Source organism: Niallia sp. Sow4_A1, from assembly GCF_052116745.1.
GTDB lineage: Bacteria > Bacillota > Bacilli > Bacillales > Cytobacillaceae > Niallia > Niallia hominis.
The window spans coordinates 1-57,671 of the sequence record NZ_JBQKKM010000025.1; the positions used below are offsets into that span (position 1 = coordinate 1).

General features: G+C 35.1%; 51 protein-coding genes, 1 pseudogene and 1 riboswitch (1 of these 53 running past the window's edge). Of the genes and pseudogenes, 41 read left to right on the plus strand and 11 right to left on the minus strand.

What is annotated here, in order from left to right; translation table 11 throughout:
* Positions 1-388: pseudogene (locus ACTQ5K_RS14535) on the minus strand (IS4 family transposase); the annotation flags it as partial.
* Positions 389-564: 176 nt separating this feature from the next.
* On the opposite strand from ACTQ5K_RS14535, the gene ACTQ5K_RS14540 reads away from it, so the two are divergent.
* From ACTQ5K_RS14540 to ACTQ5K_RS14555, 4 genes are all read left to right on the plus strand, one after another.
* Entirely contained in the window at positions 565-2,172 is a 1,608-nt protein-coding gene (locus ACTQ5K_RS14540; protein WP_031536370.1) for a Na/Pi cotransporter family protein, read from the plus strand.
* Positions 2,173-2,463: 291 nt separating this feature from the next.
* On the plus strand, positions 2,464-7,713 hold the full coding sequence (locus ACTQ5K_RS14545) for a 5'-nucleotidase C-terminal domain-containing protein (protein WP_051640928.1): 5,250 nt from the start codon (positions 2,464-2,466) through the stop codon (positions 7,711-7,713).
* A gap of 6 nt (positions 7,714-7,719) precedes the next feature.
* Positions 7,720-8,298 (plus strand): class D sortase, encoded by a 579-nt coding sequence (locus tag ACTQ5K_RS14550; RefSeq protein WP_031536368.1) that lies wholly within the window; start codon positions 7,720-7,722, stop codon positions 8,296-8,298.
* Positions 8,299-8,527: 229 nt separating this feature from the next.
* On the plus strand, positions 8,528-9,442 hold the full coding sequence (locus ACTQ5K_RS14555) for a hypothetical protein (RefSeq protein ID WP_031536367.1): 915 nt from the start codon (positions 8,528-8,530) through the stop codon (positions 9,440-9,442).
* A 72-nt stretch (positions 9,443-9,514) separates the two neighbouring features.
* Here the strand turns inward: ACTQ5K_RS14555 and hxlB are convergent, their stop codons facing one another.
* Positions 9,515-10,072: a 6-phospho-3-hexuloisomerase gene (gene hxlB / locus ACTQ5K_RS14560; protein ID WP_031536366.1), complete on the minus strand. Its 558-nt coding sequence runs from the start codon at positions 10,070-10,072 to the stop codon at positions 9,515-9,517.
* Positions 10,073-10,075: 3 nt separating this feature from the next.
* On the minus strand, positions 10,076-10,708 hold the full coding sequence (gene hxlA / locus ACTQ5K_RS14565; protein WP_031536365.1) for a 3-hexulose-6-phosphate synthase: 633 nt from the start codon (positions 10,706-10,708) through the stop codon (positions 10,076-10,078).
* Between the two features lie 170 nt (positions 10,709-10,878).
* Here hxlA and ACTQ5K_RS14570 point away from each other — a divergent pair, with 170 nt between their 5' ends.
* The 3 genes from ACTQ5K_RS14570 to ACTQ5K_RS14580 all read left to right on the plus strand — a co-directional run bounded on the left by ACTQ5K_RS14570 (position 10,879) and on the right by ACTQ5K_RS14580 (position 14,334).
* Positions 10,879-11,253, plus strand: coding sequence for a winged helix-turn-helix transcriptional regulator (locus tag ACTQ5K_RS14570; protein ID WP_031536364.1), 375 nt, complete (start codon positions 10,879-10,881; stop codon positions 11,251-11,253).
* A gap of 333 nt (positions 11,254-11,586) precedes the next feature.
* On the plus strand, positions 11,587-12,612 hold the full coding sequence (locus ACTQ5K_RS14575) for a LacI family DNA-binding transcriptional regulator (RefSeq protein ID WP_031536363.1): 1,026 nt from the start codon (positions 11,587-11,589) through the stop codon (positions 12,610-12,612).
* Between the two features lie 57 nt (positions 12,613-12,669).
* Positions 12,670-14,334 carry a glycoside hydrolase family 13 protein gene (locus tag ACTQ5K_RS14580; RefSeq protein WP_031536362.1) on the plus strand — a complete coding sequence of 555 codons (1,665 nt, stop codon included), beginning with the start codon at positions 12,670-12,672 and terminating at the stop codon, positions 14,332-14,334.
* 204 nt (positions 14,335-14,538) lie between these two features.
* On the opposite strand, the gene ACTQ5K_RS14585 is transcribed toward ACTQ5K_RS14580, so the two are convergent.
* Positions 14,539-14,937, minus strand: a complete 399-nt coding sequence (locus tag ACTQ5K_RS14585; protein ID WP_031536360.1) for a hotdog fold thioesterase — start codon at positions 14,935-14,937, stop codon at positions 14,539-14,541.
* 276 nt (positions 14,938-15,213) lie between these two features.
* On the opposite strand from ACTQ5K_RS14585, the gene ACTQ5K_RS14590 reads away from it, so the two are divergent.
* Both ACTQ5K_RS14590 and ACTQ5K_RS14595 read left to right on the plus strand, forming a co-directional pair.
* The gene (locus tag ACTQ5K_RS14590) at positions 15,214-15,669 is read left to right on the plus strand and encodes a MarR family winged helix-turn-helix transcriptional regulator (protein WP_081836571.1); all 456 of its coding nucleotides are present in this window, start codon (positions 15,214-15,216) and stop codon (positions 15,667-15,669) included.
* 17 nt (positions 15,670-15,686) lie between these two features.
* Positions 15,687-18,812: an MMPL family transporter gene (locus ACTQ5K_RS14595; protein WP_031536358.1), complete on the plus strand. Its 3,126-nt coding sequence runs from the start codon at positions 15,687-15,689 to the stop codon at positions 18,810-18,812.
* A gap of 56 nt (positions 18,813-18,868) precedes the next feature.
* Here ACTQ5K_RS14595 and ACTQ5K_RS14600 read toward each other — a convergent pair whose 3' ends face one another.
* Positions 18,869-20,257, minus strand: coding sequence for an amino acid permease (locus ACTQ5K_RS14600; protein WP_031536357.1), 1,389 nt, complete (start codon positions 20,255-20,257; stop codon positions 18,869-18,871).
* Between the two features lie 319 nt (positions 20,258-20,576).
* Here ACTQ5K_RS14600 and ACTQ5K_RS14605 point away from each other — a divergent pair, with 319 nt between their 5' ends.
* The gene (locus ACTQ5K_RS14605) at positions 20,577-21,623 is read left to right on the plus strand and encodes an AI-2E family transporter (protein WP_251628086.1); all 1,047 of its coding nucleotides are present in this window, start codon (positions 20,577-20,579) and stop codon (positions 21,621-21,623) included.
* 38 nt (positions 21,624-21,661) lie between these two features.
* On the opposite strand, the gene ACTQ5K_RS14610 is transcribed toward ACTQ5K_RS14605, so the two are convergent.
* Entirely contained in the window at positions 21,662-22,498 is an 837-nt protein-coding gene (locus tag ACTQ5K_RS14610; protein WP_251628085.1) for an undecaprenyl-diphosphate phosphatase, read from the minus strand.
* Between the two features lie 258 nt (positions 22,499-22,756).
* On the opposite strand from ACTQ5K_RS14610, the gene ACTQ5K_RS14615 reads away from it, so the two are divergent.
* The 5 genes from ACTQ5K_RS14615 (at position 22,757) to ACTQ5K_RS14635 (ending at position 27,245) form a co-directional block, all read left to right on the plus strand.
* A complete protein-coding gene (locus tag ACTQ5K_RS14615) occupies positions 22,757-23,689 on the plus strand; it encodes a carbohydrate kinase family protein (protein WP_251628083.1) in 933 nt (310 codons plus the stop codon).
* 439 nt (positions 23,690-24,128) lie between these two features.
* Complete coding sequence (locus tag ACTQ5K_RS14620) at positions 24,129-24,674, plus strand: hypothetical protein (protein ID WP_251628081.1); 546 nt, start codon at positions 24,129-24,131, stop codon at positions 24,672-24,674.
* 278 nt (positions 24,675-24,952) lie between these two features.
* Positions 24,953-25,771, plus strand: coding sequence for an amino acid ABC transporter substrate-binding protein (locus tag ACTQ5K_RS14625; RefSeq protein WP_251628080.1), 819 nt, complete (start codon positions 24,953-24,955; stop codon positions 25,769-25,771).
* Complete coding sequence (locus ACTQ5K_RS14630; RefSeq protein WP_031536351.1) at positions 25,758-26,459, plus strand: amino acid ABC transporter permease; 702 nt, start codon at positions 25,758-25,760, stop codon at positions 26,457-26,459. The genes ACTQ5K_RS14625 and ACTQ5K_RS14630 overlap by 14 nt, the downstream gene beginning before the upstream one ends.
* 51 nt (positions 26,460-26,510) lie before the next feature.
* Positions 26,511-27,245, plus strand: a complete 735-nt coding sequence (locus tag ACTQ5K_RS14635) for an amino acid ABC transporter ATP-binding protein (protein WP_031536350.1) — start codon at positions 26,511-26,513, stop codon at positions 27,243-27,245.
* A 160-nt stretch (positions 27,246-27,405) separates the two neighbouring features.
* On the opposite strand, the gene ACTQ5K_RS14640 is transcribed toward ACTQ5K_RS14635, so the two are convergent.
* The gene (locus ACTQ5K_RS14640; RefSeq protein WP_152910785.1) at positions 27,406-27,597 is read right to left on the minus strand and encodes a hypothetical protein; all 192 of its coding nucleotides are present in this window, start codon (positions 27,595-27,597) and stop codon (positions 27,406-27,408) included.
* Between the two features lie 578 nt (positions 27,598-28,175).
* Here ACTQ5K_RS14640 and ACTQ5K_RS14645 point away from each other — a divergent pair.
* From ACTQ5K_RS14645 to ACTQ5K_RS14655, 3 genes are all read left to right on the plus strand, one after another.
* Positions 28,176-29,459 carry a methyl-accepting chemotaxis protein gene (locus ACTQ5K_RS14645; RefSeq protein ID WP_251628078.1) on the plus strand — a complete coding sequence of 428 codons (1,284 nt, stop codon included), beginning with the start codon at positions 28,176-28,178 and terminating at the stop codon, positions 29,457-29,459.
* 370 nt (positions 29,460-29,829) lie between these two features.
* The gene (gene rodA / locus ACTQ5K_RS14650) at positions 29,830-30,975 is read left to right on the plus strand and encodes a rod shape-determining protein RodA (protein ID WP_031536348.1); all 1,146 of its coding nucleotides are present in this window, start codon (positions 29,830-29,832) and stop codon (positions 30,973-30,975) included.
* Positions 30,976-31,188: 213 nt separating this feature from the next.
* Entirely contained in the window at positions 31,189-31,437 is a 249-nt protein-coding gene (locus tag ACTQ5K_RS14655; protein ID WP_031536347.1) for a DUF2573 family protein, read from the plus strand.
* Between the two features lie 77 nt (positions 31,438-31,514).
* Here ACTQ5K_RS14655 and ACTQ5K_RS14660 read toward each other — a convergent pair whose 3' ends face one another.
* From ACTQ5K_RS14660 to ACTQ5K_RS14670, 3 genes are all read right to left on the minus strand, one after another.
* On the minus strand, positions 31,515-31,853 hold the full coding sequence (locus ACTQ5K_RS14660) for a spore coat protein (protein WP_031536346.1): 339 nt from the start codon (positions 31,851-31,853) through the stop codon (positions 31,515-31,517).
* A 172-nt stretch (positions 31,854-32,025) separates the two neighbouring features.
* Positions 32,026-32,301 carry a hypothetical protein gene (locus tag ACTQ5K_RS14665; protein ID WP_031536345.1) on the minus strand — a complete coding sequence of 92 codons (276 nt, stop codon included), beginning with the start codon at positions 32,299-32,301 and terminating at the stop codon, positions 32,026-32,028.
* Between the two features lie 21 nt (positions 32,302-32,322).
* Complete coding sequence (locus ACTQ5K_RS14670; protein ID WP_081836570.1) at positions 32,323-32,457, minus strand: YuzL family protein; 135 nt, start codon at positions 32,455-32,457, stop codon at positions 32,323-32,325.
* A gap of 700 nt (positions 32,458-33,157) precedes the next feature.
* Between ACTQ5K_RS14670 and ACTQ5K_RS14675 the strand changes: the two genes are divergently transcribed.
* The 22 genes from ACTQ5K_RS14675 (at position 33,158) to ACTQ5K_RS14780 (ending at position 55,914) form a co-directional block, all read left to right on the plus strand.
* Positions 33,158-35,521, plus strand: a complete 2,364-nt coding sequence (locus ACTQ5K_RS14675; protein WP_031536344.1) for a 3-hydroxyacyl-CoA dehydrogenase/enoyl-CoA hydratase family protein — start codon at positions 33,158-33,160, stop codon at positions 35,519-35,521.
* A gap of 2 nt (positions 35,522-35,523) precedes the next feature.
* On the plus strand, positions 35,524-37,311 hold the full coding sequence (locus tag ACTQ5K_RS14680) for an acyl-CoA dehydrogenase family protein (RefSeq protein ID WP_396953875.1): 1,788 nt from the start codon (positions 35,524-35,526) through the stop codon (positions 37,309-37,311).
* A 267-nt stretch (positions 37,312-37,578) separates the two neighbouring features.
* The gene (locus ACTQ5K_RS14685) at positions 37,579-37,935 is read left to right on the plus strand and encodes an arsenate reductase family protein (protein WP_031536341.1); all 357 of its coding nucleotides are present in this window, start codon (positions 37,579-37,581) and stop codon (positions 37,933-37,935) included.
* A 69-nt stretch (positions 37,936-38,004) separates the two neighbouring features.
* Positions 38,005-38,388, plus strand: a complete 384-nt coding sequence (gene gcvH, locus ACTQ5K_RS14690; protein ID WP_031536340.1) for a glycine cleavage system protein GcvH — start codon at positions 38,005-38,007, stop codon at positions 38,386-38,388.
* A gap of 160 nt (positions 38,389-38,548) precedes the next feature.
* Positions 38,549-38,902 (plus strand): toprim domain-containing protein, encoded by a 354-nt coding sequence (locus ACTQ5K_RS14695; RefSeq protein WP_031536339.1) that lies wholly within the window; start codon positions 38,549-38,551, stop codon positions 38,900-38,902.
* A complete protein-coding gene (locus tag ACTQ5K_RS14700) occupies positions 38,899-39,210 on the plus strand; it encodes a thioredoxin family protein (RefSeq protein ID WP_031536338.1) in 312 nt (103 codons plus the stop codon). The genes ACTQ5K_RS14695 and ACTQ5K_RS14700 overlap by 4 nt, the downstream gene beginning before the upstream one ends.
* A 266-nt stretch (positions 39,211-39,476) precedes the next feature.
* A complete protein-coding gene (locus ACTQ5K_RS14705) occupies positions 39,477-39,824 on the plus strand; it encodes an SCP2 sterol-binding domain-containing protein (protein WP_441994024.1) in 348 nt (115 codons plus the stop codon).
* A 282-nt stretch (positions 39,825-40,106) separates the two neighbouring features.
* A riboswitch (SAM riboswitch) is annotated at positions 40,107-40,212 on the plus strand.
* A 148-nt stretch (positions 40,213-40,360) separates the two neighbouring features.
* Positions 40,361-41,383, plus strand: a complete 1,023-nt coding sequence (locus tag ACTQ5K_RS14710; protein ID WP_031536336.1) for a methionine ABC transporter ATP-binding protein — start codon at positions 40,361-40,363, stop codon at positions 41,381-41,383.
* Positions 41,380-42,048 (plus strand): methionine ABC transporter permease, encoded by a 669-nt coding sequence (locus ACTQ5K_RS14715; protein WP_031536335.1) that lies wholly within the window; start codon positions 41,380-41,382, stop codon positions 42,046-42,048. Before ACTQ5K_RS14710 ends, ACTQ5K_RS14715 begins: the two co-directional genes overlap by 4 nt.
* Positions 42,049-42,059: 11 nt before the next feature.
* Positions 42,060-42,905 (plus strand): MetQ/NlpA family ABC transporter substrate-binding protein, encoded by an 846-nt coding sequence (locus ACTQ5K_RS14720; protein WP_251628076.1) that lies wholly within the window; start codon positions 42,060-42,062, stop codon positions 42,903-42,905.
* Between the two features lie 542 nt (positions 42,906-43,447).
* A complete protein-coding gene (sufC, locus tag ACTQ5K_RS14725) occupies positions 43,448-44,242 on the plus strand; it encodes a Fe-S cluster assembly ATPase SufC (RefSeq protein WP_251628075.1) in 795 nt (264 codons plus the stop codon).
* A 19-nt stretch (positions 44,243-44,261) separates the two neighbouring features.
* Positions 44,262-45,569: a Fe-S cluster assembly protein SufD gene (gene sufD, locus ACTQ5K_RS14730; RefSeq protein ID WP_251628074.1), complete on the plus strand. Its 1,308-nt coding sequence runs from the start codon at positions 44,262-44,264 to the stop codon at positions 45,567-45,569.
* On the plus strand, positions 45,569-46,798 hold the full coding sequence (locus ACTQ5K_RS14735) for a cysteine desulfurase (protein WP_031536330.1): 1,230 nt from the start codon (positions 45,569-45,571) through the stop codon (positions 46,796-46,798). The genes sufD and ACTQ5K_RS14735 overlap by 1 nt, the downstream gene beginning before the upstream one ends.
* Positions 46,788-47,216 carry a Fe-S cluster assembly sulfur transfer protein SufU gene (sufU, locus tag ACTQ5K_RS14740; protein ID WP_235248142.1) on the plus strand — a complete coding sequence of 143 codons (429 nt, stop codon included), beginning with the start codon at positions 46,788-46,790 and terminating at the stop codon, positions 47,214-47,216. The genes ACTQ5K_RS14735 and sufU overlap by 11 nt, the downstream gene beginning before the upstream one ends.
* A gap of 48 nt (positions 47,217-47,264) precedes the next feature.
* The gene (gene sufB / locus ACTQ5K_RS14745; RefSeq protein ID WP_031536328.1) at positions 47,265-48,662 is read left to right on the plus strand and encodes a Fe-S cluster assembly protein SufB; all 1,398 of its coding nucleotides are present in this window, start codon (positions 47,265-47,267) and stop codon (positions 48,660-48,662) included.
* A 154-nt stretch (positions 48,663-48,816) separates the two neighbouring features.
* A complete protein-coding gene (locus ACTQ5K_RS14750; protein ID WP_251628073.1) occupies positions 48,817-49,575 on the plus strand; it encodes an IclR family transcriptional regulator in 759 nt (252 codons plus the stop codon).
* Between the two features lie 123 nt (positions 49,576-49,698).
* A complete protein-coding gene (locus ACTQ5K_RS14755; protein ID WP_251628072.1) occupies positions 49,699-50,346 on the plus strand; it encodes a bifunctional 4-hydroxy-2-oxoglutarate aldolase/2-dehydro-3-deoxy-phosphogluconate aldolase in 648 nt (215 codons plus the stop codon).
* A 2-nt stretch (positions 50,347-50,348) separates the two neighbouring features.
* Positions 50,349-51,353 (plus strand): sugar kinase, encoded by a 1,005-nt coding sequence (locus ACTQ5K_RS14760; protein ID WP_251628069.1) that lies wholly within the window; start codon positions 50,349-50,351, stop codon positions 51,351-51,353.
* A gap of 588 nt (positions 51,354-51,941) precedes the next feature.
* Positions 51,942-52,787 (plus strand): DUF72 domain-containing protein, encoded by an 846-nt coding sequence (locus tag ACTQ5K_RS14765; RefSeq protein WP_251628067.1) that lies wholly within the window; start codon positions 51,942-51,944, stop codon positions 52,785-52,787.
* 96 nt (positions 52,788-52,883) lie between these two features.
* A complete protein-coding gene (locus ACTQ5K_RS14770; RefSeq protein WP_441994025.1) occupies positions 52,884-54,242 on the plus strand; it encodes a bifunctional metallophosphatase/5'-nucleotidase in 1,359 nt (452 codons plus the stop codon).
* Positions 54,243-54,353: 111 nt separating this feature from the next.
* Entirely contained in the window at positions 54,354-54,656 is a 303-nt protein-coding gene (locus ACTQ5K_RS14775; RefSeq protein WP_251628063.1) for a YunC family protein, read from the plus strand.
* Between the two features lie 163 nt (positions 54,657-54,819).
* On the plus strand, positions 54,820-55,914 hold the full coding sequence (locus ACTQ5K_RS14780; RefSeq protein ID WP_251628061.1) for an HD-GYP domain-containing protein: 1,095 nt from the start codon (positions 54,820-54,822) through the stop codon (positions 55,912-55,914).
* Between the two features lie 73 nt (positions 55,915-55,987).
* Here the strand turns inward: ACTQ5K_RS14780 and ACTQ5K_RS14785 are convergent, their stop codons facing one another.
* Positions 55,988-56,947, minus strand: coding sequence for a M23 family metallopeptidase (locus ACTQ5K_RS14785; protein WP_284561431.1), 960 nt, complete (start codon positions 56,945-56,947; stop codon positions 55,988-55,990).
* Between the two features lie 277 nt (positions 56,948-57,224).
* Between ACTQ5K_RS14785 and lipA the strand changes: the two genes are divergently transcribed.
* A protein-coding gene (gene lipA / locus ACTQ5K_RS14790) for a lipoyl synthase (RefSeq protein WP_441994026.1) crosses the window boundary here: on the plus strand, positions 57,225-57,671 show its start. The gene runs 471 nt beyond the window's last position; 447 of the gene's 918 nt are visible here — the first part of the coding sequence; its start codon is at positions 57,225-57,227; its stop codon lies off the right edge, out of view.

Here is a 57,671-nt window from a genome sequence, read left to right on the forward strand (position 1 = left end):
CTACCTTTTTACTACGATTTCGGTCATACGCAGAATCATCGATAATCAGTACTTTTGGACGCTCTTTATTCGTAAGGCGAGTCACCTTTTGAATAGTAAAAATGCTCAACAATAGTAAGAAACGGCGCCAATTAAAAGTTGATTGGTTTAAAAAGCGATAGACGGCATCTTTGGCTGGAAACTGATCGGCTTTCTTTGAATCAAGAAGTGAAAACCAATTTTTGTGCTGGAAAATCAAACAGAAAACAAGCTGAAATAAGTAGGAACAGCTGAAACCGAAGGATTTTTTAATTCCTGCTTGGCGCAGGTGTTTATTCATTTCAAGCTCAGAAAAAACCGAATTAAGTTCTTTTGGTAGTTGATTGTTTTGGCTATTTTGGTCTATCATATAGGGAGCACCTCTTCTGTATGGTAGTGTTTTCTCGACAATTACACTATACCAAAGAATGAGGTGTTATTTCATTTTATTAAACACTGTCAAGCAACATATTTAATAGACCATAGACGCAATACAACTAACGATTTGCACTTATTTTTTTGGTGCGAAAGTTGAGTTATCAAGAAATGATCTTCCAGTTTCTTGGAGGATTAGGGGTATTTCTTTTTGGTATTAAATATATGGGAGATGGTTTGCAGAATGCTGCAGGAGACCGTCTTCAGGAAATCTTGGATCGGTTTACGACAAATCCATTTATGGGCGTATTAGCCGGAATTTTTGTAACAGTGTTAATCCAATCCAGTTCAGGAACTACTGCCATAACAGTAGGGTTAGTAAGTGCTGGATTTATGACCTTGCGCCAAGCGATTGGCGTTATTATGGGGGCAAATATAGGAACAACGGTTACTGCCTTTATCATTGGGATTGATATAGGAGCATATGCTTTACCGATTATTGCAGCTGGTGCTGTCCTATTATTCTTCTTTAAAAATCCAAAAATCACTTCATTCGGTCAAGTTGTATTTGGATTTGGAGCATTGTTTTATGGACTAGAACTAATGAGTTCTGGTATGAAGCCGCTACGTTCATTAGAAGCTTTTCATGAGTTAACTGTTAATATGAGTAATAATCCGATTCTTGGAGTTGTAGTCGGAACAGTCTTGACATTAATCGTTCAAAGTTCAAGTGCTACAATTGGAATTTTACAAGAGTTATTTGCTACAGATGCTATTTCTTTGAAGGCTTCTTTGCCAGTTTTATTTGGTGACAATATAGGAACAACGATTACTGCGATTCTAGCTTCCATTGGTGCGTCGATAGCTGCAAGAAGAGCGGCAATGGTTCACGTACTCTTTAACATTATTGGAACAGTGATTTTTGTAATTATTTTAGCGCCATTTACTCATTTTATTACGTATTTGCAAGGAGTTTTAGGTTTAAATGAACCGATGACCATTGCATTTGCACATGGGATATTCAATGTATCGAATACAATTATTCAATTCCCGTTCATCTTTGCCTTGGCATGGATTGTGACAAAGTTAATTCCAGGAGAAGATGGAGGTATTATTACAAAACCGCAGCATTTAAACACAACCTTTATTGAACATTCTCCTTCTATCGCTTTAGGGCAAGCAAAGGAAGAATTAGAACGAATGAAGGATTTCTCTATTAAAGGCTTAGAAGAAGCATTCAAGTATTTACAAACAGGAGAAAAGAAGTATAAAGAAAAAGCGTTGCAATACGAGCAAGGGATTAATAATTTAGATAAGGAAATTACAAGCTATTTAGTCGAGCTTTCATCCAAAGCCTTAACACCACATGAAAGTGAAGAGTTTTCTATTTTGGTTGACTCAATCAGAGATATTGAAAGAATTGGGGATCATATGGAAAACATCGTCGAACTTGTGGATTATAAAATCAATAAAAAAGTAGAATTTTCAATAGATGCGAAAAATGAATTAGAAAATATGTATCGCTTTACAGTGGAAACATTAAAAACTTCCTATAATAGCTTTTTTGCAAAAGATGTGGAGCTTGCTAAAAAAGCTATTACAAACGAAGAAGAAATTGATAAAATGGAAAAACAATATCGTAAAAAGCATATAAGCCGTTTAAATGAACGAAAATGTAGTGGCGATGCCGGAATTGTTTTTGTCGATATTATCAGTAATCTAGAACGAGTAGGCGATCATGCTGCCAATATTGCAGAGGCGATAGCAATCGTTAAATAAGAAAGTTTATGACCACATGGGTGAATTCTCATGTGGTCTATTTTTTCGAAAAAAGCTATAGGTTAAGTTAAATTGAAAATTAACAAAAATAGGTAAAACTTCATAGGTGAATTTATTGAGAAAATAGGTACAAATAACGAAATATTCCATTTCTATTAATAAATTTACAAATTGCTAGTGTAGTTTTTACAATATTAAGTTATCTTTATATAGTAATTAATTCTATTAAAGAGTTTTTCGCAATAAATGGAGTAGAAGAGATTACGATTAATAGGTGGAGGAGGAAAAAGATTGAAGGGAAATAGTAGCAAAAGATTATTTTCAATATTTTTAATTTTCTTATTAGTTTTTTCGAATTTATTTAGTACATTTACGGTAAGAGCAGCATCAGAAAACTTAACGGCAACAGACTTATTTATTTCTGAGTACATAGAAGGCAGTTCCAATAACAAGGCGATAGAATTGTTTAATGGAACTGGAAAGTATGTAGATTTATCGTCTTATTCAGTTGAACTGTATTCAAATGGTAAAACAACTACTACGTCTACGCTTCGTTTAGAAGGTAATCTAAAACATGGTGAATTATTTATTATTGCTCATTCATCTGCTAATGAAGCCATTAAGGAAAAAGCGAATATGGTGAGTGGGGTTGCAAACTTTAATGGGGATGACGCCATAGTTTTAAAACATAATGAAGAAATCATTGATGTATTTGGGATAGTTGGCGAACAACAAGAATGGGGCGATGGCCAAACAAAGGATCATACCCTTGTAAGAAAAAATAATATCTCATCTGGAAATAAAGGAAAGAATCCATTCGATCCATCAGAAGAATGGGATACGTATAACCAAGATGATTTCTCTCATTTAGGTAATCATCTGTTTGGAGAAGAGTTATATGGAAATGAAGAGTCAACAACCGATCCAACTGAGCCCCAATCTATCAAAGAAGCACGAGCAATGGTTGGACAAAATGTAACAATTGAAGGGATTGTCACTGCTGATAATTCGAGCATCGGCGGAGGAAAGTTATCCACTTATATTCAAGATGAGGAAGCCGGCATTAATATTTTTTCTCAGGATGCAAGTTCTTTTCCTGCATTAACAGAAGGTCAGAAAGTAAAAGTAACCGGGAAAATAACAGAATATAATAAGTTATTGGAAATTGTCCCAGCAGAAGATGGAATTGAGGTGATTTCTGAAAACAATGAATTACCTGTACCAGTTACTATGAATCTAGCAGATTTAAATAATGATAGTGTAGCAGAATTAAAAGAAGGACAGTTAGTAAAAGTAAAAGGCTATGTGCAAACAGTTCCTGAAACTGCTGCAGGTGGCGGATATAATGTGACGGTGTTAGATGAAAGCTTTAATGGAACGACAATTCGAGTAATGGAAGAAACTGAGGCGATTTCGTCTATACAAACAGGAAAATGGTATGAATTCACAGGAATTCTTAGTCAATATAATACCTATCAAATTTTTCCTAGAAAAGCCAGTGATGTTCAGTTATTGGCAGAACAACCACCTTCTCCTTCTGCTAAAGGAGAATATGAAAGCACTGTTAGCAGTGTGGTAGACGGAGATACAATCCATTTACAAACTCCAGTATTAGGGACAACGAAAGTTCGCTATGTGAATATCGATACACCAGAAACCTATCATACTCCTCAGAATGAAGCAGATGAAAACCAATTAGAACATGGAAATAAAGCAAAAGAGTATTTAAATACGCTTTTAGAGCCTGGTGATGAAGTAATTGTAAAAGTAGGGGAAGAGGCAACAGATGATTATGGCCGTCTACTGGCACAAATTATTCGTAAGAGCGATCAATTAAATACCAATCTTGAAATGGTGAAACAAGGATATGCATCGACATATTTTATTTGGCCAGTTGCTGATGAAGCAGATTATGATATGTTCCAGTCCGCAGTGAAAGATGCAATGGATAATCATAAAGGGATTTGGGATAAAGACAATCCTTTAATGGAACAGCCTTTTGAATTTAGAGCTAGAGAACAAGGAAAAGGGTTATTGCGATATGTAGGAAATTCTGAAACAAAGAAATATGTGTTACCAGAAGATTTTCAGGAAGTACCAGTGGAAAATCGCATTTTCTTTGCTAGTGCCAAGGAAGCAGAGAACAATGGGTATACAGCATTAAATGGTGGTGAAGAGAAGGATACAATTAAACTTCAGCTTCTAAGTGTAAATGACCTTCATGGAAAAGTGACAGAAGAATATGAAGATGAAAAGAAAGAAAATATAATTGGTAGAATGGATTATTTAGCACAGTACTTAAAAGAAAGGGAAGCTACAAATCCTAATACACTAATTGTACACGCTGGTGATATGGTAGGAGGGAGCTCCCCGCTTTCTGCATTGCTTCAAGATGAGCCTACTGTGGAGATGATGGAATCAATCGGCTTTGACGTAGGAACAGTTGGTAACCATGAGTTCGATGAAGGAGTAGACGAGATGCTCCGCTTAATCAACGGTGGGGATCATGTAAATGGAACAAAAGGGTATGATGGAATTGATTTTCCAATGGTAGCAGCAAATGTTGAATACAAGGATACTGGCAATCTAGTACTTGATCCATATGCTATTAAAGAAGTAGAGGGAGTCAAGGTTGGGTTTATTGGTGTCGCCACAACAGAAACGCCAGATATGATTATTGCAAAAGGAAATGAAAATATTCGCTTTACTGATGAAGCAGATGCTATTAATAAGTATGTGCCAGAATTGCAAGCCCAAGGTGTAGAAGCGATTATTGTTCTAGCACATGTTCCCGGAAATCAAGCTGGTGAAAGCGCAACTGGTGATATTGCCAAAATTGCAACAGAAGTAGATGATGCTGTAGACGTCATATTTGCGGCTCATAATCATGTAAAAGTTAATGCTGTTGTGGATAATAAATTAATTATTCAAGCTGGAGAATATGGAAAAGCTTTTGCAGATGTTGATTTAGAAATTGACCCGGAGACAGGCGACATTGTGAAAAAATCAGCTGAAATCGTGGATGTAGTTCAAACTGGAGTTACTCCAGATCCTGAAGTGTCTACTATTTTAGCAAAATACCAAGAATTAGTTGGCGAAAAGCTAAATGAAGTCATTGGCGAAGCTACGACTGATATGGTAGGTGGGTATGCGACAAAAGAAGCAGAAGGAGATAACCCTGTAGGAAATCTAATTGCTGACGGTATGAAAGCTGCAATGGATAGTGATTTCGCTTTAATGAATGGCGGCGGAATTCGCGATGATATAGTTTCCGGGGAAATAACGTGGAACGATTTATTTAACGTACAGCCTTTTAATAATACATTAGTAAAGTTAGAGATAAGTGGTAGTGATTTAGAAGAAATATTAAATAGTCAATTTAGTAGCTATGGACCAGATGTTAGTATTGGTGGATTTTCGTATACTTGGGATAGTAAAGCAGGAAAATATGGACAAGTAGTAGATATATTCTTGCCTAATGGGGAAAAAATAGATCCGAATGGAAACTATACTGTTACAGTAAATAATTATATGGCTGATCACACATCAGACCAATATCTTCTTCAAAAGCTTGGGGAGAATCCAATTCAAGGTGGAGAAGATTTAGAAGCAACGGTAGAATTTGTAAGAAGCTTTAGTGGTCCAATCTCTTATAATACAGGAAGAATTAAGGAAATAAATGCAGAACCACTTCCATCCATTTCTGGCCAGTTCCTTGGTGTGAATGATTTGCACGGGAAAATTGATGTAACAGGAACAGTTGATGGTGTTAATTATGGAAGAATGGATTATTTAGCTACCTATTTAAGAAAAGCAGAAGCAACGAACCCGAACACATTATTAGTACATGCAGGGGACATGATTGGTGGAAGTTCACCAGTATCAGCCCTTTTACAGGACGAACCAACTGTTGAAATAATGGAATCACTAGGCTTTGATGTTGGTGTAGTAGGAAACCATGAATTTGACGAAGGGGTAGACGAGATGCTCCGCATGATTAATGGAGGCGATCACCCTAAGGGAACAAGTGAATATGATGGTATGAATTTTCCAGTCCTTGCAGCAAATGTAGAATATAAGGAATCTGGTGAATTAGTATTAGATCCATATACAATAAAAGAAATAGATGGGGTAAAGGTTGGCTTTATTGGGGTGGCGACAGTAGAAACTCCAAGCATGATTGTAGCTACAGGAAATGAGCATATTCGCTTCACAGATGAGACAGAGGCGATTAATAAGTACGTTCCTGAATTACAAAATCAAGGAATTGAAGCAATCGTTGTTTTAGCGCATGTTCCTGGAAGCCAAGAAGAAGGAACAAATGAAATTACAGGAGAAATTGCAGATATTGCCCGAAATGTAGATGATGCAGTTGATATTATTTTTGCCGCACATAACCATGTGAAGCTAAATGGGGTTGTGGATAATAAGCTAATTGTTCAAGCATGGGAATATGGCAAGGCTTATTCGGATATTGATTTTACCATTGACCCACTAACAAAGGATTTCTCTGAAAAAACAGCGGAGATAGTGGATGTTGTTCAAGAAGATGTTACACCAGATTCTGAAGTAAAAGCCATATTGGATAAGTATATCGATCAAGTTGGTCCGAAGTTAAATGAAGTAATTGGAATAGCTGCTACTGACATAACAGGTGGCTATGCACAAAAAGGAGAAGTTGGCGATAATGGTCTTGGCAATTTAATTGCCGACGGAATGAAAGCCGCGATGGACAGTGATTTTGCCTTAATGAATGGTGGCGGAATTAGAGATGATTTACTGGAAGGAGAAATTACTTGGCAGGAACTCTTTAATATTCAGCCATTTAATAATACCCTTGTTAAATTGGAAATTACCGGTCAAGAGTTAAAAGAAGTATTGAATACACAATTTAGTTCCTATGGTCCAGACGTCAGTATTGCTGGCTTTAAATATACATGGGATGCATCTTTAGGACAATTTGGACAAGTCGTGGATCTACTTATGCCAGATGGAACGAAGCTAGATTTAGAAAAAACATATACAGTAACGGTTAATAGCTATATGTATCCACATAGTACCGATTCATACTTACTAAATACGTATGGGGAAAATCCAATTCAAGGACCAGAGGATTTACAGGCAACGGTCGATTTTATTAAATCTTTCGATGAACCAATTGCCTATACTGCTGAAGGACGTATTTCAGAAGTTTCCAGTGGTGCTGAAGAACCTGAAGTAGACCCAGAAACTCCAGGTGATGGGGATGAAGATCAAGGAGACGATCCGGAAACCCCAGGTGATGGAGAAGAAGAGCAGGGAGAAAATCCAGATGCTCCAGAAGATGAAAATGGTACGCAAGATAACGAAAGTGATGGATCTGATGAAGGTACAGAAACTTCATTAGATGAAAACAATGATACAGTTAATCAGCCAGAGAAAGAAAAAGGAAATCTATTGCCAAATACAGCGACAATGACTTACAATTTTATCATAGTAGGATTATTATTATTCTTCATAGGAGTTGTTGTTTTCTATGCAAATAATAGAAGAAAGGCATAGGATATCATGAGATGGACAAAATGGTTATCCCTCCTGCTTATAGTAGGAGGAGTACTTTTTATTGGTTATGGCGTCTTCAATATTATGGACACAAAAGCGCAAACAGAGAATTCCTTATCGGAAGCAAAAACAGCCATTAACAAGGGGAATGAAAAATGGGTAGATAAAGACAGCGACCGTTTTATTCCATCCATTGGTGAAGCAGTGGGGCTATTGGAGATTGATAAGATTGATGGCATATTACCGATTGTAGAAGGTACCGATCCAGATGATCTTGATAAAGGAGTCGGCCATTATAAAGGCAGTTTTTACCCGAATGAAAATGGACAAATTGTCTTGTCAGGTCATCGAGATACAGTATTTAGGAGAGCGGGAGAACTAGAAATCGGGGACGAGTTAAAAATTGTGTTGCCATATGGAGAATTCTCTTATCAAATCACTTCGACAAAAATAGTTGAGGCAGATGATCGTTCGATTATTACGTTAGATGATTCAAAAGAGGAGCTAATTCTAACAACATGTTATCCTTTTAGATTTGTAGGAAACGCTCCACAGCGCTATATTATTTATGCAGAAAGAATGTAAAAGCAAAATATTGCTAATTTTTCAAAATTATTAAAATGGCATATATCATATCCTTTGGTACATCACTTTACGTAGTGATGTACCTTTTTTAGTAGCTTCTAAAATAATTTCCTAATCTAAATATTAAAAAAAGGTAAAAATGGAACTTTATATAAAAAAATTTCGTAAGAGTAATAATAACCAAGGTAAATAGCTTTTATATGTTACTAATAGGAAGGGGAGAAGTTAGATGGCATGGTTGCTTCTATGTGCAGTTTTTATTATTTGGTTGAGTCTATTTTTACGTAAAAAACTAACGTTTAAATTTGGTTTGTCTCCTAAAGTATTAGAGATAAAGCCAATTAAAGGATTAAAAAAATTGAATGACGATTTAGATCGCTCCCTTACTAGAAGTTATATGGAAAATGTAGAAAATAGAGTGAAGGAAGAAAATAAATTAAAAGAAAATGAGTATGAATGGCGCCTACTTGATTTAAAACGTTACTTTGTTTTAACTTCTCTTTTAAAAGAGTCTCCAATGTTTAGTAAGAAAGTCGATGAATTATGGCATCAAATGCTTATGTTCACCCGTGAATACGGCGATTTTTCTAGAAAATATTTAGGTACTACTCTTCATCACAGTCCTAATGTGAAGGCAAAGTCTGACCCTGATCTGCGAGGATTTTTTGATTGGGTATATGCGGAGCTTTTTCTTATAAGAAAGGAGAATATCTATTTATACAATGGCTTTTTCCGGTATCCTGTTCATCCCGCAATCATTGAGGACTTTAAGGATTTATCAGAAGCTGAGCTGCTTGAACGATATTTTAAAAGTGACACGAAATATCTTCCAACGGTATTTGCACTTATTGCATCTATGAAAAAAACAGTAAGGAAGGTAAGGGATTATCAAAAGAGCGTCATATATGACAAAATGGAGAAAGGGAAAAGAGAACAAAAATTTAACATTATGCTTGTTCCTTTTTTATCTGTTTCTTATTTTCATTATGAAGATTTTTCAAGTTATATGAAAATAAGTAGTAGTAGCTCGTCAAGTTGCACAAGTTGCGGATCCGGATCGTTTTTCTCCTGTAATTCTTGTTCGTCTGATAACTCCTGCTCGTCAGGTAGCTCCTGTTCCAGTTGTGGTGGTAGTTCAGATTAAAAATGTTTCAAAAGGATAGATAAAAATTATATGGAACATACTTTTATCTATCCTCTTGATGTTTAAAAAATTCTATTCCAAATTAGCATGCTTTCCATACATTTTATTGGAATCTAATTCTTTTATTTCCATGTATTTTAAAATGACGCTATCCAAGACAATTAGGAGTAATTGTTCGAACAGGGAGCCCATTGGCTGTAAGCTTTTTGCATCTTCATTTCCTCTATCTTTTGGAGAACCAGGCATTTTTATAACTTGATTAGCTAGTTTACCAACAGTAGAATCAGGAGAGATTGTAAGAGCTGCAATGTTTCCACCAATACTTTTTGCTTTTTCTACTATGGTAATAATACTTTTTGTTTCGCCAGACCCTGTCCCTATAATAAGTAGGTCATCCTTTTCATAGGTAGCGGTAACCGTTTCACCCACAACATAGGCATCGATTCCCATATGCATCATTCGCATTGCAAATGACTTAAGCATAAATCCAGAACGGCCAGCGCCATATACGAAAATTTTCTTTGAGTGAAGAATATGCTCAACAAGTTTTTCTAAATCCTCATTAGCAATAAGTGTTCCAGCTTGAGATAGTTCTTGAATAACTTGGCCAAGATAATCGCTTGTTTTCATGATTTATCCTTGAGCAATTAGTTCTTTAAATTTAGAAGCAGCTTCACTTAGGTTATCTTGGCTAGTAATTCCTCCACCAACGATAACTAAATCAGGTTGTGCAGCAATAACCTCAGGCAATGTTTCTAATTTAATTCCACCAGCTACAGCAGTTTTTGCATTTTTTACAACACTCTTAATTGCCTTTAAATCTTCAAAAGAATTTTTTCCTACTGCTTGTAAATCATAACCAGTATGAACACAAATGTAGTCAACACCAAATTCATCAAGTTGTTGTGCACGTGTTTTAATATCTTTAACTGAAATCATGTCAACAAGAATTTCTTTGCCAAGTTTTTTCGCCTCAGCAACTGCACCTTTTATAGATTCATCTTCAGCAACCGCTAAAATAGTGACAATGTCAGCTCCTGCATTTACTGCTTGGCTTACTTCATATCTTGCTGCATCCATAATTTTCAAGTCTGCTAAAACGGAAACGTTTGGAAAAGCTTCTTTCACTTGCTTTACCGCGTGAAGTCCTTCATTTATGACAACGGGTGTTCCAATTTCAACAATATCAACATATTGTTCTACCTGTTTTACAACCTCAATTGCTTGTGGGATATTAACTAAATCTAATGCTAATTGTAATTTCATTTTTAGCACGCTCCTTTTCTTTTTCACTTTAATTATTGAGATGTTTGAAATGTTAATTTCTGTACAAACGTCATTATACGTTTTATAATTCATTTAAGTAAGTACGCACTTTATTTTTATATAGTGCCTAAAAGTATACTAAGTGTATTTTGCATGAAGGAGGTTTATGGATGGAACGAATGGCAGGTAAAGAATTCAACTGTGAGAAAGAATTAACGTTAAGTATCATAGGCGGAAAATGGAAGATGCTCATTCTCTGGCATCTGGGAAAGGAAGGAACAAAGCGATTTGGAGAATTAAAGGCTTTGATACCTGGAATAACGCAACGTATGCTTGTGAATCAATTACGTGAATTAGAAAATGACTATATTATAAAAAGAGTTGTCTATCCTGTTGTTCCGCCAAAAGTGGAGTATTCTTTAACAAAGGAAGGGGAATCCCTTATGCCTATCTTAGATGCAATGTATAGCTGGGGAAGAAATTATATGGACACTGTGCTTGAGAATCCTCCAGTAATAAAGGAACTAGAGTCATTGGATAAATAAATTTCATCTAGAAAAAGAAAACCTTCCTTGTGAGGTTTTTTTCTCTTTTATAGATGTATGATGCTACACAAAGGCTCTTCGCAAAGTAACAAAGGAGCGTTCTCTGCGCCTGCAAAGTGAAAAATAAAGAAGTCATTTCCAAGTCCCCTTTTTAAAAGGAAAGGCAGTAACCATTCAAATGTAATTTTGTATTGATATAAAACATTTCCTATGGTATATTCAACATATATTAGTGCAATCGTTTGCACGAAGAAACAATAGAAATCATACATTTTTTTAATCGGAAATGACAGCGTTTACCATAATGATGCTAATAATGATGGAGGTACAAGTATGGCAGTAACAATTAAAGATGTTGGTAAATTAGCAAATGTTTCTCCCTCCACAGTCTCAAGAGTGCTTGCAAACCATCCAAAAATAAGTGATGAAACAAAGCGAAAAGTCCGCGAAGCAATGGAGGAATTAGGATACCATCCAAACCTTCAAGCAAGAAGCCTAGTAGTAAAAAGCACGAAAACAATCGGAATTATTATGCCGAACTCAACGGAGAGGGTACTGGAAAACCCGTTTTTTCCAGAAGTACTAAGAGGTATTTGTTTGGAGGCCAGAAAAAGTCAGTTTGGAATATATTTGACAACTGGAGCAACAGAAGAAGAAATATTGCAGGAAGTTATCGAGATGGTTCATGGAAAAAGAGTCGATGGAATTATTCTTTTATATAGTAAAACGAATGATCAAATTATGGACTATCTTTTACACAATAATTTTCCGTTTACAGTTATTGGTAGACCTTATCAAAATGCGGAAAGAATAACGTTTGTCGATAATGATAATGTGTTTATTACAAAGCAAATTACCGAGTATTTAATTCAGTTAGGGCATAAAAAAATTGCCTTCATTGGTGCAAATATGGAAATGGTCTTTACAATTGACCGACTAAAAGGATTTAAACAAGCATTAAAGGAAAATGGAATTGCTTATCAAAAGGAATTAATTGTATATGATAAGGAAATAGCTGGGAGAACGAAAGAAAAGCTTGCTGAAATATTGAATATGGAGAGTCGCCCGACAGCATTAGTTGTTTCCGATGACTTTATTGCGATTGAATTAATCAGCTACGCAGAGGAACTTTCTATATCTATTCCAGAAGATTTATCGATTGTCGCCTTTAATAATATTTCAACCGGTAAGTACATGAAGCCTTCGTTGACAAGTGTTGATATCAATATTTTTCAACTTGGCGTCGAAGCAACGAAATGTTTACTTGATGATATAACGTATCCTAATTCAGTAATGAAGCGAATAACAGTGCCAGCGAAAATGGTGGAAAGAAACTCATGTTGTAAAGTAGCAGAGTAATACAAGCTTAATAGTGGTAATAAGACAGAAACTAGATGTTGAAAGGGAGTTAAAACAGTGACGCAAAAGTGGTGGAAAGAAGCAGTAGCATATCAAATTTATCCTAGAAGTTTCATGGATTCAAATGGAGACGGGATAGGCGATCTAAAGGGGATTATAACAAAATTAAATTATTTAAAAGATCTTGGTATTGATTGCATTTGGATTTGTCCAATGTATAAATCTCCAAATGATGATAATGGCTATGATATTAGCGACTACCAAGATATTATGGATGAGTTTGGAACAATGGCTGACTTTGATTTACTTCTCTATGAAGTTCATCAACGCGGAATGAAGCTAATCATTGATTTAGTTATAAATCATACGAGTGATGAGCATAAATGGTTTTTGGAATCTCGCTCATCTTTAAATAACCCAAAGAGAGACTGGTATATTTGGAGAGATGGCGTAGATGGGAAGGAGCCTAATAACTGGGAAAGTATATTTGGCGGGTCTGCATGGAAGCTTGATGAGACAACGGGACAGTACTTTATGCATATTTTCTCAACAAAACAACCGGATTTAAACTGGGAAAATGAAGATGTAAGAAAAGCTATATACGATATGATTAATTGGTGGCTTGATAAAGGAATTGACGGTTTCCGAATTGATGCAATCAGCCATATCAAAAAAGAAGAAGGATTAAAGGATATGGATAATCCTTTAAATTTAGACTTTGTTCCATCCTTTGATAAACATATGAATGTGGAGGGAATTCAAACCTATTTAGAAGAATTAAAAAACGAGACATTTGCTAAATATGACATTATGACAGTTGGAGAAGCAAATGGAGTTAAAGTGGAAGAAGCAGAGCTTTGGGTTGGAGAAACAAAAGGTAAATTTAATATGGTCTTTCAATTTGAGCATCTCGATCTATGGGATAATGAAAAAAATTACGGCGTAGATGTTATGGAATTGAAGCAAGTACTAAATAAATGGCAAAAAGGTTTAGAGAATAAAGGCTGGAATGCGCTATTTATCGAAAACCATGATAAAGCGAGATCTGTCTCTACATGGGGAAATGATAAAGAATATTGGAAAGAAAGTGCGAAGGCTTTTGGCATGATGTATTTCTTTATGCAAGGAACGCCATTTATCTATCAAGGTCAAGAAATAGGCATGACAAATGTTCAGTTTCCGACAATTGAGGAATATGATGATGTGGCAACAAAAAATCTATATAAATTGAAACGAGAAGAAGGAGTTAGCCATAAGGAGATAATGGAAATTATTTGGTCTTCTAGCCGTGATAATTCTAGAACTCCAATGCAATGGTCAAGCGAGGCTTACGCAGGATTCTCCCGACATACTCCTTGGATGGGGATTAATCCTAACTATTTAGATATTAATGTAGAAAATCAAAAGAAAGATCCAGATTCTATTTATCATTTTTACAAGAAAATGATTGAGTTGAAAAAATCAGGTCCTATTTTAACCTATGGAACCTTTGATTTAGTAGATGAGGAAAATAATCAGGTATTTGCTTATACGCGAACACTAGATGATAAAAAAATGGTTATTATAACTAATTTATCAGCAGAAGAGGCAGTATTTGAAAATCGTGTTGTAGAGTTAGAGCATGAAAATCTATTGTTAGCGAACTATGCAGTGGAAGAGCATGAGCCAACTACTTCGATTTCATTGCAGCCATATGAAGCAAGATTATATACGTGTAAGTAACATGTAGTTTAAAGGCAAAAGTGCATCTAAAAGTCAGATTAACTGGCATTTTGGATGCACTTTTTTGTGTGTTAAGTGAAATTTATCCGTAAATTACGTGGGATTATAGCCTAATAGTGGAGATATCAGCCAAAGCAAACAGGATATCAGCCAAAAGCCAAATAAATCAGCCAAAGCAAACAAGATATCAGCCAAACGAAAGAATCACTTTTCTAAACAAATTACCGCCATCGTACACCGTGAGATGCAGATTAATTCCTTATTATCATTCACTATTTTGATTTCATAAACCATGCTAGATTTTCCTTGATGAATAACTGTAGCAGTTGCAGTTACTATCCCCTCTTTTACGGAGCGAATGTGATTTGCATTTATTTCTTGTCCAAAAACAGCCTGTCTTTTCGAATCAACTAGACTTGCTGCTCCAACACTGGCAGCCGTTTCTGCTAAGGCAACGGAAGCCCCGCCATGAAGGTAGCCAAAGGGTTGTTTTGTTCTTTCATCAACTGGCATTGTCGCAATACATTCTCCATTTTTCACATTCACTATTTTGATTCCTAAGCTTTCCATAAGCGTATTTTTCATTGAAATGTTTGGAAACATAATCTTATTCTCCGTTTGTTTTTTTCCTTATTATAGCATAGGTATCTTTTAAGTTCGTTTGCCCCTTCCTTTAATAGGAATTCATCGCTTTTATCTTCCTCTTAAGTTTTAATAAAACGCTCACTATTTATGGAGGAAAGGGAGAAAAACTGATGGTAAAGGTTCGATTGAATAGTCTTCCTGTATCTTTTAGGAATGAAAGTTTTTTGTTGACATAAAAATAACAATAAAGTTAAACTATTTAATAGTTAAGCTCTTTAACTAAAAGAAAGAGAGGTGACTGTTATTAATCGAAAAGAAATAGATCAAATTATTGACCGATATGTCAGTATAAATTTTTCAGTTAATCGTAAATTTGATCAGCTAATTAGACAGGAAATCGGTGATGTTCTTACTACAGAGCAGCATTTTACGATGCGCCATATAAATAATGTCCATGTATGTACATCGACTGAGCTTGCGGTTGTCTTTGGAGTTAAGAAAAGTGCTATTACACCCATTATCAATCGTCTTGTTGAAAAAGGATGGGTGGAAAGAACAAGGGACGAAAAGGATAGGCGTGTCATTTATTTAACCTTGACCATTGACGGCAAAGTGATTTTTGGCGAAATGGAGAAAAAAATTCAAAGTGTGATTGAATCTGTCATCTCGAAATTTGATCATACTGAAATTCAAAATTTCTTAGATACTTATGCAAAATTAGATGGACTGATTGAGGGAAATAAGGAATAAAGGTTGGAGGTAAGAAAGTGAATGCTATTTTAAAAGGAAAATGGTTTATTCTTGGAGCTTGGATTATCGCTATAGTAGGATTATTTATCATCGCTCCAAATATGGGAGATCTAGTGGAAGAAAAAGGACAGATTAGTATACCTGATGAGTATTCCTCTTCCAAAGCAGGAAAGATTCTGGATGAAATTCAAAATCAGAAAAATGTGGGAGAGCAGTCATCTGTAGCACTTGTCTTCCATAATGACAAAAAGTTATCTGATAATGATATAACGGAAGCGAAAAAGGCAGTTGAAGCATTAGAAGCAAACAAGGAAGAGCTTGGAATTACAGATATTATTTCGTCTTTTACCAATGAAGATTTAGAAGATCAATTGGTTTCAGAAGATGGAAAAACCATTCTCACCTCATTAACGATTAGCTGGAATGACCGAGAAGCAGAGGAAGTAAGTGATGCATTATATAAAACAATCGAAGAATATGATGTAAATCACTTTTATACGAGCAATTGGATGATTGACCAAGATTTAGTTAATAGTTCGCAAGAAGGGTTAAAGAAGACTGAAGGGATAACAGTTGTCTTTATTCTTGCAGTGCTATTAATTGTATTTAGATCAGTTATTGCACCGTTTATTCCATTAATCACAGTAGGTGTTACCTATTTAGCATCTCAATCTATCGTGTCTATTTTAGTAGATAAATTTGATTTTCCGATTTCCACCTATACGCAAATCTTCTTAGTAGCAGTACTCTTTGGGATAGGAACAGATTATTGCATTCTTTTATTAAGTAGATTTAAAGAAGAAATGATGCACAGGGAAAGTATTTTGGAGTCGATAGTGGAAACGTACAAGAATGCAGGCAGAACCGTATTTTTTAGTGGTGTCGCTGTAATGATTGGTTTTGCTGCGATTGGATTCTCTAAATTTGTACTTTATCAATCTGCTTCTGCTGTCGCGGTTGGAGTAGCAATTCTATTGGTTGCCTTGTTCACGGTGGTGCCAATCTTCATGCTACTGCTAGGGAATAAATTATTTTGGCCGTCAAAAGGGTCAGCAGAACATGGAGATAGTAAGATTTGGGCAATGGCAGGTAATTTATCCTTAAAGAGACCATTGTTATCCTTATTAATTGTTGCATGTATCTGTGTGCCTTTCCTTGTCACATATGATGGGGATCTTTCTTTTAATTCCTTAGAAGAAATTAGTGATGATTATCCATCTATTAAAGCATTTAATGCCATTGCTGACAGCTTTGGACCAGGAGAATCGATGGCAACAACTGTTATCATTAAAAATGATGATGAATTAGACTCGATTGAATACCTATCATTAGCAGACTCGGTTACAACTGAATTAGCTAAAGTAGATTTAGTCGATAAAGTTCGTTCCATAACGAGACCAATGGGAGAATCGATTGAGGATTTTTATATTTCTAATCAGGCTAAGACGCTAGAAGAGGGATTGGATCAAGGAAAAGAAGGACTTGATCAAATAAGTGAAGGACTTTACAGTGCTGGAGATGAGTTGCAAAGTTCTGAACCGCAGCTTAATGAAGCGGCCGATGGGATTAATGGGCTTATTAAAGGAACCGATGATGTTAAATCCGGCTTAGGCGAAATTCAAAACAATCTCGAAAAGATTGAGCAAGGCATTCGTCAAGGATCGGCTGGGTCTGATCAAATAAAAGCTGGTTTAGTAGAAGCAAAAACAGGAGCAGAAGCATTATTGGCTGCACATAAAGATTTACAAAGCGGCTATAAAAAAGTGGAAACTAATTTAGCCACTGCCCTTTTGGAATATCAAAAAATTGGTTCTGGTGTAGAGCAATTAGCCACAGGTCTAAATAAAATTCCAAAAGAAACATTTGGCTATTTAGAAAATAAATATGCTGGATTGGCTGATGAGGAAGGCTACCTCGGTATAAGAGAAGGATTTCTAGGAGCTCAACAGCAATTACCTGCCATTAGCAATGGGATAAGTCAATTAAATGATGGCCTTGCAGAATTACAATCGGGAGTAAGTGCCGTAAATGAAGGCTATGCTGAGATTCTAAAAAATCAAAGCAATATTTCAATTGGGCTACAGCAATTAATTGATGGAATAGACCAACAGCAAAAAGGGTTAGATCAACTAGCAGACGGTCAAGGGCAAATTGTTGAAAATATGCCTAAATTAACGAATGGCTTAAGCAGTATTAATGATGGACAGAAGCAGTTATTGGATGGTTTTAGCGAAATTGGCGGACAGCTTGGGCAATTAACCGATGGACTAACACAAAGTGCGGAAGGATTAGATCAAGTTTCCGATGGAATAGGTTCCGCTACAGACTATTTAGCTGGTTTATCCAAGAATGAAACAAATAGTTTCTATATTCCAGAAGAAGTATTAAAGAGTGACGAATTCAAGGACGCATTAGATACGTATTTATCTCCCGATCGCAAAATTATGACTTTTGATGTTATTTTCGCAGATAACCCTTATTCTAACGATGCCATCGATCAAATTGATGTGATAAAGGATAGTGTGGAAAGTATAACAAAAGGGACGAAGCTAGAAAACGCTGAAGTTGCTGTTTCAGGAATTACCAGTACAAACGCAGACCTTCGAACGATGTCAGATGCAGATTATACGAATACCGTTATTTGGATGATGATTGGAATTTCAATTGTATTAATCTTTTTATTCCGTTCCATCATTATGCCAGCCTATATAATTGGATCATTGATTTTAACATTCTACACAGCACTTGGAATAAATGAAGCTATCTTTGTCAATATGCTTGGCTATACAGGAATCAGCTGGGCAGTACCATTTTTTGCCTTTGTTATTTTAGTGGCTTTAGGTGTGGATTATAGTATCTTCCTTATGGATCGCTTCAATGAATATAAGGATTTAACAATAAAAGAAGCGATGCTAGAAGCAATGAAGAGGATGGGAACTGTCATTATATCAGCAGCCATTATTTTAGGTGGTACATTCGCAGCAATGATGCCATCAGGAATGCTTTCCTTATTGCAAATAGCTAGTATAGTATTAGTTGGATTATTTTTATACGCGTTTATCATCTTGCCATTGCTTATTCCTGTACTTGTTAAGAATTTTGGAGAAGCAAACTGGTGGCCGTTTAAACGAGTTAAAGACTAAATTAAGAAAGAGGAAGACTTTTAGGCTGTAACCTTAAAGTCTTCCTCTTTTTATTATTAAATAGAGTTTTCGCTAGTATTATTTAATTTACTATGCTTATAACCATATGAAAAATAAATAATCAATCCGATTACTAGCCAAACGACAAAGCCTTTCCATGTGACGCTGCTTAGCTGAAGCATTAAATAAACGCAAAAGATGACAGCTAGTCCTGGAATATATGGTACGAAAGGAGTTTTAAATCCTCTTTGAAGGTTTGGCTGAGTGTAACGTAAGACGACGACACCAAGGGAAACCATAGTAAATGCAAATAATGTCCCAATATTTGTTAGTTCTGCTAATCGATCTAATGGCACTAAACCAGCAAAAATTGCTACTAAAGCGGATGTTATCCATGTGCTGACAATAGGTACTTGGTTTTTCTTACTAACCTTTTGCATAGATTTTGGAAGCAAACCATCTTTACTAATGGCGTAAAAAAGGCGAGTTTGCCCAAACATCATTACCATTAAGACGGTCGTGATTCCGATAATAGCACCAAGAGAAACAAAGCCAGCTACCCAATTTTGATTAATATAGCTAAGAGCAAAGGCAACAGGATCTTTGACATTTAATTGATGATAAGGAACAATTCCAGTTAGAATAAGCGATACAATAATATAGAGTATAGTACAAATGGCTAAGGCGGAAATAATCCCAATAGGCAGATTTCTTTGTGGATTTTTTACTTCTTCTGCCGCTGTAGAAACAGCATCAAAGCCGAAATAAGCAAATATCACAACAGCTGCCCCTGTAGTGATTCCAGAAAAACCAAATGGTGTAAAGGGTACCCAATTATCAGGTTTTACATACCAGACACCAACAAATATAAAGAGTAAAACGACTGCTAATTTAATGAATACCATAATGATATTCCATTTTGAGGACTCCTGAATCCCTCTCGTTAATAAAAGCGTAATAATAAAGACGATTATAATAGCAGGGATATCGATAAATGTACCATTTGCAGGGTTAAAGGCACTTGTCATAAAAGTAGGCAAATGGATACCAAAACCTGATAACAGGCTTTGAAAATAACCTGACCAGCCACTTGCCACAGCGGCCGAAGCAAGTCCATATTCCAATACTAAATCCCAGCCCAAAATCCAAGCGATTACTTCTCCAAATGCTACATAGCTATAAGTATAGGCACTGCCTGACTGCGGAATCATAGAAGCAAACTCCGAATAGCATAAAGCCGCAAAAGTACAGGCAAGGCCGGCAATTATAAAGGAAAGAATAAGAGCAGGTCCTGCATATTTAGCAGCGGCAACACCTGTCAATACGAAAATGCCAGTACCAACAATTGCACCGACCCCTAACATCGTTAAATCAAATGCACCGAGTACACGATTAAGCGAGGTATTAGTGCTTGACGTTACTGCCTTTTTTCTGAAGATACTCATGTAAACCTCCTGATGATAAAAAATTGCGAAAATTGCATAAAAATGTCGACCAAATTGAAAAACGACTTTCCTATTTTACTAATTTTCATATAGACTGTAAAGAAAGTTTTTTCTAAAAAATAAAGAAACTTGTTCCTTTTTGTTACAATTTGGTGAAAATAATAAGGACATCGAATAAGATCTATATTCAAAAGAAAGTGTAAAAAAATTCAATCGTTTTTTCTTGTTATTTTTCATTATTGGATTGATAATAAGTTGTAAAGTAAAAAAATTTCTATTGGCTAGGTATTATAAATCGTCAGCGTCAGGAGTCTTTCACATGGAAATATTGCTTTCATTTTTTCGAAAAAAAGGAGTAAAAAGAGTTTTAATTTTAATTTTAATTAGTTTATGCCTTTATTTTGTACGAAGTATGATAAATCTCCTTTTATTTACTTTTATTTTTTCCTACTTAATGGATAGACTTGTTCAGGTATTTACAAGTAAGTTTGCAATTAAACGGACAATAGCTGTTATCTTACTCTATTTTTCAGTGATATTCTTGCTTATATATGGGATTTCCACCTATTTACCTGTTGTCATTCAGCAAATATCTGGATTAGTTATTCAGCTTACAGATTTTTATATGCAGCCACATGATAATGTTGTGTTAAATTTTATAGTGAATAAAATCAATGATTTTAGTATCACAACTTATTTGCATCAGGGAATCACCTTTATATTTAAGTATTTTACTAATATTTGGGGAAATCTTCTTCAAGTGTTTATGGCGATCGTGCTAAGCTTATTTTTTCTGTTAGAAAAAGATCGCTTACGATTGTTTGCTAATCGTTTCCATACTAGCAAAATAGCACCGATTTATTTTGAATGCATGTATTTTGGAAAGAAATTTGTTGCTACTTTTGGAAAAGTAATTGAAGCACAATTTATAATTGCCATAATTAATTGTATCTTAACGACAGCTTCTTTATATTTTCTTGGATTTCCTCAATTATTTGGTTTAGGCATTATGATATTTTTGCTTGGTCTTATACCAGTTGCAGGTGTGATTATTTCTTTCATTCCATTATGCATTATTGGCTATACGGTCGGAGGAATAAGTCATGTCATTTCGGTTGTTATCTTAATTATGGTTATCCACTCTATTGAGGCATATATTTTAAACCCAAAACTAATGTCTTCTAAGACAGATTTGCCAGTATTTTTCACATTTATTGTCCTTATTTTCTCTGAACACTTCTTTGGAGTCTGGGGATTAATCGTCGGTATCCCGATTTTCATATTCTGGTTAGATATATTAGAAGTGAAGAGCGACAAAAAAGAGGGAAGTAAAAAAAGTTCAAACAAAAAAGTCATCTCAAAATGAGGTGACTTTTTTGTTAAGGATAGTATTATTCACTAGGTTTATAAGAACACTACAATAATAATAATGGCAATAATGATACGATAAATTGCAAATGGTGTTAATTTAATTCGATCAATTAACTTTAAAAAGAATCGAATGGAAATTAATGCAAAAATAAATGCACTGATAAATCCAACAATAAAGAATGGAAGAGACGCAGATGTGATATATTCCCAATTGTTTAATAAAGAAATAAAGCTTGCCCCGGCCATAATCGGTACAGCCATAATAAAGGTAAAATCAGCTGCGACACGGTGACTTAGTCCCATAAGTACGCCACCAGATATCGTTGATCCAGATCTTGAAAAGCCTGGCCATAAGGCAATACATTGGAATAGACCAATGAAAAACGCTTGTTTATTGGTGATTTGATCCAAAGAAGTTGTAGTTGGTTTCTTTTTCTTTTGTGTATAGTCTGCGATAATCATCAGAATAGCTCCAACAATCAAAGCGTACACCACTGTTTCAAAATTAAATAGATGTTCATCTATGTAATCATCAAAAAGGAGCCCTAAAACACCAGCTGGGATCAACCCAATGATAACTTGTACGAGGCTCAATTTATGTCCTTTTACTTTTTCGCCATCAATCGTTTTTTTCAAACCAAGAATATTAAGAAAGCGATCTTTGAAGATAATGACTACTGCTAAAATCGATCCTAATTGGATCACTACTTTAAAGGTATTTGCTACTTCAGGTGAAATAAGTTCTCCTGATTTTAACCATAAATCATCAACAAGTATCATATGTCCTGTTGATGAAACAGGTGCAAATTCAGTTAAACCTTCTACTATGCCTAAAATAAAGGCAACAATTAATTCCCATAATTTATCCAAGCCTTGTTCACTCCTATTTATCAATTAATATGTAAATTACTTTTTCAAAAACATACACCCAACTATCATAACAAATATTTTGCAAAAGCTGAATGATATGTGATGTAAAATTTCTGCCATTTAAATTTTTACATAGAGTATAACGTAGAAATAGAATTATAAGTTTCACTAATTTTATCAAAAATTCTTTGAGTTAAAATGCTTAATAAGAGGAATGAAGATATACTAAGGAAGTAAAGTAAAGGGGGAGAGAATAATATGGCTCGAAAAGGAATTCTATCTCTTGGTGATGCGTTTATCGATTTTGTTTCACAAACAAGGGATAATAACAGTTTTGATAGAAATTTAGGAGGAGCTTCTGTTAATGTCGCTGTACATATAAGTAGATTTGCTATTCCAAGCTTTTATATTACAAAGTTAGGAATAGATGAAGATAGTATATTTGTGGAAGAAGAGATGCAAAAGGAAAAAATAAATTTGGATGAAAGCGTTCGGACATCAACAAAGAAAATTTCCAAAGTTTTTGTTCATCTCGATGAAGATGGGGAAAGACACTTTCATAACTACGAAAATGAAACTCCCGATGAAGTCGTATTGGAATCAGATATTAAAGGACAATCATTTGAAAATAAAGCTATTTTCTATTTTGGATCAGGTACACTTTTTCATCCACATGCAAGAGCAGCAACGAAAAAAGCAATAAGCTTAGCAAAGGAAAAAGGGCTGCTAATTGCTTTTGATGCGAATATACGCTTGAAAAGATGGAATAAGGAAGAGGAATGTAGAGAGGTGATTAGAGAACTTTTGCCTTTTGTTGATATTCTAAAGCTATCAAGAGAAGAGCTTTATTTTCTAATGGAGGTAGATACGGTGGAAGAAGGGATGGAAGAGCTGGCAAATTTAAATATCCCATTTCAGCTTGTTACTCTCGGAGAAAAAGGAGCTATTGGACGATTGCTTGAGAAAAAAATGCATGTACCTGCAGAGGCGGTGAATGTTTTAGATACCAATGGCTCTGGCGATGCATTTATGGCAACAATTCTATTTTATATACACGAAAAAGGATGCCCTAATTCAGAGGAAGAGATGGTGAATTATATAAGGTGTGCCAATAAGCTAGGAGCAATGGTCGCAACTAAAAAGGGATCCTTACCTCCCCTGGATAATTATCGATCACTTGTCCTAAAATGAATTAATTAGACATATTGAGCATCCTGAATACATAAACTCCTAGGTGATAAGCGAGAATGGCGGCTCCACAGTTTAACCTTGCGACTTGGCTTAGGCGTACCCCATGGAAAGGAAAGTGCATGTAACGAAAACATCCTTAATTAAAAAATTGCTTTAAGCATGCTTACATAGAAGGAACAACCATCATGATGGCAGAATTCTTATGTAAGGATGCTTTTTGTCACTTTTTAAGTCTAAAGACGTAGACAAAAATAATCCAAGAGTTTGTTTCAAGACTTAGATAATCTTTATATGATAGTACAGAGGAATGGAAAAAGTAATAGGTGTCTTTGAAAATTAAAAGATACATCAGAACAATTATTTTCTTACGATCTATTTATTTACGAAAGTAAAGTGAAAAGAGTGTAAATTACGAATTTTAGAAGGGAGGGGTGTTTGTGTGACGGAAAAAAAAGTATATATTATTTTATCTGATACAGGAACATTATTCACACGTTTTATTAAGTTATTTACGAGAAAGCCCCATAATCATGCATCTATTTCCTTTGATCCACAACTAAATGAAGTGTATAGTTTTGGCAGAAGGAAACCTAGCAATCCCTTTGTTGGCGGCTTTGTTAAGGAAAATGTAAAACATGATTTTTTTCGAAAAAGCCGTTGCATCATATATTCCATCTCTGTGACGGAGACACAATATGAAAAAATGAAGTGTAAGATTGAAGAAATGGAGAAAGAACAAAGAAATTACCGCTACAATCTTCTTGGCCTATTATTTATTTTATTTAAAATACCTTATAATCGGAAAAATGCTTATTTTTGTTCACAGTTTGTTGCATCTATCTTACATGAAAGTGGTGTTTTATTTTTTACTAAGCCACCTTGTTTAATAACCCCATATGATTTATTAGATGAATATAATATGCATAGGGTTTATGAAGGGGAATTACAATTATATCCACTTGTTTTTACGAAAAAAGCAGCATGAAGCTATTATATTTTTATCATACCTAGACAACAAATGTTATACCCCTACTAAGGATAGCTTCTTGGTAATTAATATCGTTAGTAAGGGGATTTTTATATAAATGAAAAAAGTGACCCTTTAAAGGGTCGCTTTTTTGGTATGAAATGGATATAGCGCAAATGGTTAATGACAGAACTTTTGGTGAAAATAAAAGTTAGAAGGAAAGCTTTGACAAAGGTAATCCCCATATAATATGATAACAATTGCTGACAAGTCTTATCGGAATTAGGAGGATTAATATGAAAAAATTAAGTATATTGTTTAGTTTATTACTAAGTCTTACCATTGTTTTAGCTGCATGTGGTGGTAATTCAGATAATGAATCAAATGATTCTGCAGATAAAAATGATGACAAAACAGATTTATTAGCGCAAATTAAAGAAGATGGAAAATTAGTAATTGGTACGGAAGGTACTTACCCTCCCTTTACTTTTCATGATGATTCAGGGAAATTAACGGGATTTGATGTGGAAATCGCACAAGAAGTCGCAAAACGATTAGGTGTAGAAGCTGAATTTATGGAAACACAATGGGATGCCATATTTGCTGGACTTGATGCAAAGCGTTTTGACATGATTGCAAACCAAGTAGGAATTAATGATGAAAGAAAAGAGAAGTATTCATTCTCTGATCCATACATTTCTTCTTCTGCAGTACTTATCACAAGAGAAGATTCAGATGTAAAAAGCTTTGAAGACATTAAAGGATTGAAGTCAGCACAATCATTAACAAGTAATTACGCTGAAATCGCCAAATCTAACGGTGCTGAGTTAGTTGGGGTAGATGGATTTAATCAAGCTGTTGAATTGTTAAATTCAAAACGAGTAGATGTAACAATTAATGATAAATTATCATTTTTAGACTTTAAAAAACAAAAGCCGGATGCAAAAGTTGTGATTGCTGATTCTGCAGATGATGTGGCCCAAAGTGGATTAATGTTTAGACAAGGAAATGATTCGTTAGTAGAAGCGGTAAATACAGCATTACAAGAAATGATTGATGATGGTACGTATAAATCAATATCTGAGAAATGGTTCGGAGAAGATGTACTTAAATAATATCTTTACAGACCCAGAAGCATTCCAGCGATATTATGATATTGCCGTTAGTTCCCTTCTTCCTTTGGTGAAGGGGGCTATTTTATATACGATACCACTATCAATTATTTCCTTTATCATTGGACTGATCTTAGCTGTATTAACCGCTTTAGCTAGATTATCAAGTGTTAAAATTTTGCAAATCATTGCAGGGATTTATGTTTCCGTAATTCGAGGAACCCCTTTACTCGTACAGCTTTTCATTATTTTTTACGGGCTTCCGAACATTGGCATTACGCTTGAACCATTTATAGCAGCAATCATTGGTTTTTCCTTAAGTGTTGGAGCGTATGGGTCAGAAATAGTTAGAGGTTCCATATTGAGTATTCCTAAAGGGCAATGGGAAGCTGGATATTCGATTGGAATGAGCTATGCCCAAAATTTAAAAAGAATTATTTTGCCACAGGCTGCGCGCGTGTCCATTCCACCATTGTCGAATACATTTATAAGTTTAATTAAAGATTCATCCCTTGCTGCCTTAATCCTAGTAACAGAAATGTTTCGAAAAGCACAGGAAATAGCAAGCACAAACTATGAATTTTTGCTTCTATACTCAGAGGTTGCGCTTTTATATTGGCTTATTTGCTTCCCTCTATCTATTATTCAGCAGAGTCTTGAAAATCGCTTCGGACGTCACTTGAATAAATAATCAAGCTTCTAATTAGAAAATAAATAATCGATAGAGAAAGGAGGAACTAGCATGATTTCCATCAAGGGGTTGTCAAAGCATTTTGGTGATTTACAAGTATTAAAGGACATAAATCTAGAAGTAGAAAAAGGGAAAGTCATTGTCGTTATTGGACCGTCTGGATCTGGTAAAACGACGATGCTGCGTTGTTTAAACATATTGGAGATACCGACGAATGGCCATATTACTATTGAAAATAAACAATTGGACTTCTCGAAAAAGGTTACAAAAAAGGCTATAACCGATTTTCGAAAATTGACAGGAATGGTTTTTCAAAGCTATAATCTTTTTCCACATAAAACGGCCTTGGAAAATGTAATGGAAGGCCCTATTACGGTGAAAAAGCAATCAAAGGAAATAGCAAGAAATAAAGCTATTGAATTATTAAATAAAGTTGGGCTTGGGGATAAAATCGATTACTATCCATTCCAGCTTTCAGGTGGGCAGCAACAGCGTGTTGGCATTGCAAGAGCATTGGCAATGGAACCAGAAGTGATGTTGTTTGATGAACCGACTTCAGCGTTAGATCCAGAGCTCGTTGGTGAAGTATTAAAGGTAATAAAAGCACTTGCTAATGAGGGAATGACAATGATTGTAGTTACACATGAAATGAAATTCGCGCGTGAGGTTGCAGATGAAGTTATCTTCATGGATGGTGGCTATATTATGGAAAAAGGAAATCCACAGAATATCTTTACTGCGCCTAAAGAAGAAAGAACACAGCAATTCCTACAATTAATTCAATAAAAAAATGAGTTGTTAAGGAAACTCGGATAAGGAGATTCCTTAACAACTCTAAAACAAAAGGGGGAATTACACTTTGTAGTATCATTGTGGCCCCCTTTTTCGTTTTTTATACATACAAAGATAATTTTTTTAAAATCTACATGCTTTTTGAAAAAGGAAGCTATTGTTTATCATGAATTTTCTTATGAATGACTTCCTCTTCTAATAAATTTAAGAAAGCAACAATGATACCAGAGAGCAAAGAAGCAATGGTGTAAACCGATAAACCAGATATAGCATAGAACAGAAACGTTATGATAAGAGTCAATATGCAGCAATAGATAATCGTGTTTACATATACGTGATTTTTCATTTCGAACCTTCTTTCAGCTATTCATATATCTTAGTATATGTGGAGAATTAATAATATACTACTTTTAAAGGGTGATTGCCCTTTTTTATGGATAAAGGGGATAAGCCCTCACTGATTTTACAAAAAAGCATATTTAATAAGTATAAGGAATAGCTTGTATCACCTTCTTAGAAGCTGAATACACAGTCATATTTCTTATACCGTAACCCCATAACCTCCTCTCACTTAAGGTATAGCCGTTCGTTTGGCTATACCTCTTTTTTTATATCTCGATACATAAGCGTATTTATCATTGTTATAGTTCGCGAAACACGGTTAATAGCGACAAAATTCATGACGCCCTTTTAATGAAGGGTGTTTTCAACCAAAATAGGGTTATTTTTTCCTCCTAATTGCTTTAAGCAACAGTATTTTGTAAAATAGGTATAAACAACTATTTGTTTTGTGAAAATTTCATCAAATTTCCTATTTATAATTCATTTGTCCTGTCGATAAAAGAATTATAAACAAAATAAGTTGGAGGTTTTTTAGAAATAACAGGTGAAAAGAACTATAAAAAGTCAGGATGGTATAGCTATATGAAAAGAAGAAATTTATTTCATAGTTTAAGAACAAAAATGATAATCATCATACTTTTTGCTACATTCTTTAGTACGATGATTTCGTTTAAGTTGCATGAAATTATTCGTGAGGCAGGCATTTTTCCAGAAGCATTTGGTATTTTCGTAAATACGATTATTAATCTAGTTTTTGTGACGATTATTGTTTCATTATTTACACGACGAATCATCATATCTCCACTTAAAAAATTATTAAATTCTACAAAGAGAATTACAGAAGGCGATTTAGATATTGAAATTAATAAGGCTTCGAATGATGAAATTGGCCAATTGACAGATGAATTTATTTTAATGAAAGAATTTATAAGAAATTTAGTGCTGAAAGTAAACGAGACATCTGAACATATTAATGCATCTGCTGAAAAATTAACGGCGAATACAGTGGAAACAAGCTATGTATCAGAACAAATTTCTTCCTCCATTCAGAGTGTTGCAGCAGGGTCTGAAGAGCAAACGAAAGGAATGGAGTTCATTGTAGATTCTGTTGCAGTTGTTAATAACGAAATTAAAGATATTGCCAAAAATACAGAAGAAATGGTGAAAAACACGAATGATACAGTATTGAAGGCAAAAGAAGGACAAGAAGTTGTGGAGAGTACTGTTACTCAAATGAGTTTAATCCAGAATTCAGTGAAGGAATCTAATGACTCTATCGTATTATTACAGGAGCGTTCACAAGAAATTGGGCAATTTTTAAATGTAATCACAGAAATTGCTGATCAGACCAATCTTTTGGCTTTAAATGCAGCAATTGAGGCAGCTAGAGCTGGAGAGGCAGGAAAAGGTTTTGCAGTAGTTGCTGAAGAAGTTAGAAAGCTTGCTGAACAATCTAATCAATCTGCTAAACAAATTGCTGTATTAGTAAATGAAATACAAAAAGATACCATGTCGTCGGTTAAAACAATGAAAAGAGTGACAGAGGAAGTAAAGGATGGCATTAATATTACAAATGATACAAAGCAAAAGTTTAGTATTATTTCCAATTCTATGTTATCAATGAGCAGTCAAATGAAAGACATTTTGGATGCTGCCACTAAGATTTCTACGAATATTGTGGAGGTTGCAGGATCTGTGGATCAAGTTACAGGTATCGCGAAGGAAAATAGTCAAAATTCGATGAACGTATCAGAAGCCTCCCAAGAACAACTGGCAGCAATCGAAGAAATAGCTACTTCTACTACATCTTTAGCGAAAATTGCCGACGATTTAGTGGAGTTAACAAAAACAATCCGTGTAAACTAATTTAAATGAAAACAAAAAATAAGAATGGTCAAAAGATAAGTTAACATCTCCAGATAAATTCTACTGGATGCTAAACACTTTTGATCATTCTCTTTTTTTTTGGGGAATATAAAAGGGAATAATCGTTGTATGACATTTTAAACAGTTTTGATTCAATTTGATTAAAGTTAGGAATCAAAATAATAAATTTTACGAAAATGATTGTCGAAAGTTGTTATTTCATGCAAATACAAATATAATGGAGAATTGTAAATATGCAAATTACTTCTATTCATTTAGGGAGAAAATAAATATAAAAAATAATAGTTTTTAGTGTGAGAGGATTCAAGCCCCACTGTTAAAAGTTTTACTGAACAGGAGCAATGACAATATGTCCCCAAAAAATTCATCAAAAATAGATTATACACTTGTTCTAATATTAATGCTTTTATGTTTAACAAGTCTTACTGCTATCTATGGAGCGAATTCTGCTTATGTGTTAAAGCAGGTTTTATATTATGTGGTTGGTATCGGAATTATTATTGGAGTGATTCGGCTAGATTCGGATCAGTTAAAAAAATTAACTTGGTATTTATATGGTTTTGGTTTGTTATTATTAGTTTTACTTATTATTGCGCCAGAAAGTATTGCACGAAAAATTAATGGTGCGAAAAGTTGGTTTACGCTTCCTGGCTTTTCTTTACAGCCTTCTGAATTCGTTAAAGTGTTTTTAGTATTAGCGCTATCTCGATTAATTGTAGAACATCAAGAAAAATATATTGTGAAAACTTTACAAAGTGACTTTTTACTATTATTTAAAATTGGAGGAGTAACGGCACTTCCACTATTCTTAGTAATGTTACAGCCTGACTTAGGAACTTCTTTAGTGTTCCTTGCTATTATGTTAGGTATGGTATTTATCTCTGGTATCTCTTGGAAGATATTAACGCCTATTTTCTCCAGTTTTGCCGTTATTGCATCGGCAGTCCTATATATGGTTATTTGGCATTCGGATTGGATTACAACGTATTTTGGAGTAAAGGAATATCAAATGGGAAGAATCTACTCTTGGTTGGATCCATATACGTATCAGAGCACAACTGGATATCATTTAACCCAATCCTTACTTGCGATAGGATCGGGTCAAACGACAGGGAAGGGCATTGGCACTAGTGAAGTAGTACTTCCTGAAAATCACACCGATTTTATTTTTAGTGTGGTTGGAGAGGAGTTTGGCTTTATTGGCGCTAGTATTATAATTAGTTTGTTTTTCTTGCTTATATACCACATTACAAAAGTAGCATTGGAAACAAAAAATACTTTTTATACTTGTATGAGTGTAGGAATTATTAGTATGCTTTGTTTTCATGTTTTCCAGAATATTGGAATGACAGTAGGGATTCTTCCAATCACTGGTATTCCACTTCCTTTTATTAGTTATGGTGGTAGTTCTTTAATGGGGAATATGCTTTCTATGGGATTAATTTTTTCGATTAGATACCATTATAAAAAGTATATGTTTTCCAGCGATGAATAACAATTTTTTATTTGAGCATAACGAAAAGAGGCTGACAGGGTGCAGCCTCTTTTCGTTTATTCTTTCTCCATTCTTTAATGAGGGGGAAGAAAAGGAAAGAATAGCCATCATTTTGGGAAGTTAATGATATTGATAATCATTATCATTGGGTGTAATCTAATAATAAAACAATTTATTTTTATTGTCAATGTATATATAAGGAGGAATAATATAATGAATGAAAAATTTCGAGAAGAATTTGAAGCACTATTAAGTAATTATACAGAATTACTACTAGGAGATGAAAATAAGGAGTTAAATGAAAAAGTACAAATATGGATGCTTTATTCATTTATGTCGAAAAACATGCCAGGATTGGTAAAGCATTGGAATGCTAAATTTCCAGATGGTAAACAAACGATGATAGAAATAATATCCGAAATAAAAAAAATGAATGAGATAAGAAAACAAAATCAGAAATAAAACATATGCTATATAGAAAGCCTGGACAAAGTACAAAAACATACCACCAAATACGTAGGTGGTATGAATCAATAAGATTACTGAATAGTAGTATTGCCGTAAGGGAACTGGTTACTATAGCCTTTAAATTGCTGATAGGATTGTTGAAGCTTTTGCTGATCAGCTGCTTCAAGCTTATACCAGCCTTTTTGAAACATTAAATCATATAGTTCCCTTTGCATATTTTGCGTTTCAGTAAAAATCGATAATAAATCTTGATATAGTGGTTCATTACTTGCCTCATTTAATGCTGTTGAATAAGAGTCGGTTAAATATTTTTCCGTTGAAAGCATATCATTAGTGAAATCACGATCATTCATTTGTGGTGTTTTTGGTACCTGCGCTTCAGGATTTTGAATTGTATTTTGTTGGTTCATTTTCTTTGTCCTTCCTCACAAGATATTATTTCATATGTTTGATTGCTGATTCATCCATTCTCTTTTATGAGAAGCTACTCATTCTGCCAAAGACAAGGTCAAAATAAGGTTTGGCATTCTCTTTAGCAGAATGAGCAGTATGAATCAACAATCGCTGCAATTTAGTAAGTAATTATTGTGGTTGTTGAGACATGGGCTGATTGCTATCATTTAAGTGATTAAGTATTCTTTCATAATGATGCTGATGCATTTGTCCACATTTTTCAAGCTGTGATTTAATAGCCGGATCTTGGGCACTTTGAGCAAAAAAATGTGCTTTTTTCATTGCTAATAAATTCCAAGAGAGCATATCTGTTAAATAAAGGGAATCTTTGACTGTTACCATAACTGGTGGTTTCATCATCATCCCGTTTGGCTGAGTCATATTATTGGGTTGCTGTTGTTGCATTTTAATTTGACCTCCTAAAAACTATCGCTTTTTATATTGATTATTTTGACTATTGACTTTTCCACCACCATCTGTTTCAACGGTCGGACCAGCATTTCCTTTCACACTAGCCGCACTAACACCTGCTTTAGAAGGATTCTTTTTAAGACGGGCCATCTTTCTATTCACCTCCCTTTCTTGTTACATTTTTAGCATTTCCTATTTTTTTTATTTAATGAGCACATAGCTTCGAGATTATTATGTCCAGTCCTTAATTAGAAATGGTATATACGTAAAGACAGAAGGGTTTTGGTTAATAATTGACTATCTAAACAAAAGGCTGTTTTCTTATAGAATTGTTGCTTTTTCAAAAGGGAAAATAAACTAATTAGTAATACGGAGCAGCCTGAATACACGTAGACTCCTATGGGATTAGCGAGAAAGGCGAGACCCCGCAGTAGCTGAGGGAGGGCACTGAAAAAGTCTAGTTCTCCAAATAAAATGAGGTTTTATTTATTTGAAAGCGAATAATAAGTTGGTTTGGAGAGGTGACCGCTTGACTCCTATGGGAGCAGCGAGAAAGTCCGAGACCCTGCAGGAGCGTGAGCTGTGAAGCGGCTCGGCGCTCGCCCCAATGAGTCATGTGGTCACCTCGGAAAACAATTTACACATCTAAGTTTAAAAGGCGGTTACAATCAATCATCAATAGCTATCAGTTTTTCAGTGCCCTCGTAGCTGAGGAGGCTCGCCACTCGCCCCGTGGAAAGCGAAGTGTATTCAGGCTGCGGTTCATAGCAACAAACATTACGAAAACAGCCAAACAAATACAAACACAAAAGCCAATCGAAACTTAATTAATTTTCAAGGAGGAAGTAAGGTGAAAGAGATAAAATCAGCTGCGGTTATTGGTTCTGGAGTAATGGGTGCAGCGATTGCGGCACAGTTTCTTAATGCAGGCATTTCTACCGTTCTTCTGGATATTGTGCCAAATCAGTTAACAGAAGAAGAGAAACAGAAAGGATTAACGAAAAAGGATAAGATGGTAAGAAATAGATATGGACTGCTTGCCATCGAAAAAATGAAAACAGATTCTCCTAGTCCACTCACCTCTTTTCATAATTTATCGCTTTTAACAATAGGGAATCTAGAGGATGATTTATCACTTCTGAAGGAAGTAGATTGGATAGTTGAAGCGATAATTGAAGATGTTCAAATAAAAAAGGAATTATTTAAAAAGGTAGATCAATATAGAAAAAAAGAATCAATTGTTAGCAGTAATACTTCTGGTATCTCCATAAATAAAATGAAAGAGACTCTTTCTGCAGATTTCCAAGCACACTTTTTAGGGACTCACTTTTTTAATCCGCCTCGCTATATTAAATTGATGGAAATAATTCCTACAGAAGAAACTGACCCCGTAGTGGTGAAAATCATAAGTGATTTTGCTGAAGAGACATTAGGAAAAGTGGTAGTAAAAGCCAGTGATACTCCTAATTTCATTGCGAATCGAATTGGTTCATATGCTTTTTTAAACATTGTGAAAGAAATGATGAAGGCTGATTTAACAATCGATGAAGTGGATCAATTAACTGGTCCGCTAATTGGCCGCCCGAAAAGTGCCACCTTTCAAACCTTAGATATGGTTGGCTTAGATACTTTTTATCAGGTCATTCAAAATATGCAAGGAAAAATGCAAATGGCAGAAGAAATAGAGATGTACCAAATCCCAGCTTTGCTAGAAGCAATGCTTAAGAAGAAGATGCTTGGTAGAAAAGTTGGAAAAGGGTTTTATAGTAAAACAGAAAAAGGATTAAAAGTTTTAGATTATCATACATTCACATACAAGGATTTAACAGCAACGAAAGAAAATGTGGTTAAAAAGCCTCTTTCATCGTTTTTACAGGAAAAAAATAAAAAAGCATTTTTTTTATGGAATGGAATTGCCCCATTTTTGCTTTACTCTGCAAAAATGGCTGGTGAGATAACAGATTCCATTTATGAGTTAGATCAGGCTGTTCAATCTGGTTTTAACTGGAAAAATGGTCCGTTTCGTTTATGGGATAAATTGTCTCTAAAAAACACGATCGAGCGAATGGAAGAAGAATTAATGGATATTCCTTTATGGATCAAAGAAATGATTGATCATGGATTTGACCAATTTTATAAAGAAATTAATGGGGTGGAGCATTATTATCATAAAGGACAATATTTGCCCATTCCAAAAAGTATGGATCAAATAAGCATTCGAGAAAGTAAAAAGCAAAGAGATCCCCTTCTTTCTAATGATGGAGCAAGTCTAATAGAGATAGGGGATGGTGTCTTATTGCTTGAATTACACAGTAGAAATATGAGTATTGGTGTCGATATTCTGACGATGATTGAGAAATCGATAGCATTGATAGAGGCGCAGGAATTTAAAGGGTTGATTATTGGTAGTGAAAAAAAGAGTTTTAGCCTCGGTGCAAATTTAGCATTGATGCTTCTAGAAGCACAAAACGAAGATACTGTTGAAATAGAGCTAGCCGTCCGCCGTTTTCAGCAAGCAATGAAGCGCATAAAATATTGCAAAAAGCCAGTTGTAGCGGCTCCTTATCAAAAAACATTAGGGGGAGGAGCGGAAATTTGTCTAGCGGCAAGCAAGGTGCAAGCTTCCTTAGAAACGTATATTGGTCTTGTGGAAACAGGGGTTGGGCTTATTCCAGGTGGTGGAGGAACAACCGAATTGTATTGTAATAAATGGAGAAAAAAGCCAAGTTCTTCAACGGAGGATTTACTAAAGCTTACAGGAGAGGTATTTCAGACGATTTTAACAGCTAAGGTTGCTACTTCTGCCGCCCATGCAAAGGAAATAGGCTTTTTTACGGAGATGGATGGGATAACCAATAATGAACGATTTATATTAAGAGATGCCAAAAAAGCCGTCCTACAATTAGCCAATGAAAATTATCTCCCTCCAAAAAAAGAAAAAATTGTTGTGTCAGGTAGAAATGGCTATCAATTCTTAATGAAGGAAATAGTAAAGCTACAAAAAATCGGGTTTATATCGGAGTATGATGCCTTCATTGCAAGCAATCTTGCAACAGTTCTTACAGGCGGCGATGTAGATTGTGGAGCATTGGTAGAGGAGGATTATCTATTAGACCTAGAAAGAGAAGCTTTTATTCGTTTGATTAGAAAACAAGAGACACAGCAAAGAATGCTGCATTTATTACAAACAGGGAAGCCATTGACAGCGAAATAAAGATGAAAAACCTTGAAAGGAAGGAAAGGATTACTATGCAAAAGGGTGGAAGTTTTTTAACAGAACCAATCACCATAGACGCTATCTTTACACCAGAGGATTTTACAGAAGAGCATCAAATGATTGCAGAAATGACAAGTGAATTTGTGCAAAAAAAGGTATTGCCACATTTAGCTGAAATGGAAAATCATCAATTTACAATTACGAAACAATTGATGGAAGAAGCAGGAGAGTTAGGACTCTTAAGCTCAGATATTCCTGAAGCATATGGCGGTTTGGGATTGGATAAAATTAGTACAGCAGTTATTTCGGAAATGATGTCCGTGGCAGGGGGGTTCTCTGTTACGCACGGTGCCCATATAGGAATTGGCTCATTGCCGATTGTCTTATTTGGAAATAAAGCGCAGAAGGAAAAGTATTTACCAGCATTAGCTAGCGGTAAAAAAATAGCATCTTACGCATTAACAGAACCTACGGCCGGATCAGATGCGCTTAGTGTAAAAACAAAGGCTGTTTTAAATGAGGCAGGCACACATTATCGTTTAACAGGAGAAAAGCAATGGATTACGAATTCTGGAATTGCAGATATATTTATTGTATATGCAAAAGTCGATCAAGAGTATTTTACTGCCTTTATCGTTGAAAAAGAATTTTCTGGTGTGTCAGTGGGAAAAGAAGAAAAAAAATTAGGAATCAAGAGCTCATCAACTTGCGCAGTCCGTTTTGATCAGGTAGAAATACCCATTGAAAATGTCTTGGGAGAGGTAGGAAAAGGCCATTTAATTGCATTAAATATCTTAAACATTGGGCGCTATAAACTAGGCCTTGGAGCTATTGGCGCTAGCAAGGAAGCCCTTAAAAAGACGATTGCCTATACAAAACAACGAATACAATTTTCCACCCCAATAGCTCATTTTCCTCTAACACTTGAAAAGTATGCGACGATGGCTTCTTATATTTATGCCGCAGAAAGCACTGTTTATCGAACAGCTGGAATGCTTTCAGAAGCAATGGATGAACTATCGGACGATGTAGAAATGAAAGTAATGGCAAAAATTATTAATGAATACGTAATTGAGTGTAGTTTAAATAAGATTTTTGCATCAGAAGTATTAGATATGGTTGTAGATGAATGTGTTCAACTTCATGGTGGTAATGGTTTTATGGAAGACTATGATATTGTTAGAATGTACCGCGATTCAAGAATCAATCGTATCTTTGAAGGAACAAATGAAATAAACAGGTTAATGATACCTCCTACCTTGGCGAAAAAGTGCCTAAAAGGTGAGCTTCCCATTTTGTCCCTAGCAGCGATGACAGAAAAAGAGATGCTTTCCTATCTTCCGGATGAACCAGATGGAAAACCGTTATCACAAGAAAAGATGCTCCTCTCCAATGCAAGAAAAATTACCTATCTCTTATTTGGAATGATGCTGAGACAATATAAGCAACAATTGGAAGAACAGCAAGAGATTATGGTGAATCTAACAAATTTAATCAATGCTGTCTTTGCAATGGATTCTTGTATTATAAGAACGGAAAAGGCGATGATAAAGGGCAAGAACGATGAAATGCAAAAATTATTATATACGGAAATATATTGCCAAGAAGCCTTCCAACAAGTGATTTTAGAGGCAACAGATACTTTAGCATATATGCTTAGCGGCGATGAATTAAGATTAGCCCTTTCCGTATTGAAGAAATATACTAGATTTACGCCAAAGCCGATTATTAGAAGTAAGAGAGAGGCTGCTAAATGTATATTAAAAGCCGGTGGATATCAGGTATAATTTTATTGATAAGAATGATTCAAGGTTCTTCAGACAGTTTGGGTTACTATCATGAAGAACCTTTCTCTTGTATCAACCCAATAACTTTATGGTTATCTTCCTTTTCAAAAGAGAAGAAGTTCCATTTTGCATAACGCAAAAATGAATGGAGAAATCTAGTTAGGAGATAAGTTCCGTAGAGGTCTTCTTTATTGAAGTTTCACTTTATATAAAATTGTGATAATATTTAGTTGGATGTTATAAAATACATAGATTATGGGTGATGGAATGAAAGTTACTTTTTATTGGTATCCAAAATGCTCAACTTGTCGTAAGGCAAAAAAGTGGCTGGATGAAAATCATGTGTCATATGAAGAAGTACATATTGTCGATAATCCTCCTTCCCGCGAATTATTAGAGGATTTGTATAAAAAAAGTGGTCTAGAATTAAAGAAATTCTTCAATACGTCTGGACAGAAATACAGAGATCTAGGATTAAAGGATAAAATGAAAGAATCATCAGAGGACGAACTGCTTGATTTACTTGCTTCTGATGGCATGTTAATAAAAAGACCTTTAACGACAGATGGAAATAAAGTTACATTAGGCTTTAAAGAAGAAATGTTTAAAGAAAGTTGGGCATAACATTACCTGCTTTTTTTAATAGGTGGCTCTAAGATAAAGGGCAAATATGATTTTACGGAGGGGTTAATAATGACGGTACCAAAGGATTTAAGATATTCAAAAGAACATGAATGGGTAAAAGTTGAAGGAGATAATGCTCGTATAGGAATTACACATTTTGCACAATCTGAATTAGGCGATATCGTATTTGTTGAACTACCGGAAGTAGGCGATGAAGTAACTGCGAATGAGCCTTTTGGAAGTGTAGAATCTGTAAAGACAGTTTCGGAATTATATGCTCCAATCAGCGGTAAAGTAGTAGAAGTAAATGAGGATCTTAGTGATAATCCAGAGTATGTTAACGAATCTCCTTATGAAAATGCTTGGATGGTAATTATTGAACCAAGTGATAAAGCAGACATTGAAACACTAATGACTGCAGAGCAATATGAAGACATGACGAATGAAGGATAATTCTTAGTAATGATGACATCGGTAAATTGCCGATGTCTTTTCTTCAATAGAGTGCTTAATTAGATAAATATTAAGTTGAAAATTGTTCCATTAACCTACTTCTTTCTCTTTAAGTTTGAATATGTTAAAGTATATCAAATAACTCCTTTAGGTGATCAAAATGAAAAAAGTAATCATTGTGGAAGGCAAATCGGATAAACGAAAAGTAGAAAAAATTGTACGTGAACCGGTGGATATTATTTGCACAAATGGAACAATTGGCGTTTCGAAGCTGGATGAATTATTAGAAGAATTAATGGATAAAGATGTGTATATTCTAGTGGATGCAGACAAATCTGGAGATAAGATAAGAAAGCAGTTTAAAAGAGAGCTTCCAGAAGCAGAATTTCTTTATATTGATCGGAAGTACAAAGAAGTTGCTACCTCTCCTGAACATCATTTAGCAACACTATTATTACAGGCAAACATTGAGATTAATGCAAAATATTTAGATGCAAGGATGAATGGATTATGATAGATTGGAAGATCGACCAATGGGAGAAACAAATCAAGGATGCTCCTCTTGTATGTCTTTATTTGTATACTCCCCTTTGCGGAACATGTATGGTTGCTTCTAAAATGCTAACAATATTACATACAATGAAGCCAGATTTACATTTAGGAAAAATGGATTTGAATTATGCACCAGAATTAGCGGTAGAGTACGAAGTCGAAAGTGTTCCATGTTTAGTTATTGTAGAAGAGGGATTGCTAAAGGAAAAATTGTATAGATTTGAATCGGTTCCTCATTTAGTAGAGGTTATCAATAAATATACGAAGTAGAAAGACTCTTTTTCAGACAGAAAGGGTATTTCTTTTATGGCTTGGTGGATAAACGAGGTGGCACCATCCATAAAAGCCAGTTTACTAAAAAAAAGGTAACAGTAACAAATCACTTTTTCTAAAAAGACTATCGATCCCAAAGCAAAGCTTACCAATACGTATTTTAATTCTAGGATTAAAAAAAGATTATTCTTATAAAGCAGGTTTTTTCTATTATTGCAAGAATAAGTAATATAAGATTGTTCGGCAGAAAGTAGGAGATGCTTTTGCAGGAGTGGATGACAAGTTTTGTAGATAAGTTGAACCGTAAAGAGTCTTTAAAACCATTATTAAGAAACACTTCTTTTTCATTAGCAATATCATGTCAAAAGGATGCCTATTTAGTGGAGGTAAGGAACAATCATTTTTCATGGAAAAGGATGAAAGAGGAGAATCCAGATGTATGGTTAATGGGGGAAAGAGAAAGTATTCACTCCATTGCAAGTGGAGAGATTCTTCTGAGAGAAGCAAAAAAGAACGGATTGATTCAAATAGATGGATCTTTAAGAAAAATCCTTTTGTTAGAATCTCTGCTTTTCTTATGCAATTCACCGCCTGAAAAACGAATCGGTTAAGTAGGGGGATCCTAAAAGAATAGTTCTTTCCTTTTTCCTGAAATCCCCCTTTTCTTCCAGAAAGGGACTGAGATTTCAGGTTATTTTTTGATTCTTTCTTTCTCGTTTTCTCTCTTATATCCCCCTTTTTTTATCGAATTAATTATGTTAGAAAATCTAACAGTATTTAATGGAAAATTCAGAAAAAATATTATATTAAAAAATGTGTTGACACGAATATCAGTAAGTGGTAAATTACATCTATCATGTTAGCGAATTATAAATTTCATATCGATAATGAAACTCTTATCAAGAGAGGTGGAGGGATGTGCCCTATGAAACCCGGCAACCGTCAGTATACTGAAACGGTGCCAATTCACACAAAGCGTTTAGCTTTGATAGATGAGAGAAAGGGATATTATTAATAATAGAAACCTTTCTGCTCATCTTGCAGAAAGGTTTTTTTATTATGTGGAATGATATGATGTACTTTGTTAAAAACTATTTTAAAATAGTTATCGATAAAGTGGAATTTTAGATAGAAGTAGGTGAACAATATGATTAATGTTAACGCAGTTAAAAAAATATATACCTCTAGAAGCGGGAAGGTCACTGCAGTCGATCACGTAGACTTAACCATTCATTCAGGAGAGATATTTGGAATAATCGGATATAGTGGTGCAGGAAAAAGTACATTAATCAGAATGCTGAACGGATTGGAGATTCCTACTGAAGGAAGTGTTTCGGTTGCAGGACATGAGGTTTCTAAAATTAAAGGAAGCAAGCTTCGTAAGGCGAGACAAGAAATCAGTATGATATTTCAACATTTCAATCTGCTGTGGTCAAGAACGGTAAAAGAAAACATCGCTTTTCCTTTAGAAATAGCAGGCGTAAAAAAATCAGCAAGAGAAAAGAAAGTGCTTGAGTTAATCAAGCTAGTAGGATTGGAAGGAAGAGAAGATGCATATCCTTCACAATTGAGTGGTGGTCAAAAACAGCGTGTTGGCATCGCAAGAGCACTTGCGAGTGATCCAAAAGTTCTTCTTTGTGATGAAGCCACCTCAGCATTGGATCCGCAAACGACGGATGCCATCTTAGATTTGTTAGTGGATATTAATAAGCGTCTTGGTCTTACAATTGTTCTTATTACACACGAAATGCATGTTATTCGGAAGATATGCCACCGAGTTGCTGTAATGGAAGAGGGGAGTGTAGTAGAAACGGGACCTGTTATTGATGTTTTTAAAAAGCCCCAGAAAGAAATCACCAAACGTTTTGTTCAACAAGTCATTGAGCCAGAAGAAGCGAAGGACACAATTGATCATTTAATAGCGCAATACAAAACTGGAAGCTTGGTAATGCTAGGATTTGTTGGTGAAAGTGCAGAACAGCCTGTTATCACAAATCTAATTCGATCTTTTTCTGTTTCGGTGAATATCATTCAAGGGAAAATTTCTCCGACGCAAAATGGATCGTATGGAACTTTGTATATTCATATGGATGGAGAGAAAGAAGAAATAGAGAAAGCTATTCAATACCTTCATTCTCAAGAAATTAGTGTGGAGGTGATCGAAGGATGACCGAAAGTTTACTGCCAAATGTAGATTGGGAAATAATGTGGAAAGCCACAGTAGAAACCCTTTTTATGACTGGATTCTCGATTATTTTTACCTTTATACTCGGAATTATTCTAGGGATTACTTTATTCTTAACTGGTAAAGGGAATATGTGGAATAATGCTTTTGTTAACAAAGTGATTAGTGCAATTGTTAATATTTTTCGTTCCATCCCTTTCATTATTTTATTGGTTTTATTAATACCATTAACAACTTTCTTAATCGGTACGATGATTGGACCGAAAGCAGCTTTACCATCTTTGATAATTGGAGCTGCTCCGTTTTATGCAAGACTTGTAGAAATCGGCCTTCGTGAAGTAGATAAAGGAGTCATCGAAGCTGCAAAGTCAATGGGAGCAAAACCAACTACGATTATCTTTAAAGTTCTTTTGCCAGAATCTATGCCAGCACTTGTTTCAGGAATTACGGTAACTACGATTGCGCTAGTTGGATCTACTGCAATGGCAGGGATTATTGGTGCAGGGGGACTTGGGAATTTAGCTTACTTACAAGGGTTCCAAAGAGGTAATGGTGATGTAACACTCGTGTCAACCATTATTGTATTAATTATTGTATTTATCATCCAATTTATTGGAGATTATATAACAAAAAAATTAGATAAAAGATAAGGAGAATAAAAATGAAAAAATTATGGACATTATTAATTGCTTTGACATTTATACTTGTACTTTCTGCATGTGGATCGTCTGAAGATAAAAATGAGAGTGGTGCTTCTAACGAAGAAAAAGAAACAACTAAATTAGTGGTAGGTGCTTCTAATGTACCGCACGCTGAAATTTTAGAGGAAGCTAAGCCGATTCTTAAAGAAAAAGGAATTGATTTGGAAATTGTTACTTTCCAAGATTATGTATTGCCAAACAAAGCATTAGAATCAAAAGAATTAGATGCTAACTATTTTCAACATATCCCTTATTTGGATCAACAAATTAAAGATAATGGATATGACTTTGTAAATGCAGGTGCTATTCACATTGAGCCAATGGCAGTTTTCTCAAAAAAATATAAAAGCTTAGATGAGCTTCCAGATGGAGCGACAATCATTCTAAGTAATTCAGTTGCTGAACATGGCCGCGTGCTTTCTCTTTTAGAAAAAGGTGGATTAATTAAACTAAAAGATGGAATTGATAAAGTGAATGCAACAATCGAAGATATTGTAGAAAATCCAAAAAATATTCAATTAAAAGCAGATTATGAGCCATCATTACTTCCTCAAATCTTCAATAATAATGAAGGGGATGCAGTTGTTATCAATGCAAACTATGCATTAGATGCAGGTTTAAACCCAGTAGAAGATTCAATTGAAATTGAAGGAAGTGAATCTCCATATGCGAATATCATTACCGTTCGTAAAGGAGATGAAAGCAAAGAAGCTATTAAGACATTGGTAGAAGTACTTCATTCAAAAGAAATTCAAGATTTCATCAATACAGAATATAAAGGTGCAGTTGTACCAGTTAGTGAATAAGATTTAAAGGAGATGTTCCTATAAAAGACCAAAACATAAAGCAAATATCCAATTGAGAATGAAGTCGCTTCTATCAATAATGGATATAGCTTGTGTATCGGTCTTTATAGGGACATTTTTTTATGATGTTTCAAAATAAAGTTGTTTTCAATGAAGATTTTCTCATTTTAAAGGGAGGATTCCATTTCCATTAAGTACTAGGGCTAAATTCAATACGTGTATAAATACTAAAACGATGCACTATATTAGTGCAGGATTTGACAGCCAGTAATAAATAGTTTAAAGTACCTATCATTTATACGAAAGTAACGTTATGGAATATAATAAGGAAAGAAATCGTTACCAAGATGACGGATAAATAGATATTGATAAGTGGATGAAGTGTATTTATTTTGTTTTTATGATAATTTTCCTTATAGAACTGGAAGCAATAGGTTGCTATCAGTTTTTATTTGTTATAAGATTAGAATGATAATAAATTGATAATGAAGTTTCGACAATTTTGTGAACAAAACTTCTTTTTACTATGGAGGTATTATAATATGAGTCAACCTAAATTAGTCATTAATGATTTACATGTTTCAATCGAAGAAAAAGAAATTATTAAAGGTCTTAACTTAGAAATCAAAGGTGGAGAAATTCACGCAATCATGGGACCAAACGGAACTGGTAAATCTACTTTATCTTCTGCAATCATGGGTCACCCGAAATATGAAGTAACTAGCGGTGAAGTAAGCCTTGATGACGAAGATGTATTAGAAATGGAAGTAGATGAGCGCGCGCGTGCAGGTCTATTTTTAGCGATGCAATATCCGAGCGAAATAAGTGGTGTAACAAATGCTGATTTCTTACGTTCTGCTTTAAACAGCCGCTTAGGCGAAGGAAATGAGATTTCATTAATGAAGTTTATCCGCAAAATGGATGAAAACATGGACTATCTAGAAATGGATCCAGATATGGCACAGCGTTATTTAAATGAAGGTTTCTCTGGTGGAGAGAAGAAACGTAATGAAATTCTTCAATTAATGATGTTAAACCCTAAAATTGCAATTTTAGATGAAATTGATTCTGGCTTAGACATTGATGCACTAAAAGTTGTTTCAAAAGGAATCAACAAAATGCGTAAAGAACGTAAAGAAGATTTTGGTTGCTTAATCATTACTCACTACCAACGTTTATTAAATTATATCACTCCTGATTACGTTCACGTAATGATGCAAGGTCGTGTTGTTAAATCTGGCGGTCCTGAGCTTGCACAACGCCTAGAAGCAGAAGGATATGATTGGATTAAAAAAGAGCTAGGTATTGAAGACGAAACTGTTGAACAAGAAGCGTAATTGTTAGGAGGATTGACCAATGACAACGGATATTAAATTACCATTTGACCAAGAATATCTTTCCTCTTTTTCGAAAGATATGAACGAGCCTTCTTGGCTAACGGAGCTGCGTGTTAATGCTTTAGAACAAGCAGATTCTCTTCCAATGCCAAGACCGGATAAAACAAATATTAAAAACTGGAACTTTACACAATTTGAAAAACACATTGTAAGCAGTGAAGATTTTTCTGATGTAAATGACTTGCCAGAACAAGTAAAAGCACTTATCGATTTAGAAAAGAATAAAACACTTTATATTCAAAGAAATAACCGTCCAACTTTCTTAGCTGTTTCGAATGAATTAAAAGAAAGTGGCGTAATTTTTACTGATATTTTCACAGCAGCTAGAGAGTATAGTGACTTATTGCAAAAATACTTTATGAAAGATGCTGTTAAAGTTGATGAGCATAAATTAACGGCTTTACATGCGGCTCTTTTAAATGGTGGAGTATTCTTGTATGTTCCTAAAAATGTAGTAGTGGAAGAACCAATTCAATCTATTTTCTTACATGATGACAAAGAAGCAAACCTTTTTAACCATGTTATTGTTGTAGCAGAAGATAATAGTTCTGTTGTTTATGTAGAAAACTATGTTTCTACCGTTGATCCTGAAGAAGCAGTGTTCAATATTGTTACAGAAGTAATTGCTAACGCAAATGCAAAAGTTCAATATGGGGCAGTTGATAATTTAGCGCATGGTGTTACTACGTATGTAAATCGCCGAGGTGTTGCAGGTCGTGATGCTAAAATTGAATGGGCATTAGGCTTCATGAATGATGGTAATACAATTTCTGATAATACCACATTCCTAATGGGCGATGGCTCATATGGTGACACAAAATCAGTAGTAGTTGGTCGCGGAGATCAAAAGCAAAACTTTACAACAAAAGTAGTTCATTATGGTAAGAGCTCAGAAGGCTATATCTTAAAGCATGGTGTAATGAAAGATAAAGCTTCTTCTATCTTCAATGGTATTGGAAAAATCGAACATGGTGCTACGAAAGCAAATGCAGAGCAAGAGTCTCGTGTTCTGATGTTAAGTGAAAAAGCTAGAGGCGATGCGAACCCAATTCTATTAATTGACGAAGATGATGTAACTGCAGGTCATGCTGCATCTGTTGGTAGAGTTGATCCTTTACAATTGTATTACTTAATGAGCCGTGGTATTCCGCAACATGAAGCAGAAAGATTAGTTATTCATGGTTTCCTTGCTCCAGTTGTAGAACAATTGCCAATTGAAGGTGTTAAAAAGCAATTAGTAGAGGTAATTGAAAGGAAAGTAAGATAATGGATAGTAAACATATTCGTTCTTACTTTCCGATTTTAAACCAAGAAGTCAACGGAAATCCTTTGGTTTATCTTGATAGTGCGGCCACTTCTCAAAAACCTGTCCAGGTAATTGAAACATTAGAAAAATACTATCGAGAGTATAATTCTAATGTTCACCGTGGCGTTCATACCTTAGGGACAAAAGCGACGGATGCTTACGAAGGAGCAAGGGAAAAGGTAAGGAAGTTTATCTCTGCTTCTTCGATAGAAGAAATTATCTTCACTCGCGGAACTACAACAGCTCTTAATACAGTTGCACAAAGCTATGCGATGGAAAATATAAAAGAGGGGGATGAAATAGTCATCACCCCAATGGAACATCATAGTAATATCATTCCATGGCAGCAAGTTGCTAAAAAAACGGGAGCAACACTTAAATATTTGCCTCTTCAAGCAGATGGCACGGTAGCGATTGCTGATGTGGAAGAAACAGTTACTCCGGCAACAAAGTTAGTTTCTATTGCTTATGTTTCTAATGTTCTAGGAGTTATTAATCCAATAAAAGAAATAGCTGCGATTGCGCATAAAAATGGAGCTGTTCTTGTAGTAGACGCAGCCCAAGGCGCTCCCCATGTAAAAATTGATGTGCAAGATTTGGATTGTGATTTTCTTGGGTTCTCTGCTCATAAAATGTGTGGTCCAACGGGAATTGGGGTACTTTATGGAAAGAAACATCTTTTAGAAAACATGGAGCCAATTGAATTTGGTGGGGAAATGATTGATTTTGTCGGATTATATGAATCTACTTGGAAAGAACTTCCTTGGAAGTTTGAAGCAGGGACGCCAATCATTGCAGGTGCTATTGGATTAGGGGCTGCAATTGATTTCCTCGAAGAAATCGGCTTAGAGAATATAACGGAACATGAGCATAAATTAGCAGCCTATGCAATAGAGAAAATGTCTTCTATTAACGGTTTAACAATTTATGGTCCGCAAAGTGCAAATAATCGGGCTGGCGTTATCACTTTTAATATTGAAGATGTTCACCCTCATGATGTTGCAACAGTGTTGGATGCTGAAGGAATTGCTGTACGTGCAGGACATCACTGTGCACAACCATTAATGAAATGGCTAAATGTTTCTGCAACCGCTCGTGCAAGTTTTTATCTATATAATTCGGAAGAAGATATTGATAAGCTTGTGGAAGGGATTGGCAAAACAAAGGAGTATTTTAGCGATGTCTTTTAATAATTTAGATTCTCTTTATAGAAGTGTTATTATGGATCATTATAAAAATCCTCGGAACAAAGGAGTTCTTGAAGGTAGCTTGACCGTTAATATGAATAATCCAACTTGTGGGGACCGCATTCTTCTAACAATGAAATTGGAAGATGGGGTTGTCGTCGATACGAAATTTGATGGAGAAGGATGCTCTATTAGCATGTCTTCTGCATCCATGATGACACAAGCAATTAAAGGAAAGACAGTCGAGCAGGCGTTGAAAATGTCTGAGTCATTCTCTGAGATGATTCAAGGAAAAGACTACTCGGATGATATGGACTTGGGGGACATTGAAGCACTTCAAGGTGTTAGTAAATTCCCTGCAAGAATCAAATGTGCAACACTAGCTTGGAAGGCAATGGAAAAAGGGATAAACGAAGGTTAAATTCGTAGGATTACCACCAAGGTTGCATGTAGAATGGAGGAAAATGAAATGGCAAAAAAGATGCCCGAAATTGGGGATTATAAATATGGATTTTCAGACAAAGACGTTTCTATCTTTCGTTCCAAACGTGGATTAACGAAAGAAATCGTTGAAGAAATTTCAAAAATGAAGGCTGAACCACAATGGATGTTAGACTTCCGCTTGAAATCATTAGAGCATTTTTATAAAATGCCAATGCCACAATGGGGTGGCGATCTATCTGCTTTAAACTTTGATGAAATTACGTATTATGTAAAACCATCAGAGAAGACAGAAAGATCTTGGGATGAAGTACCAGATGAAATCAAACAAACATTTGATAAGCTTGGTATTCCAGAAGCAGAGCAAAAATACTTAGCTGGTGTGTCTGCTCAGTATGAATCAGAGGTTGTTTACCATAATATGCAAGAAGATCTTGAGAAAATGGGGATTGTTTTCAAAGATACGGATTCTGCATTAAGAGAAAATGAAGATATTTTCCGTGAGCATTGGGCAACAGTTATCCCAGCCACAGATAATAAGTTTGCTGCCTTAAACTCAGCAGTATGGTCTGGTGGATCTTTCATTTATGTTCCAAAAGGAATTAAAGTGGATACGCCATTACAAGCGTACTTCCGTATTAACTCTGAAAATATGGGACAATTTGAAAGAACGTTAATCATCGTGGATGAGGGTGCAAGTGTGCATTACGTTGAAGGATGTACAGCACCAGTATACACAACTAACTCTCTTCATAGTGCGGTTGTTGAAATCATTATTAAAAAAGATGCATATTGCCGTTATACGACGATTCAAAACTGGGCAAATAACGTATACAATTTAGTTACAAAGCGTGCTGTTTGTGATGCGAATGCTACAATGGAATGGATCGATGGAAATATTGGTTCTAAATTAACGATGAAATACCCTGCTGTTATCTTAAGAGGGGAAGGCGCAAGAGGAATGACTTTATCTATCGCTCTTGCTGGTAAAGGACAACACCAAGATGCTGGAGCAAAAATGCTTCACTTAGCTCCAAATACATCATCTACGATTGTTTCTAAATCTATTTCGAAACAAGGTGGAAAAGTAACATACCGTGGGATTGTTCACTTTGGACGTAAAGCCGATGGTGCCCGTTCCAATATCGAATGTGACACATTAATTATGGATAACAAGTCTACTTCCGATACTATTCCATACAATGAAATTTTAAATGACAATATTTCATTAGAGCACGAAGCAAAAGTTTCGAAAGTATCTGAAGAGCAATTATTCTACCTAATGAGTAGAGGCATTTCCGAAGAAGAAGCAACAGAAATGATCGTAATGGGCTTTATCGAGCCATTCACAAAAGAATTACCAATGGAATATGCAGTTGAAATGAACCGTCTGATCAAGTTCGAGATGGAAGGTTCTATCGGTTAATATTTCTTAAGATAGGAGGCGAACTTTTCGAAGTTCGTCTTCTTTTTTATGCTAGGATGTTGAAGAGGCAACGGAATTATAAATATTTGGTCAGACCACTTTAATTTTATCCTCTTTTCCTATATAATTTCTTTATTGGAAAAGAGGGTGTATGATGGAGAAAACAAAACCTTATGGAACAGTCCTATTAAGGGCTGCAAAAATTATGGATTATCTTTCGGAAAATCCAAATCAAACTTTGCAAAGTATTGCTCAAAACACAGAAATGACCACTTCTACTACTTTAAAAATATTGGACACTTTATTGTTGATAGGCTTTGTTAGCAGGGATAAAAATAAAAATTATCGATTAGGATCCAAACTTATTCGGTATGCCAATCAAGGTGTGGATCAACTGGATTTAGTAGAGTTAACTTTTCCTTATTTAGAAAAACTGCAAAAATTAATTGATGAAACCATTCATTTAGGTGTACTCGCAGACAATGAAATTTTATATGTAAACAAATTAGAGGCTAAACATCAGACAATAAGAATGTCATCAAGGGTAGGGATAACAAGACCTTTATACAGTTCAGCAATGGGAAAAGCCGTTCTGGCAGAATTTGATGAAGAGGATTATTCACAATATATAAAAGAAACTCCATTAGTTCCATTTACAGAGCATACAATAACGAACTCTTTAAAACTGGCTTCCGAGCTACAGAAAGTGAGAGAGACTGGTATTGCCTTTGATGATGAAGAAATGGAGAAGGATATTTTCTGTATTGGAGCTTCCTTAAAAAAAGATGGGGAAATCATTGGGGCTTTTAGTGTAAGTATGCCGAAATATAGGCTCACCGAAGACTTTAAAAGGCAAATAATTAAGGCAATCGTCGAAACGAAAAATGAGGTAATTCAAGCTGTGGCTCATTAAATCGTTTCGGCGATTTTTTATATTTTATGACTAGCGTTTACATTTTTCGAAAAAGTATGTATAATCAAATTGAGGTTTCTTAATAATAAAATTAAATTTCTAAATAAGAAAAGAGTGAGCGGAATGAAAAGAGTGGAAACATTACAACGCTTAAAAAATGCTGGGGTAATTGCGGTAGTTAGAGGTAATAGCAAGGAAGAGGCTGTGCAGGCAAGCAGCGCAGTAGTTCAGGGTGGCATGAAGGGAATCGAATTAACTTTTACTGTTCCTAATGCAGATAAAGCGATTAGTGAATTAGTAGAGTTGTATAAGGATAATTCTGACATTGTCATTGGTGCAGGGACTGTATTGGATGTAGTAACTGCTCGTTTAGCTATCATGGCTGGAGCAGAATATATTGTTAGCCCAAACTTTGATAAAGAAACTGCAGAATTATGTAATCTTTATCAAACACCATATCTTCCAGGGTGCTTAACCATTACAGAAATGAAAGAGGCATTAAAAGCAGGAGTAGATATTATCAAGCTATTCCCAGGTAGCGCTTACGGTCCAAGTATTGTATCCGCATTTAAAGCGCCGATGCCGCAAGTTAATATTATGCCAACAGGTGGAGTAAGCTTGGAAAACATGGAAGAGTGGTTTAAAGCAGGGGTAGTAGCAGTTGGAGTTGGAGGAAATCTATTAGCACCTGTGGCAAATGGAGATTTTGACAAAGTTACAGAGATTGCTAGTCAATATATGGATAAACTTCATCAAATTAAAGGAGCATAAAGATGGGAAAAGTAGTCACATTAGGTGAAATCATGCTTCGTCTTTCAACGAATTCTGGAGTTCGCATTGCTCAGGCTGATAGTCTTCATGCTCACTATGGCGGTGGAGAAGCAAATGTCGCAATTTCACTTGCCAATTTTGGTCACGATGTCTATTTTGCTAGTAAAACTCCAGAAAATGGCTTAGGAGAAGGAGTAGAAAAGCATTTAAATCGCTATAGAGTACATACTGATTTTCTTTTAAAAGGAGGATCTCGGTTAGGTACTTATTATGTAGAAGCTGGAATTGGTGAAAGAGCGGCAAATGTCATTTATGACCGCGCAGGGTCAAGTTTTGCTGAAATGACGGAAAGTGAGTGGCAAAAGGAAGAGCTATTTAGCAATGTTGATATCTTTCATATCTCAGGAATTACTCCTGCATTATCCTCTGATTGGAAAAAAATAACGATAACCCTTATTAAAGCGGCAAAAGACGCTGGCTGCAAAATCAGCTTTGATATAAACTATCGTGGGAAATTATGGTCCCAAAAAGAAGCAGGAGAGACGATTTCAGAAATTTTGCCACATGTAGATTATTGTTCCGCAGGCAAGCTTGATGCAATCTATCTTTTGGGAATCACTGAATACACTGGCGATGAGAATGAATTAGCCTACTACTATCAAGAGATACAGAAGAAGTTTCCGAATATTTCTATTTTATATTCTACGAAAAGAAACGTGCTTTCCGCTAGTAGCAATGAATTAATAGGAACACTATGGATGAACGATAGCTACTATGAATCACAAAAACATCTAATTAATCCCATTGTTGATCGAGTAGGCGGAGGAGATGCTTTTGCGGGAGGCGTTCTTCATGGAATATTAGTCCAAAACACACCCCAGGAGATGATTAATTTTGCTACAGCTGCATCTGCTTTAAAACATACTGTTTATGGTGATTGCAATCAATTTAGCGAGCAAGAAGTAACGAGCTTTTTATTAGCTGGATCTGGAAAAATAAATCGATAGAAGTATTTTAAAATGCAAAATGTGCACAACTTCCACGTGATGGCTAAGTATGAGGAGAATAAAGCATTTAATGATGAGTAGTAAACAAATTAAAAAATCTTGGTGAAGGTTCTCACCAGGATTTTTTATAATGGCAATATAATTGTATTTTTACATATTTCAATAATTATCCTCAAATGAAAACTGTTCCATTTGCTGATTTATAGTACCATAACTAACAGTGTCTATTGTATAAAATTTGTTTCTGCAATGGTGAAAAGATCTCGATTATTTCCACTCCTTTTATAGTATATGTTTTCCTCAATTTAAATGTAAATCCTTATAGAAATCTCTAAATCCTAACATATAGAGGGAAGGATATTCAAAATAAACTAATCATATTTGAATAAAAACGAGCTTTTTTACCCCTTTGGATAACACAGAGTATTTTCTCTATTTCTTTAAACTTAGTTATTTATGGTGATTATGATATGATATCTAGTGTAGAGGAATAGATATTGTTATTATTTATTGTTTTTTTCAAGGCGCAGTTATCGTCTAATCGAAGTGGCTACCACATCGAGAAAGACTTACATAGAGGTGATTTAATTGATTCATATTGGTTTAACTGGCTGGGGAGACCATACAAGTCTTTATGGAAAAAATACTTCATCGCAGAATAAATTAGTGGAGTATGCTGGTTATTTTCCGACAGTGGAAGTAGATGCTTCTTTTTATGCCGTGCAACCAGTGCGCAACGCAGAATCTTGGGTACGGAAAACACCAAAATCCTTTCAATTTATAGTAAAGGCATATCAAGGAATGACAGGACATAACCGCGGGGACATTCCATTTTCTTCCCATGAAGAAATGTTTTTTGCGTTTATTGACTCCTTAGTTCCTTATATAAAAGCAGGAAAACTTGCTATGGTATTATTTCAATTTCCACCATGGTTTGATTGTACAAAGGAAAATGTCCAATACTTAAGAGCTTGTAAGAAGAAAATGGGTGATATACCATGCGCCCTTGAATTTCGACATCAATCATGGTTTGATGAAAAGTATCGGAAAAGTACGCTTCAGTTTATGAGAGAAGAGAATTGGATTCATAGTATTTGTGATGAGCCACAAGTAATGCCAGGGTCTGTTCCTACTGTGTTAAAGGCTGTTGGCGAGGAAAAGGTGCTAATTCGTCTTCACGGTAGAAATTACTATGGATGGCAACAAAATAACAATCCAAATTGGCGAGAGGTTCGCTATTTATATCGCTATAATACGATGGAATTAAAAGAATGGGTCGAAAATATTAGTCAGCTTGAAAAGGAATGTAAAAATGTTTATGTTCTTTTTAATAATAACTCTGGTGGAGATGCTGCTGACAACGGCAAAGAACTTATTGAATTACTAAATATAGAATATACGGATTTAGCTCCAAGACAATTAGATTTATTTTAAAATAGTGGAGCAAATCGAAGAAGGAGAAGACGAATCTCCTTGGATAAATAAATGCCTAATAAAAAGAGAAAAATTCAAAACAAGGAAGGCGAGAAGATGGAAGTCATCCATATATATCATACTAATGATTTACATAGCCATTTTGAAAATTGGCCAAGAATTTATGAATTGCTGCGTGAAAGAAAAAAATGGCATGAAGAGGCCGGCGAAGCTGTTTATTTATTTGATATAGGCGACCATTTGGATTTGTCTCATCCTTATACTGAAGCGACGAAAGGTAGAATTAATACAGAGCTATTAAATAAAGAGCGCTATGATGCAGTGACAATAGGGAACAATGAAGGGATTACCTTGCCATATGAGGCATTAGATCACTTATATGATGGTGCCTTATTCGATGTAATTGTTGCAAACCTTTATAAGAAGAACAGAGAACGACCAGCATGGGCTATCCCTCATCAAATATATACTACCGCAAAAGGAACAAAAATTGGTGTAGTTGGCATTACTGCATATTTTGAACAATTATATGAGCTTTTAGGATGGAAGTTGACAGAACCCATGCAAGAACTATCTAAGCAAATAGAAGAGCTTAGAGGACAGGTAGACATCATTATATTGTTATCCCATTTAGGAATAAATGATGATGAGATGATAGCAACAAATTTTCCAGAAATAGATGTTATTTTGGGTGCACATACACACCATATTTTTCATCAAGGAAAAATAATCAATAATAATCTCCAAGGTGCTGCCGGAAAGTATGGCTATTATGTAGGCCATATTGAAATAAAGATTGATGATTTAAAGAAAGTAATGGATAAAAAGGCAATATTATATGAAACAAGTAAATTGCCGATAGCGAACGAGGAAGAAGCCATCATTGAAAATTATTACTTGCAAGGGAAACAAGCTTTATCAGAAAAAGCAGTTACCATTGATGAGTACTATTCTCGTGAATTTCTTGCGAAAATACTCTGTGAAAAATTAGTCTCATGGTGTCATTCTGATTGCGCCATCCTTAATGAAGGATTAATACTAAATGGCTTACAGCCAGGGGATGTTACTTTCTTTGATTTATTATCCATTTGTCCACATCCGATTAATCCATGTAATGTTACCTTAACAGGAGCTGAATTAAAGGAAATTTTGCTTGATATGAAAGCAGAAAAATGGGAGACGTTGCAGGTGAAAGGTCTCGGCTTTAGAGGGACTTTAATGGGGAAAATGATTTCAGCGGGAATTACAGAAGAAAAAAGTGGAGAAAGAGTTAGATATTTTATACAATCTAAAGAAATACTAGCAGATCAGTACTATGTCATTACAGTGCCAGATATGTTGACGTTTGGTAATTTCTTTCCATCTATTTATCGAGCTGCAAAGAAAGACTATTTTCTTCCTGAATTTATGCGAAATATACTTGCAGAAAGGTTGCGAAATAGGATAAAAGCATAAGGAGCTATTTTTTTGTGGAATTTTGAAATGCAAGAATTTAACTAACACAGATTCCTCCTCTTTTGAATATAATTACCATGAAGGTAAAGAGAGGAGTGAGCACAAAGTATTATGATTGATGTGTATCCTGTTGATATCAATGGACATACTTTTATTGCGGTCTCAGTACTATTGCCTAAAACTACCTTGCTTGCAGTGAAAAATGATAAGGGGTATATCATGTGCGGTGCGCTAGATATAGGATTGTTAAATGATAAGCTAAAGGACAGAAAGATAATTGCTGGAAGAGCAGTTGGAGTTAGAACGATTGAGCAATTACTAGAGGCGCCTTTGGAGTCAGTTACAGTAGAAGCGGAGACTTATGGAATTCATAAAGGCATGATAGGCAAAGAAGCATTACTGAAAATGGTTTAATAATATAAGTGTACAGAAAGCTTAACGAATGGGGATTTTTATTTTCGTTAAGCTTTCTTTCTATAAGGAATAATTTTCTTTTTATTTTCAATAGGTCTAAAGAAACAAGAGGAATTGTACGATATAATAATTATATACAAAAATAATTAGGAGCCATTAAAGCATGAAATTAGTTGGGACGAAAAATATACAAGAAGGTGCTATCTTAGCAAAGCCCATTTTAAATGATCGTGGAAAGGTGTTAGTAAATAGTGGGGTGCGACTAGAGGATAGAATTATTAAAAGGCTGCTTGATTTTGGCGTCAGCTACGTATATTTGGAGGATAAGCATACAAAGGATATAGAAGTAATTGCTGCAATTTCAGATCAAGTTAAGATGGAAGCGATGAAAACGATTGAGAATAGTTTTCAGGCCATTAAACAGACAGATTCTTCCAATGTATCAATGGTAATGGAAAAAAACACTCCTATTTTTAAAAAGCTAGTTGGAAAAGTACTAGCAGAGTTAAAGAATAATGAAGATCTATATTCTATTATGTCAGATGTATATTTGTATGATAATTATATTTTTTCACATAGCTTAAATGTTACCATTTATACATTGGCATTAGGTTTAGAATTAAAACTTTCTCCTAAGCAGATGGAAATTATCGGATTAGGGGCTATTTTGCATGATATTGGTAAAATGAGCATTCCTTTAGAGATTTTAATGAAACCAGGAAAATTGACAGAAGAGGAATATGAAATAGTAAAGAGCCATGCAGAGGCAGGATTTGAAATCCTAAGAAATGTCCAGGCTCTTCCGTTATTAGTTGCTCATTGTGCTTATCAGCATCATGAGCGTTTGAATGGAACTGGTTATCCTAGGGGTTTGATAGAAGAAGACATACACTTATTCGGGAAAATAATTGCTGTTGCAGATGTATTTGATGCAATAACATCAAATCGTGTTTATCATGATGCCCTATTACCACATGAAGCACTGGAAATTTTATATACTGGCTCGAGTCAACTGTATGACGCGAAAATTGTCGAAGCTTTTAGAAGGGCAATTGTTCTTTATCCAAATGGATTGAGTGTAAAGCTAAGTAATGGAGAAAAAGGAATTGTCTGCAAACAAAATAAAGGAATGAATGAAAGACCGATTATTCGAATAATTGAACAAGATGGTAAAGAAATCCCTCCTTACGATTTAGATTTAAAAGAAGATTTTTCTATTCTCATAACGGAATGTGATACGATTCATCACCCATTATAGACTGCACCAATAATGGCGATAAGAATGAGCAAATTCATCTTATCGCCAGCGAACTTAACGAAATTTTTATTTTTTATTTTTTATTTCGTGCTCTTATCTGTTCTTGTCTTTCCCATAATCGTAAGTGAGCATACGGATCAAAAGACCATTCTGTATATCCATTATCTTTATAGATTCCATAATGCAGATGTGGCGGGAATTTTCCTGACGTTCCTGGTGGTCCATATCCTGAACTCCCAACCCCTCCGATTAGCATACCTGGTTCGACTATCATACCTGCTTTTATATCTTTAGAAAATCCACTTAAATGGGCAAAATAATGATAGTTATTGTTAATATCTCTTATGCCAATTCGCCATCCACCATAATTATTCCAACCTTTCATTTCGACAATACCATAGGAAGTCGCTTTCACAGGGACACCATAGTCTGCAAAAATGTCGGTTCCTTCATGGATACGTTTTCCTCCCCAGCCGCGTGCATCCCCCCAAGTACTTCGGTAGCTATGATTACTTCTTAACGGAAGAGGGAAGGCGTGATCATCCAAATTTAATCTTCCAAAATGTTTATATATTGCAGCTTTTCCCATTATGATACTTACTGTTTTATCTCTTTTATAGTAATTCCATAAACCGATTCTAAAGTTATCCTCATCCACTCCGTATTGGCTTATATAATTAGAGAATGCGGAGAGGATATCTTCATCATTAAATCGATCTGCCTTTCCATCTCCATTACCATCTGCTCCCAGTCCTCCAAATAAAGGAATGGTTAAAGGATTGGTATCATCGGAATTTGGATTGATAATGCCTGCCCATTTTTCTTTTGTAAAATAAATCCCAGTAAGACCTTCTGCTTTTGGGATATCTTTTCTTGCGGAGCGAATATTTCTCTCATATTGATCGACAGCCGCTATATAATACCAAGGTATTTGATACAACGCTTCGACTTTGTTATACAGTTCCATTCGTTTCGTATAAGGATCATTCGTTTTTTCAGTCGCGTATGTGACAGTGTTAGGTAGTAAAAACATAAGTATAATGATTAAAAACATGAACCTGCGCAAAAGATAATCCCTCCCTTCATATTCTGTCGTTATATTTTGTGAAGTAATAGGAAAAAAATAATTATCAATTAATGGTAATCTTTATAATCAATAACTTGTAGAGGTATTTGCATTATGTTAAAGTGACAAATGAAGTGGGGAATTCCTTCTATTATGTGTAACATTACAAAGTTTTCTGATTGGATATTGTTATACAATACTGTTTTTAGGTAAATGATGAAAATTATTTTACTAGGAGATGAATATGGTGTCAGAGAAAAAACAAGAATATTTACGCAAGCCTGAATGGTTGAAAATTAAGTTGAATACGAATGAAAATTATACAGGTTTGAAAAAAATGATGAAGGAAAAACAACTACATACAGTTTGTGAGGAAGCAAAATGTCCAAATATCCATGAATGTTGGGCTGTAAGAAGAACAGCGACATTTATGATTCTAGGAGATACTTGCACAAGAGCTTGTCGTTTTTGTGCAGTAAAAACAGGCTTACCGACAGAACTAGATTGGCAAGAGCCTGAAAGAGTTGCTGATTCTGTTTTTACGATGAATTTAAAGCATGTCGTCATTACTGCTGTTGCAAGAGATGATTTAAAAGACGGCGGTGCAGCTGTTTTTGCAGAAACGGTTCGCGCCATTCGCAGAAAAAATCCATTCACCAGCATTGAAGTACTACCTTCCGATATGGGAGGC

Excerpts from the sequence above, each read along its gene's own strand:
- ACTQ5K_RS14540 (WP_031536370.1), top strand. The coding sequence starts at position 565 with ATGATCTTCCAGTTTCTTGGAGGATTAGGGGTATTTCTTTTTGGTATT.
- ACTQ5K_RS14550 (WP_031536368.1), top strand. The coding sequence starts at position 7,720 with ATGAGATGGACAAAATGGTTATCCCTCCTGCTTATAGTAGGAGGAGTA.
- ACTQ5K_RS14555 (WP_031536367.1), top strand. The coding sequence starts at position 8,528 with ATGGCATGGTTGCTTCTATGTGCAGTTTTTATTATTTGGTTGAGTCTA.
- hxlB (WP_031536366.1), bottom strand. The coding sequence starts at position 10,072 with ATGAAAACAAGCGATTATCTTGGCCAAGTTATTCAAGAACTATCTCAA.
- hxlA (WP_031536365.1), bottom strand. The coding sequence starts at position 10,708 with ATGAAATTACAATTAGCATTAGATTTAGTTAATATCCCACAAGCAATT.
- ACTQ5K_RS14570 (WP_031536364.1), top strand. The coding sequence starts at position 10,879 with ATGGAACGAATGGCAGGTAAAGAATTCAACTGTGAGAAAGAATTAACG.
- ACTQ5K_RS14575 (WP_031536363.1), top strand. The coding sequence starts at position 11,587 with ATGGCAGTAACAATTAAAGATGTTGGTAAATTAGCAAATGTTTCTCCC.
- ACTQ5K_RS14585 (WP_031536360.1), bottom strand. The coding sequence starts at position 14,937 with ATGTTTCCAAACATTTCAATGAAAAATACGCTTATGGAAAGCTTAGGA.
- ACTQ5K_RS14600 (WP_031536357.1), bottom strand. The coding sequence starts at position 20,257 with ATGAGTATCTTCAGAAAAAAGGCAGTAACGTCAAGCACTAATACCTCG.
- ACTQ5K_RS14605 (WP_251628086.1), top strand. The coding sequence starts at position 20,577 with ATGGAAATATTGCTTTCATTTTTTCGAAAAAAAGGAGTAAAAAGAGTT.
- ACTQ5K_RS14615 (WP_251628083.1), top strand. The coding sequence starts at position 22,757 with ATGGCTCGAAAAGGAATTCTATCTCTTGGTGATGCGTTTATCGATTTT.
- ACTQ5K_RS14625 (WP_251628080.1), top strand. The coding sequence starts at position 24,953 with ATGAAAAAATTAAGTATATTGTTTAGTTTATTACTAAGTCTTACCATT.
- ACTQ5K_RS14630 (WP_031536351.1), top strand. The coding sequence starts at position 25,758 with ATGTACTTAAATAATATCTTTACAGACCCAGAAGCATTCCAGCGATAT.
- ACTQ5K_RS14635 (WP_031536350.1), top strand. The coding sequence starts at position 26,511 with ATGATTTCCATCAAGGGGTTGTCAAAGCATTTTGGTGATTTACAAGTA.
- ACTQ5K_RS14640 (WP_152910785.1), bottom strand. The coding sequence starts at position 27,597 with ATGAAAAATCACGTATATGTAAACACGATTATCTATTGCTGCATATTG.
- ACTQ5K_RS14645 (WP_251628078.1), top strand. The coding sequence starts at position 28,176 with ATGAAAAGAAGAAATTTATTTCATAGTTTAAGAACAAAAATGATAATC.
- rodA (WP_031536348.1), top strand. The coding sequence starts at position 29,830 with ATGTCCCCAAAAAATTCATCAAAAATAGATTATACACTTGTTCTAATA.
- ACTQ5K_RS14655 (WP_031536347.1), top strand. The coding sequence starts at position 31,189 with ATGAATGAAAAATTTCGAGAAGAATTTGAAGCACTATTAAGTAATTAT.
- ACTQ5K_RS14660 (WP_031536346.1), bottom strand. The coding sequence starts at position 31,853 with ATGAACCAACAAAATACAATTCAAAATCCTGAAGCGCAGGTACCAAAA.
- ACTQ5K_RS14665 (WP_031536345.1), bottom strand. The coding sequence starts at position 32,301 with ATGCAACAACAGCAACCCAATAATATGACTCAGCCAAACGGGATGATG.
- ACTQ5K_RS14670 (WP_081836570.1), bottom strand. The coding sequence starts at position 32,457 with ATGGCCCGTCTTAAAAAGAATCCTTCTAAAGCAGGTGTTAGTGCGGCT.
- ACTQ5K_RS14680 (WP_396953875.1), top strand. The coding sequence starts at position 35,524 with ATGAAAAACCTTGAAAGGAAGGAAAGGATTACTATGCAAAAGGGTGGA.
- ACTQ5K_RS14685 (WP_031536341.1), top strand. The coding sequence starts at position 37,579 with ATGAAAGTTACTTTTTATTGGTATCCAAAATGCTCAACTTGTCGTAAG.
- gcvH (WP_031536340.1), top strand. The coding sequence starts at position 38,005 with ATGACGGTACCAAAGGATTTAAGATATTCAAAAGAACATGAATGGGTA.
- ACTQ5K_RS14695 (WP_031536339.1), top strand. The coding sequence starts at position 38,549 with ATGAAAAAAGTAATCATTGTGGAAGGCAAATCGGATAAACGAAAAGTA.
- ACTQ5K_RS14700 (WP_031536338.1), top strand. The coding sequence starts at position 38,899 with ATGATAGATTGGAAGATCGACCAATGGGAGAAACAAATCAAGGATGCT.
- ACTQ5K_RS14710 (WP_031536336.1), top strand. The coding sequence starts at position 40,361 with ATGATTAATGTTAACGCAGTTAAAAAAATATATACCTCTAGAAGCGGG.
- ACTQ5K_RS14715 (WP_031536335.1), top strand. The coding sequence starts at position 41,380 with ATGACCGAAAGTTTACTGCCAAATGTAGATTGGGAAATAATGTGGAAA.
- ACTQ5K_RS14720 (WP_251628076.1), top strand. The coding sequence starts at position 42,060 with ATGAAAAAATTATGGACATTATTAATTGCTTTGACATTTATACTTGTA.
- sufC (WP_251628075.1), top strand. The coding sequence starts at position 43,448 with ATGAGTCAACCTAAATTAGTCATTAATGATTTACATGTTTCAATCGAA.
- sufD (WP_251628074.1), top strand. The coding sequence starts at position 44,262 with ATGACAACGGATATTAAATTACCATTTGACCAAGAATATCTTTCCTCT.
- ACTQ5K_RS14735 (WP_031536330.1), top strand. The coding sequence starts at position 45,569 with ATGGATAGTAAACATATTCGTTCTTACTTTCCGATTTTAAACCAAGAA.
- sufU (WP_235248142.1), top strand. The coding sequence starts at position 46,788 with ATGTCTTTTAATAATTTAGATTCTCTTTATAGAAGTGTTATTATGGAT.
- sufB (WP_031536328.1), top strand. The coding sequence starts at position 47,265 with ATGGCAAAAAAGATGCCCGAAATTGGGGATTATAAATATGGATTTTCA.
- ACTQ5K_RS14750 (WP_251628073.1), top strand. The coding sequence starts at position 48,817 with ATGGAGAAAACAAAACCTTATGGAACAGTCCTATTAAGGGCTGCAAAA.
- ACTQ5K_RS14755 (WP_251628072.1), top strand. The coding sequence starts at position 49,699 with ATGAAAAGAGTGGAAACATTACAACGCTTAAAAAATGCTGGGGTAATT.
- ACTQ5K_RS14760 (WP_251628069.1), top strand. The coding sequence starts at position 50,349 with ATGGGAAAAGTAGTCACATTAGGTGAAATCATGCTTCGTCTTTCAACG.
- ACTQ5K_RS14770 (WP_441994025.1), top strand. The coding sequence starts at position 52,884 with ATGGAAGTCATCCATATATATCATACTAATGATTTACATAGCCATTTT.
- ACTQ5K_RS14775 (WP_251628063.1), top strand. The coding sequence starts at position 54,354 with ATGATTGATGTGTATCCTGTTGATATCAATGGACATACTTTTATTGCG.
- ACTQ5K_RS14780 (WP_251628061.1), top strand. The coding sequence starts at position 54,820 with ATGAAATTAGTTGGGACGAAAAATATACAAGAAGGTGCTATCTTAGCA.
- ACTQ5K_RS14785 (WP_284561431.1), bottom strand. The coding sequence starts at position 56,947 with ATGTTTTTACTACCTAACACTGTCACATACGCGACTGAAAAAACGAAT.